Here is a 54,417-nt window from a genome sequence, read left to right as displayed (position 1 = left end):
CTCTTTACAAGGTTTGCACCAGGACGCTGAGAACAGTACGACACTGCTGCCTTTGGCAACAAAGCAGGCAAATTGAGGAGCGCTCAATTCAACGATACGGCTCATTTGGATCTCACGTGTTGTGTTAAGGAAAACGGGAGCACCTTCTGATTGCCCCCGTTCCGTTGCATCAAATTTTGCAGCCATCGATGCCGCAGACTTGGCCCATCAATGAGCTATCCTCGGTTCTCGCTTTGGCAACCATTTGATTCAGCGCTTCAAGAAAGGCCGCTTCTGGCTGAGCACCTGACACCGAGAACGCTTTGTTGAAGACAAAAAGTGGCACGCCGGAACCCAGTTGGGCTGCGAAATGCTCGTCTTCTTCCATCTCAACGCGCAGCTCCACGGATGACCACGCCAACTGAATTGATTCATCGGGCACACCTGCCTCCTTCGCAATCGCCTCCAAATTGGCGCGATCAAAAAGCGACTTGCCGTGACTGGTACTTTGCTCGTACAACGCCTCGACAAGGCGCTTTTTCACTGTCGTGTCTTTAACTGCTTTCACCAAGACATGAGCATCAGCTGTGTCACCAAACATCATGGTGTCGAAGCGATAATCCAGCCCGTCAGCCTGGCCATATTTACTGACCGTACTCATCATCGCTTCTGCGGAATCTAGGTTGCCGAGCTTACGTTTCAGTGCCGCAATCATCGGTTCAGGGGCGTGATTTGCAGCCAGTCGATAGGCCCGAACGGTGACCTGTACATCGTCTTTCTGCGAGAAGTTTTCGAGTGCTTTTTCAAAACGACGCTTGGCAATCCAGCACCAGGGACACACGTAATCAGACCAGATATCGACTACATATTTTTTCGAAGGGGTTTGCATATTTTATCCTGCACGGAGAAGTGAAGATTGCATTGCGGCCATTTCAAGCAAATGGTTAAAGCCCGCCAACGGGTCGGTTGAGCGACCCAGTGTCCAATCAATGAGGCTTGCTCCCTCCAACATGCTCAGCAGCATGAAGGCGAAGCTCTCAGCAGTTGTTCCAAGTAACCAGTGGTGCTGCCGGACTGCGTCATTTAGGGTGCTTTGGAGCCATGCGAGCTGGGAATTAAAGAAGTCCCTGGTAAGTCTTTGTAGCGACAAAGGCAAAGCAGCCATTTCCGCTGCCAAGGCACCGCATAACGGCAGCAGCCCCTCATTCGCGCTGATCACGAAAAGTCGGGAAAAAGCCTGCAAGCGCTGCAGTGGCTCGGGATGCATGATCTCGATTGATAGCAACGTCTCGTTGAACCGAGCGATGTAGTCGTTGATCAGCTCAGCGCCCAGGCACTCCTTGGTCGGAAAGTGATGGTGAATGCTGGCTTTTCTAATGCCGACTTTCGCTGCGAGATCCGCGTAACTGAACGCTGAGTAACCCTTTGAGCGCATCTGGGTTTCCGCGTAGCTCAGCAGCGCGGCTTTTGTCGTGATAGACATTTAAACTCCTACAGCCAACACCCTTATCACCGAAGCAGCCTGCTGGAAAGCGCCCCGTTGAGAGGCGCTACACAGGGCGCTTGCCTCGGTGTTTAGGCACGTACCGCCATCACCCCTGCATCAACGTCCCAGATAGCACCGGTCACCCAGGAAGTTTTATCGGAGAGTAAGAAGAGGATGGTATTGGCGACGTCTTCAGGAACACCGACTCGACCCAGTGGGTGGAAATCGTTTAGCGACTTCATCGCATCCGGGATCGCGTCCTTGTCCATGAAGCCTTCATAGATCGAGGTGTGAACGATGCCGGGCGAAACGGCATTGACTCGGATACCTGAGTGCGCCAATTCAATTGCCAGGTTCCGAGTGACTGCGTGCAGGCCCGCCTTGGCCATCGAATAAGCGGTTGCTGGAGAGCCGGCCAGCGCGGCTTGCGCGCCAATCGAACCGACGTTGACAATGGAGCCTTCGCGCTTGGCAGCAAGCATATTTTTGACCACTGCCTGCGTGATAAAGAATGTGGCGCGGTTCAGATCCAGGTACATGTCGTAGTCAGCCTCATCGTGCTCGATGAAAGGCTTCGGAATGAATATACCTGCAGAGTTCACCATGAAGCCGATGTCACTGTGGTTGGCATTGATTTCGTTGCGTACATGGTTCATCCCTTCCTCGGTCACGAGGTTGGCAACGATCACTGATACGTTCCCCAGCGGGCTCAGCTCGGCGCGCACAGCATCGGCTTTATCCTGTTTACTGCCGGTGAGAACCACGCTGCCACCCGCCTTTAAAAATTGGCGTGCTGTTTCCAGGCCCATGCCGCTCGTGCCGCCGACGACCAACAGTTTTTTGCCTCTAAAAAAATCGCTCATTACAGACTCCGGTATCAGATAAGTGAGAGGTGGTCAGCGGCCAGGTGCCGTGCTGACCTATGGCCAGAACGGTTAGCCCTCGATGACTTCCAGCTTAGGGAGCATGCGGATGGCTTTAGAGAAATTTGCGTAGTTGACCGAAGTCTTGAGCACCACGTTGTGCAGTTCCTCTACGCGCTCACGAGAAGCATCTGTGTGCAGGCGAATCACGACACTCACCTCGTCGTAGCCTGGGTTAACGCTTTCGTCGATCCCCAGGAAGCCACGCAGGTCGAGAGTGCCGTCGGTCTCAATTTCCAGGCTGTGAATTTTGATGCCCATCATTGCGGCATTGGCGGCATAGCCGACCGACATGCAGGCGTTTAGAGCAGCCATCAGCAGCTCCTGAGGGTTGGGCGCGGTGTTCTCGCCCAGCAATTCATTCGGCTCATCGGCTGCAATTTCAAAATCGCGGGGATAGGTCTCACCGGCCAAGCTGTAACGGCTGACTTTGGCTACAGAACGGGTCTGCCCCTTCCACGCGGTTTTAACGTTGAAGCTTGCGTGACGCTTTGTCGCATCCCCAGCAACGCCTTCGGCGAAATTCTGCAGTGCGGCTACATCGATACCGTTCAGATTGCTGCTCATGTGGACGTTCCTCTTCAGAAAAGCCGGACGATTCGACCGGAAGAGAAACAAGCCTACCAAGTAGTAGGATGGTTTGCAATAGAGATAGCCATACCTGATAGTTTTGAAAAACTAGACTGCATAGAGAAATGGGAATATTGATGACAACCACAGTGAGTGAGTGTCGTGACCAACAGAGTCACTTCGAAAGCGACGCCATGAAACGACCTTTCACAGCTCTATGCACCGGGTGAAATTTATGTAATCGTACGAATTGATGGCATAAGGCCGTCACTACATGGATAAAAATCAGGGAGGTTTTATGGCTGTTTATGCACCAGGGCACGTGTTGGGACGAGATGGAGGTTCGTTTCAAGAAGTCACTTTGAACGCAGCCAAGAGCGCGGTCGTCGCTAAGCATGGACGGTACTGTACAATTCGCGATCACGAAAAAGCGCCGCCTACAAGCCAACCTTCCCGTCATTGGATGCAGATTTACCGCACACCAGATAATACCGAGTGATCTATCTGGTAGTTTTAGTTCGCGCTAATTAAAACGAGCGTAGATTGGCTCGCGGCCCCAAATCAGATGATTCAAGGCCGCCTGCTCTTGGCAGGCGATCAAGTCGAGAGGCTATTGGAATATATATCAAAGATCCATTGATGAAAGATGCCCCCTAGAAAGGGAATGCAGCGGTAGAGACGATAAATGTGCTTGCTAACGTCTTCAGCGACGAAGGGTAGATAAAATCAAATCTAACCCCGAAGATTTCTCGTAATCATCACTCATCGCCCAAGAAACAAAGCTCGCACCTTCCAAAGTATTCAATATGAGCCTTGAAACTCTGATTACATCCAGGTCGGCTTTAAGCTCTCCTCGATCTTGACCCTGCTTAATATTTGCTTGGAGCCAAGTGAGATGGATCTCAAAGAAATCCTTTGTCATTTCTTTGAGGCTTTCAGGCAGGGCCAGAAGCTCTGCGGCCAGGGCTCCACAGAGTGGAAGCATCCCATTTAGACTGCTGTGTGCGAACATCAAGGCGAATGCATTCAGCCGGTCGACAATACTGATGTGTTCATCATTGATAGCGTCCAGCTGCTTTTTAAACCGGAACAGGTAGCTCTCGACGATGGCAATTGCCAGGCCTTCCTTGGTGGGGAAGTGATGGTGAATACTAGCCTTTTTAATGCCGATGTCGTCTGCAAGGTCGGCATAGCTGAAGGCCGCGTAGCCTTTCGTGCGCAGCAGAACCTCAGCGCTGATCAAAAGGTCTGAACGTGTACTCATGATGCTGCATCCAAATTTATCATTTGGGCATCATAAATTAGTCACACATCATAAGACAGCGTTCGCCTCCTGCACTGAGCTAGCTGATGCGACATGCGTCCTTCAACTGAGCGCCACAAGGGATTGGCGAGCTTTACGATCCTGCTTACGTTAAGCACGCCTCAGGATTCGCGAGTCAGAGGCGCGCGCGATATAGGCGTCTACGCAGAACTGTTCATTAAACCTGACTTGCCCGTCCTGGCTAAGCTGGGCCTCTACGTTCCAAAGACCGTCTTGTAGGGTTGGAACGGCGATGAGATGACCCAATCTGAAGCCGAAGTGATCATCGCAGCGAGTCCGCCGTTGGCAGCGCTCTCGGCGTGTCGAATTAATCTGACCAGCTTGGACATTCGCTCCTGCCTGATAAGCTTAAGCGAGCTATACAGGTGTGCCGTACGAGTACATTGGAGCGCTTTCAATAGTGATGGCTCGCTGTGCCCACTACGTCAGGCCTGTGCGACCGCTGAGGAACACGCAAAAGCACGAAGTGCTGGGTAAAACTCACGGAAGTCTGTGCTCAGCAGCTCATAGTTATCTTTTAGGTGCTCGAACAGCCCATCAAGCCCCTCTGGTCTGGAAAGGCGCTTCGAGATTATGCCTAGGCCATATCCAATCATCTCAATGTCTTTGTAGGCGCAGAGCCAATCCTCCGAGATCATCACGGGCACTACCTTCGCCAGTGACGGTGGAAGGGAAGGCTCTGACTCCAAAATTCCATAGATCGCCTGCGCAAATCTCTTCAGCGGAACACCAGAGTATTCCTCCCAGTCCCGCGCGAGGCAGTGGTCGAAGAACATGTCGAGAGCGATTCCGGCGTAGCGCCTTTTCTCATCGGGAAATCGAGATAGAGCTCGCTTAACCAACTCGTGGGAGTCGGTGAAGGCATCAATTGTGCGATGCAGTTGTATCGCGGCCTCAGTCTTTGAGGAAAAGCGACCTACGAGTGGGCCCTTAACGAAGTCGCCGTAAAGGCTGCCCAGGAGCTCGTCGGGCGATTGCCCTCCAAGGTGTAAATGAGCCAGATAATTCATCTCATGCATCCCTAGGGCATCATCATTACTACAACCATTTGGTAGGTGAACATAGCCGGCTCGCCAATGGACGAGAAGTCAATCCCACCTTCAGAAACCTCAAACTACAACTAGGCCTACGGAGCAGGCTGCAAGCGGACACGATAGCAGGGTTTTTAAATACCTACCTACTGAATGGGTGCCAAATTTGTATCAGCGCAAAGGTGAGTATGGGTCGAAGGGCTCTGAACCCACCTCAATTTAGATTGGCTTAATTTCGCTGCCCAGCGAAGCAGCGCATGTGACGGCTGGCGTGGTATGAAGAAGTGAGGTATGTATCTCTGATCTCACACTGGCAGGAGGCCGACATGAGGTTGCAGAGCGATATCGATGCGCTAGCGGCGATCGAGGAAGACGCAAAGGCGATGCTAAAATGGATAGGGCTGCCCGACGACGCCCAGAAACTTGAGGTCGTCGTCTTCCTCCGACAGATCGTCGACTTGGCCACCTATATGGATTCGGCTGATCGATTCATTGATACACCGATCAATGCTTGATGAGGTATCGCGGCCAACCAAAGGCCAAAAGTAACGATTCGGTTACGGCTGTTCCGTCTGTAGGTTCGGATGTGCGAAGGGCATTCTCGGGCACAAGGCCCGGCGGATTGGAGGGCCACCATTGGACGAAGTCGTTAAGAGAGAGTCCTTGTTCGAGCAGGCTTGGACGAGGCCAATGACCAAAATTAGCTCGCGATATGGAGCCTCCTCCAGCTATCTCACGAAGGTCTACATCAGCCTGAAAATTCCTACGCCGCCTGTTGGCTACTGGGCGCAAGTCGGAATTGATCGGCGACCTTGATGCGTTAATACACTTCGCTGGGCTGCCAGTTGTCCCCGCAGCCACTCAGGTAGCTGCCTGGTCAAACGCAATCTGTTGAGAGCCATGCGCCTGGCTGGCATCAGCGGAGACGTCGACAAATTGTGGTTCAAGAGGGCACGATTGACGTGTCGTAGAGGCGAAGGTTGGCCGGAGGCAAACGCCTAAACAGGCCTCTAAAGCAGCCTATCTTCTTGGGCGCGACGGTAATAGGATACCGAGTAGTGGCCTTCAGAAGCTAAGGACAGCATCGTGATCAAGAATTTGATATTGCGCGGCGTTTCGAGCTACTCCCCCGAGCAAAACTCCCAGATCGGCCCACTCACGAAAGTGAATATGTTCTATGGGCACAATGGAACGGGTAAGACCACAATCGGCAACTATCTTCAAGATCCTTCTGACCTGCTCTACCACCAGTGTAAGACTCAGCCTGTCTCGGCGGAACGTGAAGTGATGGTCTACAACCACACGTTCATGGAGACCAATTTTCACGCAAGCTCACAGCCCGGCATCTTCACGCTCAATGAAGGAAATATTGAGGCCGAGAAAAAGCTGCTCGCGGCTGAGGAAGCACTCAAAAAGCTGCTGGTTGAACATCAGGCCGAGGTGGCAGCGGGCAATGGCTTCGGGGAGTCCCAGAAATCCAATAAAGCGGATTTGCTCGATCAGCTGTGGGCCCTCAAGAGACCGTTCGATACCGGGCCTCTGCGGTACTGCTTCGCTTCTCTCAATACAAAGGATCGGCTTGGGGAAAAGCTACGTACCCTGTCTCTTGTGTCGTCGCCGGATGATTTCTCAGCGTTGGCGGCGGAGGCGGAACAGCTGCAATCAGCCAGTGAGTAACCGTCCGAGCAACACATCTTCCTGATGCCATCGGTTAAGGCGATGGTGTCCACCTAAATTTAAGTGGACACCATTTTTAGCCTTTTTAAGCGGACGCCCATGCCACAAGAACGCCGTTCCTATTCCAAGTCCTTCAAGGCCCAGGTCATTACTGAGTGCGCCCATCCTGACACTTCAATTGCCAATGTCGCCTTGACCCACAACCTCAATGCAAACCTCGTCCATAAATGGATTCGGGTGCATGCGCAGAAAAACCTGGCACTGCAAACTGCCTTCATCCCGGTCAAGACTTCGCCGCCGGTGCCGATGCATCAGGCCCTTCCTGCCACGATCCGAATCGAAGTGCCGCATCCAAAAGGTGTAGTCGTGGTGAGTTGGCCAGCAGAAAATGCAGCGGCGTGTTCTGCTTTCCTACGAGACCTGCTGCGATGATCCGCGTCGATTCCATCTGGCTCGCCACCGAGCCCATGGACATGCGCGCCGGCACTGAAACCGCGCTCGCACGAGTCGTGGCGGTGTTCGGTGCGGCGAAGCCGCACTGTGCCTATCTGTTCGCCAACCGCCGCGCCAATCGAATGAAAGTGCTGGTGCATGACGGCGTGGGGATTTGGCTTGCCGCCCGGCGTTTGAATCAAGGACGCTTCTTCTGGCCGGGTGTGCGACACGGCTCCGAAGTTGAGTTGGATGCCGAGCAACTTCAGGCCCTGGTGCTCGGTTTACCTTGGCAGCGCGTCGGTGCAGGCGGAATCATCTCGATGCTTTAACATCTGCCATGGCGTGCTTGCCAGCGCAATTGGCCCATCAGTCTATCGTCGCCATCAGCCCTCTCTGGCAAAATCGGCGGCATGACTTTGCATCCAAATCTCGATCAATTAAACCCTGAACAACTGCGTGCCCTGGCGGCGCAGTTGATCCAGCGCGTCGAGACAATGGACAAGCAAATCACTCATCACAAGTCGGTCAACGAGAAACTGGCCCACGAGATCGCGCTGCTCAAACGCTTCAAGTTTGCCAAGCGCAGCGAGCAGTTGAGCCCGGATCAAGCCAGCCTGCTCGACGACTTGATCGATACGGATATCGCCGCTATCGAAGCCGAACTTGAGGCGCTGCAACCGGCACCTGTCGAAGCCAAAGTGCGCCAGCAACCCAAGCGCGCACCGCTGCCACCGCAGTTTCCTCGCACACTGATCCATCACGAACCGGACAACAGCCACTGCCAGTGCGGCTGCGCCCTCAAGCGCATCGGCGAAGACGCCAGCGAAAAGCTCGACTACACGCCCGGCGTATTCACCGTCGAGCGTCACATCCGTGGAAAGTGGGCCTGCGAGCAGTGTGAAACGCTAATCCAGGCGCCGGTACCGGCGCACGTCATCGACAAAGGCGTCCCGACCGCAGGCCTGCTGGCCCACATCATGGTGGCCAAGTTCGCCGACCATCTGCCGCTGTATCGCCAAGAGAAAATCTTCGGCCGCGCCGGGCTGCCCATCGCCCGTTCGACACTGGCGCAGTGGGTGGGTCAAACCGGCGTACAACTGCAACCGCTCGTGGAAGCACTGCGCGAGGCAGTGCTGGCCCAGCGAGTCGTCCATGCCGATGAAACACCCGTGCAGATGCTGGCACCGGGTGAAAAGAAAACGCACCGAGCGTATGTCTGGGCCTACTGCACGACACCATTCTCGGCACTGAAGGCGGTAGTCTACGACTTCAGCCCGAGCCGTGCTGGCGAACATGCGCGCAACTTCCTGGGCACTTGGAACGGCAAGCTGGTCTGCGATGGCTTCGCAGGCTACAAGGCCGGCTTCGAAGGGGGCATCACCGAAATCGGCTGCATGGCCCATGCTCGCCGCAAGTTCTTCGACCTGCATGTGGCGAACAAAAGCCAACTGGCCGAACAGGCGCTGCACTCAATCGGCGGCCTATACGAGGTTGAACGAAAGGCCAAAAAGATGAGCGATGAAGATCGCTGGCGATTACGTCAAGAAATGGCGATTCCTATCGCGGAGAAGTTGCATGAGTGGATGCTGGCTCAGCGCGAACTTGTGCCCGAGGGCTCGGCCACAGCCAAGGCTCTGGATTACAGCCTGAAACGCTGGGTAGCGCTGACGCGCTACCTCAATGATGGTGCTGTGCCCATCGACAACAATCGGGTCGAAAATACGATCCGGCCTTGGGCCCTTGGCCGTTCGAATTGGCTCTTCGCCGGATCACTGCGCAGCGGTAAACGAGCGGCGGCAATTATGAGCTTGATTCAATCGGCACGCATGAATGGGCATGATCCGTTCGCGTATCTCAAGGATGTACTGACGCGGTTGCCGACACAGAGGGCCAGTGCAATTGACCAATTACTACCGCATCAATGGGCACAGGGCTCCTAACACGCTATGAGCTACATTCAGTCCGACGCGTCTGAATCTAATGGTGTCGATGGAGGTATTTGCCATGCGGGTTTTTTGTCATCCTGACTGTCGAAAATACGCCGCGCCTTGCGGAAATCCTCAACGTTCTCGACAACCCAAGTCCAGATAGGTGACATGCGGATCAACAGTCCCATACCCAGCGGCGTCAGCTCATACTCGACACGTGGCGGAATCTCACCGAACTCCCGCCGAACCACTAGCCCATCCCGCTCCATGGAGCGTAGCGTCTTGGTTAACATCCGCTGAGTCACCCCAGTCATCTGCCTTTTTATTTCGGCATGGCGCATCGTGCCGTAAACCCCCAGGGCATGCAGAATACCTAACGACCAGCGGCTACCTGCGTGAGCAAGCACTTCTCGTCTGACGCCATCATCGTCTTCTCTAAGCGTTCGGCAAATTGTTTCTGCCTGGCTGAGAGCCTCCTGATCGGTCATTTCATTCTCTGGTATCACAGGTGTGCCTTCTTACGAACGTTGCCTAATCGTGCAAGCATTTGTTCATCTTACAGGCAACAGGTCTCAGGAGAAATCATGACCGAAGTGACCCAGCTTTCCCCCCAATCCATTCTCGTTCTAGGCGCCGGTGAGCTTGGGCTGCCGGTTCTGCGCAATCTTGCGCGAGTAGCAAAGCGCGCGCCCGGCTCCACAATCAGCGTCCTGCTCAGGGATTCGACCATCAACACTCAGGTGCCCGAGAAAAAGGTCGAAATCGATGAGCTTCGAGATCTTGGCATCCAGATGGTGGCCGCAGATCTCGTGAATAATTCAATCGATCAGTTGGCTGAAGTGTTCGCACGGTTCGATACCGTAATAGGCTGCGCAGGCATGGTTGCAGGCCGGGAAACCCCGATGAAGCTGGCTACAGCAGCTCTCAAGTCCGGTGTGAAGCGCTACTTTCCTTGGCAGTTTGGTGTCGACTTCGAGGTAATCGGTCGGGGCAGTCCTCAAGATCTGTTCGATGCTCAGCTTGATGTACGCGAATTGCTTCGCGCCCAGGATAAAACTGAATGGGTAATCATCTCGACGGGTATGTTCACCAGCTTTCTATTCGAGCCAGTATTCGAGGTGGTTGACTTCGAAAACGATACCGTGAACGCGCTAGGCAGTCTTGAGACCAGCGTGACGCTCACGACTCCAGAAGACATTGGTGCGTTGACAGCGGAAATTGTTTTCTTCGAACCTCGCTTCCGCGATCAGATTGTGTACCTCTCGGGAGATACAGTGACGTACGGAGAGGTTGCGAGCCTCCTCGAACGTGTACTGGGTCGCCCGTTCAAACGTAACGTGTGGACTGTTCCGTACTTGCTCCAAGAATTGGAGAGAGACCCAACGCATCACATCAAGAAGTACCGCGCTGTGTTCGCCCAGGGCAGAGGCGTGGCCTGGCCTAAAGCAGGCACTTTCAACGCGCAGCAGTCGACTCAAGTCACGACCGCTGAGGAGTGGGCCCGTGCAAATCTGGCAACCTCATCAGCATAAGGGCAGTAGCTGAACGAACGTTCTCGCGCTCGGAGTTGACCTGCTAAAAAGCTCCTCAGTCTGATAATGGGCGCTGATAACCGAAGCTAAGGCGCGGAGAATGGGTCTGGTAATCCAAGACGACCGAATCTTTATCTTATCCGCACCATCTGCCGAGGTCTGAGGCGTCCCACTTCACTATCTATTGAGTTTTCTAAGCGCGAATTCCGAACCACGGTGACTTAACCAAGCGCTTACTAAAGCCTTGCAAATGAGCGTGGTTTTGAGGAGCACGGGGGAGAATGGTGTGGTCAAGGTGTGTCTGCCGGACGCTTACGCCAGTGATGCTGAGCTGCCTGGTATACCCACAATCCGGTTTGCGGAAGCGGATGTGGAAACCAGCCCGCTGCTGTCGGAGGCCATTGCCGGCTCCGGCGACTCCTATCTTTCCGCCTTGATCACCGACCTGGGGAACTCCGATTGGGTCAAGCGAGGGTTGCAATACCCGCAGCGGGAGGAGTGCCCCTTTTGTCAGCAAACTCTACCTTCTGGATTTTACGAAGAAATCCAGAAGGTGTTCGACAAGACGTATGAACAGCGCATCACCCAATTGAAAGCCCTCAAAACGCGGTACGAAGGCGGCGTCACTCGCTTGAGAACCCAGTTCAAGCGTCCCGAATACGACGCGTCTGAGTATCAACTGTTGATTGCGAAACTCGATACTCTGCTTTCGCAGAATACGCAAAAGCTGGATGCCAAAGTGGCCAGTCCTTCAATGGTCGTGGCACTGGAGCCTACCGGGTTGATCATGGATGATCTCACCGACTTGATTGCGGAAGGTCAAAGGAAAATCGATGCTTTCAATCTCAAGGTGAAAGACAAGAAAAACCACTTGGAAAAAATCAAGACACGCTTCTGGATCTGCTTTAGATCCAGTTGCGATGCTGCTATCGCATCGGCCAGGAAGGTGCACGAGGAGCTTGGGGTCAAGAAGGAAGCGAAACGTAAGCTGGCGGATGAGATCCGTCTCAAATCACAAGCTCACCACGACGTCATCGCCGAGAGTAAAGCCAAGATCACGAATATTGATCAATCCATTGACAGCATTAACTCCTCGCTTACCGCATTGGGCCTGAACGGCTTTGTGGTGGTCAGGGAGGAGGGGGAGTTGCCGCGCTACCGTCTGCAGCGGCCTGATCAGCAGGCTGGGGTATTCAAGACGCTCAGCGAGGGAGAGAAAACCCTGATCTCATTCCTGTACTTCCTTGAAGTCTGTAATGGCGAGCTCGACGAAAAAGGTGGCAAGCTCAAAAGTGAGCGTATCATTGTCATTGACGATCCTATCTCAAGCCTCTCTCACAACTATATTTACGACATCGCCACAATGATCCATAGACGAGTGCTGAGCCCCAAGGAACGCTTCAAGCAAGTATTTATCCTGACGCACAATTTGTTCTTCTTTCATGAAATGCTCAAGCACCTCAGGAAGTCCGACGAATACTCGTTGTTCCGGATCACCAAGGCAGCCCACAGCATGATCACACCGATGAAGGCCAGTGACGTACAGAATGACTATCAATCATTCTGGCAGGCCATCAAAGATGCTCAAGCAGGTCGCACTTCTTCTAGCGTTATTCCTAACATGATGCGAAATATTCTAGAGTACTACTTCACCTTCGTACATCGGCAGGATGAGCTCCAGGCAGCACTTATGGCACTGTCTGACGAGGATGCAGAATTCAAAGCCCTCTATCGATACGTGAACCGCGAGTCTCATTCCGACGCAGTCAATTTGACTGATTTTGGTGAAATTGTGCCATCGCATTACGTGGATCGATTCAGGGAGGTTTTTGTTAGGACTGGTTTTGAAGAGCACTATGAAAAGATGATGGGGGAGCATGCTTGAATCGGCTGGTGATGTGAATTCCGGTCGTAATAGTGGAGGCTCAGTTTTGGCAATTGCAAGCAGGTTTATTCCGTAGCCTGTTATATTGGCATTAACCAAGGAAGGAGGGGGTAAGGGTTATGTATAATTTCCTAGTGACGTCTCGTGAGGGGGCATGGGACAGCGGCTATGAGTATGATAAGAGCCGCTTTCTGGAGTACACGAACGATGATATTGCTGCAAGTTTCAAAGAGCTCAAAGAGCCACAGCTTAAAGCACTGATGGAGCTCCCTTGCCTGTTTGCTTACGAGGGCACGCATCATGCCATGAGAGTGGGGAAGCTTGAGGTAAAGCTTCGTAGCAACGGTAGAGTTTTGTTTGCTCGACCGATCATGGATGATCAAATTGCACCCATTGAGTTTGAGCAGATCAGACCTCTTCAAGCCGCTCTTGATATTCGCGATTGGGAGATCAATCGCACGCACTGGGCAGTCAAGGACGAAGACCTTTTTGCCATTCTTCATCACGCAGGTCTTTTGCCGGAAGGGACGGTTGGCTCGAAAGTCACCAAGGAAGATCTTCCTGCCACCTCGCCACCAGAAACTCAAGCTGACAGCGTCGGTGCCTTTATTGAACACGTTTTTCGACTAAATCATGGCCGTCGCGAGGTTTTTTATCGAGGGCACTCGAACAGCAAAAAGTATCGATTGGAGCCCTCGATTTTTCGCAGGGATCAAGATGGTAACTTCGTATACCGAGATGCTGAAGATAGGATGTATCGGGAACTTCTGGTTTCCAACTCCCTGGATTTCAGTGGCGATATCTATACCTTGGATCGCTTGGTTCGGATGCAGCATTATTCGCTGCCGACACGATTACTCGATATCACATCTAACCCATTGATCGGGTTGTACTTCTGCTGTAAGAGCCACTTAGATGATGCTGGAGAGGTCGTCGTGCTCTCCATGGATCCTGGTTATATAAAATACTTCGATTCTGATACGGCTAGCTGTATTGCTAACCTGTCTCGTTTGTCGAAAGGCGTAAGGGACTCAATCACATTCGATTCTGAAGATGTAGATGGTTTTAACGATCAGCGGGCATTGAAGCAGTTGCTTCATTTTATCAAGGAAGAAAAGCCATTCTTTGAACCCCGCTTAGAACCTGGGCATCTTCGCTCCGTGTTGTGCGTCAAAGGAAAACACACCAATAGCAGAATCTCATTTCAGTCGGGAGCTTTCCTTCTGTTCGGTGATGAAGCGGTGCTGGATGAGGAAGGTACTTCTGATATCACGCTTCACCGCATAGCGGTAACGAACAAGAGAAGTATTTTGAAAGAGCTAGATCGGTTGAATATAAATGAAAGTACCGTGTTTCCCTATATAGAGAGCTCGGCGAAGTACATTGCTCAGAAGTTTGCCTTTCAAGCCAGTGAGTGACTACTCGCCACCGTAAGCTCGGTCAGGAATATAAGGTAACTCAAGACGGTGTGATTCACCTTTGATCGCTATATCGGCACGGCACCGTCTCTACCTTGCGAGTTAAGGTAGAGACGGCCTGGGTAGAAGGCCACGGGGGCCTGGTTACCTACCGTCGCACGTAGCCCGCCTTATTTAGGTACGACGCTTCTTGGTTTTCCAGGCCGCATTAGCGCCTGTCGTAGTGAGTGAAACGTAGTGTTCGGCCATGGAACTGGAGGAGTGACCCAGCTGATCGGCGATTCGCTCGCCAAGCTGTTGCGGTGGGGGGGACGCTGCAAGCTGTGCCATAGCTGCCCGTCTCAAGGTGCTCGGCGTGAGTGTTGAGCGGGGGAGTTGAGCTTCTCGTTCCCACGCCTGAAAAATCCGAAGCAGTTGCGATGTCGACATGGGTTGCTTCCGGTCATCATTCGGGAAGAGATAGTCATCGGCAGAGAGATTTTCCTCCCTGATGTACTTCTCGATTACTGCTGTGTTCGCAAGAAGTAGTGGTGGTTTCGCTTTTGTGATCTCAATGGATATCTCTTTGCTCGAAGGCATTTGGGTTTCCAAGCTGACAACCTGGGAAACCTTGGCACCAAGGATGACGTGCCCCCGAAGCCCTGCCTCCAGCAATGCAAAAAGGCTCCGGTCGCGAAGGCTTCCTGAGTTTTCGACGATCCGCTTGATCGCATCACTGTGAGTGAAGACATCCAGTCCTAACGAAATGGCCTGGAGCTTCGATGGCTTGTGCGTTATAGGTCGACACGTGTAGCGCGGGACTTCTGACTCTGGGGCGGTGGTGTTCACAGGACAGATTTCAGTCTGGTCTAAATCAGGCATTGGGATCTTGGTCACCTCCACGCCTCGTGAGGAAGCCCCCTTGAACGTGCTAAGCGTTTTCAACGGGAGCGTCTCGACAAAAGGGTCAAGCACACTGCGCGGTACTGAGGTGTCGTTGGCCAAGGCCAATACCGAAGAAATTTCAGCCGCGAGCTGGGTGTGCGTAGCACTCAGGGCAGGCGTTTCTGCATCCCGAGGCCAGATGACGGACTCTTTCATGAGATCGTCGTAATTGGCGTACCCTAGTCCCTTGGACAGGGTCTCTCGGGCAAAAGAGAGCTGGACGGGTGATTGGCCTGGCCATCGTTTCTGGATGATTTTGGCGAGTTTTTTGAAGGCGGCTTGGGGGAGCAGATCTTCGGGATAGACCGCAACGCGCATGGCAATTCTCCAATGTCACGGTGTCGGCTGCCCGCTGACAATTGTCGAAGTGCGTGCGAAAGAAGGGGAGAAACACCTGAGGCGCAAAGGCTTTGCATGCCGACCGCTCGATCCAGGAAGACCGTGGTCGGTACGGTAGCATCGCTTCTGGTGCTGATCAATACTCAGAGATTTGCCAGCTGGACAGGCTTGCCAGCATGCCAGGCTTGACCATGAGGGGGATTTTTTCGGCTGCCCTGATGGAAGTCATCGTACAGGGGGCAACGGGAAAACTGTCTTGGGTTGCTAGCTATGCTTCACAGGACGGGTACTGCTGATATTGATCGCGGAATTATATTCTTATTGGCTTCAGCACCCTATTGCCTGAGCCGGTTCGCTTACATGGGGTGGCGGATTAAAGGTATCAGCGTCGCAGGTTGAAGACTCTTAACAAACAAGGAATTATCTATGTGGGAACAGCATCCTGATACTTGTGCAGTGGTTTTTAATCCAGCTAACGAGAAGATATACGAGTTTCGTAGGTCAATGCTCATTAATCAGATAACTCGCGATGCTGATAGAATTGCTAAAGGTTTTGATGCGCTACATAGTGCTGACCTTGAAAAAATGAGTGCACTTTTTGCCCATTGCTCCGCTATCTGGGCTTCGGGGATGTTTAGGGCCGAACGCAATGAAGATAAGCTTCGCATGGCATGTGCAGAGCTCCTCTCCAATGCGCTGAACTCCATGGTTGGCGCGGCCTACATGCTTCGAGGTGGCTTCGTTTTGCAGCCTGGGCCGGTCGTGCGCTCAGCCATTGAAACCATGGCCGTAGCCCTGCATCTCATGCAATTTCCGGAAGACTTTCAAAAGTACCAAGAGCACAAATTTGAGTCTCCGCGCGCCGTTTCCAGTGCCAAACGCGTCTTCCCTCCATTCGGCCACATCTACGGCTTGCTGAGTCGGGAGTTTACGCATATTGGAACTTTGCATAAGCAGTTCACACCCATTCGTGAATACACTGGCACTGAGGAATCGTTGCAGTTAAATATTCAGTTCCTGACTGGAGGGATATGGATGTGCTATGTATCCTGCGAGCTAGTATTTTTGGATAGTGTGGCTGAACCAAGATATTGGCGTGAACTGCCTGAACAAGTCGAGGGTAAGACTGCTTATTCTTACGAGCCCAGTGACGAGGAGCGAACTTGGATGGCGGATTTCCTAGGCTTGGATAATCCGGTCTTTAGAGAAGGTGACTGAGGTGCATCAGGTGCGCTTCTTCTACGCGCTCGGATAAGGTGCTGGAGGGGGCTCTAGTCACCTGGTTGCAGCAGGTCAGGGGAGGCGGTCGATCGCGGCGCCGTAGTCAAAGTTCACGGTTGATCCGGACACGAGGACTGCTTCGAGCTGATGCTTGGATGCGTTCTTAACGATGCGAAATTCGCTCACTTCCCCTGCCTGGCGGGTGAGTCTCCAGATCAACCTGAGCTTCTCGGTGGCCATGCCCAGCTGCATCGCACCATGGGTAGACTTGGCCAGGAAGGCATTGAGCTTGCTCTTCAGCTCAAACCTGGAGTCGTATGGATAGGGGCCGAGGGTGAAGGGGCCGTCCCCGATAATTCGATCAAACTCGATTCTGGGCTTCATGTGTAATGCCTGGATTTGTCGATGCTCCCTCGTGCGGTTCCAAACCGTGATACCCCTGGCGGTACAGTGCTCGATCCAGCGTGTCTCGGCCTCCAATGAGGCCTCTTCAGATTCGCAGGTTTCCACGACTTTGAATGCTGGGGTCATCCCGGCATCGAGTATCTGGGCGATCTTGGCTGCCGCGCGTTTGCAGTCGTGGTTGGCTTTCCCAAGATGGCCTCGCTGCCGGCCTTCGAAGTCGCCTGTCTGCCCCACGTAGAACGGCTCCTCCGTTACGGGATCAATGATCAGATAGACGACATAGTCCTTGGCAACCACGCCGTCCAGGGGCGGCTGTTGAGGCTGTTGTGGAATGACGGTCGGCAGTTGCGCGGACGTTTGCGTGCTGAAGTGAAGAACCGGTGAGTGGTTCGAGCCTGGCGTGGGGGTGTTCTGGCGGTACCACTCCTCAGCGAGCTCAAGCGTTGCGAACGACTGGTGTTTCGCTTCCGGAAAGCGGTCAATGGACAAGCGAGCCCCACCTTCCCAGCTATTGAAAATCCCGAGTTTCCGTCCGTGGACAACAGCGTAGAACTTCGGCTTCTTGGCCATCCTGTGCAACCTCCCTGAATCACTTAATCCGCCTGCGGGGTGATCTGCAGACCTCGCAATGCTTTCAGGCACCGAACCCATGCTCAATGCGCGCGAGAAGCGTCAAGGCGTCGTCGATGTGGGCATCCCTCGGGCGTTTCGCTCCTAACGCTAGTAAGGGTTTCGATAGCCAGTCCACCGCACTTTTCTTGTCGCCGAAGATTGCCATCGCTGCATCAAGCAACCGTGGGTCAATCGATTCCGACGACTCCGGGCTTTCCTCCCTTGGACTCATCGCGTCATTGATGGCTTCTGCGAGCACTTCCAAGGCCTCTCTCAGGCGAGCATTTTCTCGGAAATCACCAGAGCTTGGCTGGTGCTCTTTGCAATGGTGCAACAGCGCCTGCGCGTCATTATGGTTCAGGTCGAACTCGATCAGCATGTCGATTCCTTGAGTGGGCTCGATGTCTGGAGTATGGAAGCGCCCAGATCGGGTATCTGACAGCGCATTAGAGGGCACCCTGTCCGATGTGGAGGGCAACGGTCACTTCAGAGCAATTTGGGCCTTGAGCCGTTTTGGATGGTATTCCAATCGCGGCGCTTCAGCCATCATGCCCCTCTTGATGAACAGGCTCAGGTACTGCCAGCACCATGCGAAAGGAAAATGTGAAGGACGGCGAGGCTATCACGATGGTGTGTTACCAGTGCGTGCACGACCCTTTTCTAGGACGGCAGATCCAGCGCAGTGGGGCGTCCTCTCAGTGCAGCCTTTGCGACTCGAAACGCAAGTGCGCGCCACTCGCTGAGATCGTCTCTCGTGTCACCGAAATCCTTGGTACATACATCACAGAAGGTGATCACGTTTGGCGTTGGAACGGTGGGCGGGTTGACCACCAAGAAGGCGAGAGCATCGAGCACTGGGTGAGCGAAATCTTTGGCTGCGACAACATCGAGCCGATCGTGGCTGCAGTGAGCCGGCGCCTGACGTCATACAGCGACGATATTCAGTACTCCCGGCAACGTTTCAGATTGGATGACATCGGCCACCAATGGTGCGAGTTCCAGGAAGGCATGAAGCATGGAATCCGCTTCTTCAACGACAGCGCCAAGGCGTTTCTGGACTGGATCTTCAAAGATCTGGACAAGTACTCAGCCTCATCTGATGAGCATGCTGTGGTGCGATTGCTTACACCTAAAGGTTCTCCACCGATCTACCGCGCCCGAACCTGCATGAGTTCGGAAAGCGTCTCCGAGATCACAGCTGATCCTGCGCGTAATCTCGGTGCGCCTCCTAAGGAGCGAGCAGGTGAAGGCAGGATGAACCCGGCAGGTGTCCCTGCCTTCTACGGAGCCTTCGAGCGCAAGACCTGTGTCGCCGAGCTCCGCCCCCCGGTCGGCGGCACCGTGGTCAGTGGCGAGTTCAGGTTGGTCAGGGAGGTCAAGGTGTTGGATTTCGGACGCTTCGAAAAAGCTGACCTCGGGCCCATGCCAAGCTTCTTCGACTCCAAATACCATTCGAAGGTGGGTCGTCGAGATTTCCTGAGGTACCTGCATGACGCAATCACGGTGCCTGTGCTTCCTGGAGCAGAGCGAGATTATCTGACCACTCAAGTCATCGCTGAATACCTAGCAACCCACTGCAAGCCTCGAATTGACGGTGTGATCTTCAAGTCGGTGCAGGAAAGCGACGGTAGCAACATCGTCTTGTTCTCGCACGTTGCCTGCGCTGCCACCGCTTTGATTGGAAGGATTCAGAACGGCTATATGATCAGAGGCCCCAAGGCATCCGAGGGGCCCTGCATTGAGTATGTCAGTGACAGCCTCGTCTACCACGGGATTCAGCAGGTGAAGTACTCCACAGACGATCAGGCGCTGCCGGAGGATAAGCCGCTGGCAGTGCAACGCGCGCATCCGTTGCTCATGAGAAGCGAAGCGCTGCCGGTGGATGACGACTACTAAGCGTTTTTAGGATTTGTCTACTATATGATGTGCCTCTTGGTTTTTTTTGGTGCTATATGTTGTGTTTGTGGGGCGAACTGCTAACTTTTCAGATACCCCTTATTGAGCGAGGTGTCTCATGGCAGGCAAAGGTAAAAACCAACATGTGGTGAAGCGCGACGATGGCTGGGCAGTCCGGGGCGAAGGCAACTCCAAGGATACATCTCATCATCGAACTCAACAGGAAGCCGCCGATGCGGCGCGGGCGATCGCGCAGAATCAAAAGAGCGAAGTGCTGATCCATGGAAGGGATAGCAAGATCAGAGAGCGGGATTCGTACGGCAATGATCCCCATCCACCCAAGGGGTGAGTTGACCTTAGGTTTTAGCTGGAAGCTGTGGAGGAGGGGCTCTAGGAGGAGCCCTCTCACGCTGTCCCTAGAGGGGCCATCAGATCCGACATAGTCGTTCTAACGCTCGTGGCATGGTGTTTGTCCTGCAGGCAGGAAACGATCTTCTGCCCGGCCTGCAGGATCTCAGTGCCGGAGCAATCGCAGGAAGGCATCTACGGTGCTCTCCACGATTTGCTCGATCTCCTGGCGGGCAAGCGGCTCGCCGTTGGCTCTAATCTGTTTCAGGAGAACCCCGCCATCGAGCGTCTGCATGAAGTAGCGGGCGTCAGCCTCAGGCACTTGAACTGACAGGATGCCTCGTCGTGCCAGTTCGGCGAGATACTCGCTGATGGCAGCCATAGCTGGCCCCTGGATAACCTCGTCAAAGCGGTACGCAAGCACGGGGAACCGTCGACCTTCCATGAAGACCATGCGCAGGAAGTCGGCTGCCGTAGGCCCAGACCAGAAGCACGCAAACTCGGTAGCGATCTGCATCAGTCCATTCCTGGGGTCAGCCAGTGCGCCCTCATCGGTCGGCACGTGCATAGCCGGGAAGGCCTTCCACATACGTTCCGCCACCGCCACGAACAGTGACTCCTTGCCCTCGGGGAAGCGGTTGTACAGAGTCTGACGGGTCACCGCTGCAGCCTTGGCAATTTCCTCCATGCTGGCCCCTTCGTACCCGTGCTCGATGAACATCCTGCCCGCAGCGGCCAAAATCCGGACTGGACGAGAGGCGCTCTCGCCTGGGTTGAGCAACTCGTCGACTGGGGAGGAAGTGGCGTTCATTTCGATTACCTGTGCAGAGTAGGTTAAGTGTTACTGAAAGAGATGCGATTCGCCACCCATGTTTGTGTGATTAGCTTTACTGGAATGTAAAGTAAAGCTGATTGGGTTGCGGGGCTTGGTGAGTGGGATTAGTTGTTGTCGGATTATTTGGACAGGGGCGCTGTTTGATTATCTGTCGCTTCGCTTTTGGTTTTGGCTTGATGGTTGGGCTTATGCTCTGCTCGGGTTGGATGGTGGATGGTTCGCGCTGAGGGTACCTATAACGGAGAGATTTTTTTCGGATAGGTACCGACACCTCACTGCTGAAACCTTATCATCGGCTTATCAATTAATTGAGGTTTTTAAAATGGATGTTAAAGGTCGTTCTGCTGCAATCGAAGCGTGTGAAAATATTTTGCGTGAGGACTTTAAATATAACGAGGAGCACGGTATCTGGCGCAGTATCAATCGGATCATTGAAGGTCTGCTGGGGCGCTCCACTGAACTCGCTGATGTCTACGTGGAGCTGCATGCCGAGTTGGCTGAACAGCCTAGGGCGCTGAAATCATTCTTCGACGTTTTCACAAATGCGGTGTACTCCTGGAATCCTGGAAAGACCAAAGAAGCTCGCAAGGATCGGGATAAGCTCACTGAGTTGAATGTGCGAATTGTAAAAGTTTCAGAGTTGCTCTCGGAGCTGCTCTCGCAGCGCACTCGGGTTAAAGAGGTGTCTAGTTTTAATAGTGATACCTACTACCATATTATGGATGTCGTTGAAGATGCTTCCGAGGATAATGGGCTTTTCAGGTCTCACCTGAAGAAGAAGTTAGATAGCTTGACCTATCAATATGATCTCAAGTATTGGCCTTCCATAAGTAAGGTGGTGGCGCAGATTGGCATCAATGCGGCTAATGCAGTAACAGTTGCTGATGACTCCGCTGCAAATGCAGCAACTGAAGCTCGTCGCCCTGGGCTGGCTGACTTCTTGAAAGCGTTTGAAGCAGAACTTGATAGGAACAGGGCGGAGAATATCGGCTTTATTCCCGATGATTTTTCACTGTCCGATAGTTCTATGGCTTCGTTGGTAAACTGCGGGCTTGGGCTGGGAGTTGAAGAATTGATCGAATCCACCTTTGTAAAGCGCTACCGCCAACGTGAGCGTGATCGTGGTTAGGAGCGCTATTGTGATCATGTTCAGGAGCGCGATCGGAAGGTGGGGAACGACTGAAGATTGAAATGAATGCTGGTGGTCGTTTGGAGCCCTGTCGACGTCGAGGTGATTTTCGAGGGGGAGGGCTGACCGTTCTGCTCACTCCCTTTCGGGAATTCTGGGTCGTCTTCTGAGGCGGAATTCTGGGCGACACTCTGGCGCGCTAGTCCGGAGCGTCATTCCGGAGCGCCATTCTGGGACGCACGATGATGAGCTGGTTGGTGATCCAGGCTTGGTACGGAAATGAGATTTTTGGGGTTTATTTGGTGGCCCAAGGAGGGCGATGGTCTGTCGATTCGTGATTCTGGACGGCGCCGACGGTGCACCAAATTTTGGTGACTCTAGGGGAGGGCTTGGGAGCTTGAATGTAGGGACTGCTATGAGGCTTTCCGAGGCTTCCTGATTGAGGGGGGATCCCCTGGAAGGCCCGACAACACTGGCTGGAAGGTGGAGCGGGTAGAGGGAATCGAACCCTCACCGATAGCTTGGGAAGCTATAGTTGTACCATTCAACTATACCCGCATTTTCTTGCCTTCACGGTGCACTAAAACGGCATGTCCAATAAGAACCCTCGTTATCAGCTTGGGAAGCTGGAGTAATGCCATTATACGACACCCGCTCTGGGCGGCTGACTTTGTACCAGATGTAGGCGCGGATTTGAAGTTTTTCTTTACCTGCGACGAGTCCATCCGTCCTGCCAGCGCACAAGCCAGAGCGGTCGTTCGCGGGCAAGCCCCTGCACATAGGCGCGGGGCTTGCTCGCGAGGACTCGCCTTCAGATTGCCAGTGCATGGTAATCCTGCACGTAGCTATAGCGTGGCCGGCTCTCGTGGCGGGTGGGCTGGAGGAAATCCAATAGGGCGTTGCGGCTGTCGCGGCAGGCGGCCTTGTGTTCCATGTCCAGGAAGTGTCCGGTTGCCTGCACCGTGCTGAAAGAGCTGTCTTGCACGTGGTCGGCGAAAAGCCTGGCGTCGGCGGGGGTGGTGTATTCGTCCCATTCGCCGTTGAGGAACAGCACCGGCACGTTGATTTTCTTCGCCGCGCTGACGTAGCACCGCAAGTCGCTGTGAAGCACTTCGCTGATGTGGAAGTGCATCTGCCCATATTCGTGTTCGGCCAGGCTGCTGACGTGACGATAGTTGAAGCGCTTGAACAACGGCGGCAGATGCTTGCCGATGGTGTTGTTGACCAAGTGTCCGACCCGGTCGCGATCCAGGTTGCTCAGGTAGTCGACACCACGTTCCAGGTAGTCGCGCATTGGGGTGTTGAGCACCGGGGAGAACGAGCTGATCACGGCTTTTTCGATGCGCCGTGGGCGTTGAGCCAAGGCACTCAGGGCGGCCGTACCTCCCCAGGAAAACGACAGCACATGCTCGGCGGCGAAATGGTCGATCAGTTCCAGCAGGATCTGGCCTTCATCCTCCTTTGTCAGCATTTTCTCGTGCCGGTTGTGGGGTTTGGACTTGCCCGCGTAGGGCTGGTCGTACAGCACCACGTTGAATTGTGGGTAGAGGTTTTTGACGGTCTGCGCGAACGACGCAGTGGTGGCCAGCGAGCCGTTGACCAGGATAATGGTCTTCTGCGCGGCGTCTGCGCGATAGAACTCCGTGTAAACCCGATACTGACCTTGTATATCCAGCACAGCGATTTCTGGCCTCATGTCATAGAACTCCTGGCAAGCGGGTATGCGCGCAATGAGATTGCACGGGCAATGTGACAGGTAGGCATACGCCTGAATGATCAAGGCCCATGTCGATCCACGGAAGCCGGTCGACGGGTGTTGTTATAGGCGGGCAGATTGTCGGTGGGCAAGGCGGAACCAAAGGGTTCGTACCGACAAAAAGTTTCTTAGAGGTATGGGGTGACTCATCGGTCACATTTCGGCCGACGGCTTGATTCAAGCAGGGGTATTGCCGTTGCGCAAGTGGTCTTCTGGAAATTGTTCGACACTTTCTGCCAAGCGGTCATCGATCAGATCGAGCGGATTTCCTCGGGACTCAACGCGCGGTATTGGCCGGGCTCGAGATCGGCATCCAGCACCAAAGGGCCCATGCGTTCCCGGTGCAGGCGCAACACCTTGTTATCGAAGTGGCCGAACATGCGCTTGACCTGATGGTAACGCCCTTCAACGATGCTCAGCCGCGCCGAATTGGGCCCCAGCACCGTCAGCTCCGCCGGCTGGGTCGTGAGGTCTTCGAAGGCGAAGTACAGGCCGCGGGTGAAGGTAACCGCGTATTCGGCGGTGATGGTTTGCTCGGTCTCGACGTAGTAGACCTTTGGCAATTTGGTCTGGGGTTGGGTCAGGCGTCGCGACCAGTTGCCGTCATTGGTGATCAGCATCAGCCCCGTGGTATTGAAGTCCAGACGTCCGGCGATGTGCAGCTCGTCCTTGTCCGGTTCGTGCAGCCAGTCGAGCACGGTCGGGTGCTGCGGGTCACGGGTGGCGCTGACACAGCCGGCAGGTTTGTGCAGCATGTAATAGCGCGCCGGTCGGCCTGCCTGCAGCAGTTGGTCGTCGACCTCGACACGGCTGAACGCTCGGACCTGAGCAAGAGGGTCGCTGACCACCTGGCCGTCGATCCGCACCCGACGTTCCACCAGCAACAGCCGGGCCTGTTGGCGATTGAAACGCGGCAGGTTGCTGAGGAAACGGTCAACGCGCATGGGGCAGTTCAGACAAGAAAGCGGAGGGCGTGCATCTTACGCGATCGGTCGGGCATCGGCGCGCAATTGGTCGTCCACCCGGGCGCATCGCGGGCACAGGCAGGATTTGTCGCGCAGCTCGGCTGGCAAGGCTTCGAGCACGGTCGGGTCGATGTTCACCCCATAGCACCAACAGGCCCGGTCGGCTGTTATCGGGTTAGCCAGGGAGCAGTCATTGGGGGCGCCGCAGGCTGGGCAGAGATCAGGTTTATTCATAGCTGGAGTGGGGCATTTCCATGCAGGTCCGGTTGCTTCCGGTCTGTCGGGCGCGTTGCAACGCATGATCGGCTCGGGACAGCAGGTTGTGCAAGGTGTCTTCGTCCTGCAGTGTGGTAGCGCCGATGCTAACGGTCACACATAGCTGTTTTCCGCTGCAGTAATAGCGCTGGTTTTCGATGTGTTGGCGAATTTTCTCGGCGATCTTCAGACCGGTCTGTCCGTCAGTGTCTTTGAGCAGTACGACAAAGGCTTCGGTGCTCCAGCGACAGACGATGTCTGAATGCCGAAGGGTGTCGGACAGGTCGCGGGCAAACCCGTTCAACAGCTGGTCGCAGACCATGTGACCGTGAACGGCGTCCAGTCGTTTGAAATCGTCCAGTTCCAGTAACAGCGCCGTCAAGGGCCTGGGTTCGCGCTGTGCTTCGTGGAGTGCCTGCACAGCCAGCAGATCGAAGCCTCGGCGGTTGGGCAGTTCGGTCAGGCTGTCAAGCGTGGCCTGGGCGTCGATGCGTAGCTGAAAGCCGTTGAGCATTCGATACAGGACTGCCATCACCGTCACCGTGATCAACAGGCCAATCAGGAGGTTCAGATACAGCACTTTGAGTAGATTGTCCCGCACCGAGGTAGGGGTGAGGTAATAGCCCAGCAATGAAACCACCAGGAAACCCACACTCAGCAGGGCCGTCAGCATCAGAAGCGGTTTACGTTGGGAATACAACGGCGAACGAGGCGACATGGCAATTCCCTGAACGGCGATGGATGCAATCAGTTTAGTGGCTCGTGGCAAATGGCGACGGGATTTGTCGCCGCAGCGAGGAGGCGAATGGGCAAAACGCTACATGTTTCGACTTATTGCTAAAACGCACCAGATGCCGTTTTGGCTGTCTGACTATGCGTCAGTCACCCACAAATGACTGCCGCCCATCAGCGTCGCTGATGTGGCCCATCCGCGGTCCAGGAGGCCGCCATGTATCGACGACTGCTGCTTACTGCGTTTTTCGGTTTGACTCTTTCGGCCTGCGTGCCTTATTACGACGGAGACACGAGCTATTACCGTTCCGAAGTCTACACCTCACCGGCGCCGGTCTATTACGGCGGCGGCAGTTATTACTATTCGGCTCCGCGTGGCTATTACGCACCACGCTATTACCAACCGGCGCCACGCTACTACTCGCCTCCGCGCTACTACCAACACGGCCCCCGCTACTATTCTCCACCGCGGGCAGCCTATCGGTCCTACCCGCATCGCGGCGGCTGGGACGGCCGTGACCGAGGCGGTTGGGATGACAATCGGCGTGGCAGGCATGATCATCGGGGACGGGGCGATCATGGTGGACGGGGCAGTCACCGCTGATCTTCAGACAGTTGAAAGCGGCGCATTGAGCGCCGCTTTTTTGTGCGTGCAACCAAACCTGTGGGAGCAGGCTCGCCCCCACAGGTTTCATCCAGTGCTTTTACTCATTGGGCAGATCCGCCAGCGGATGCCGGCCCTCCCAGGCCTTGTAAAAGTGCGCTTGCACCGCCGCCTCAGGTACGGAATTGATGTCCGGCCAGTGCCAGCGTGGCTTGTGATCCTTGTCGATCAGCCGGGCCCGCACGCCTTCGCTGAATTCGGGATGTCGACAGCAGTTGAGGCTCATCGTGTATTCCATGCGGAACACGCCGGCCAGCGAAAGATGCCGGGCCCGTTCGATCTGTTCCCATACCAGATGAGCGGTCAAGGGCGATCCTTCAGTCATGGTCCTGGCTGCCCGGGCAATCAACGGGTCTTGATGTTCGACCAGCAGACTGAGGGCTTTCCAGGCGCAACGTATATCGCTGACATCCAGCCATTCGTCGATTTGCTGCCGGCGCGGTAGCCATTGGGCTTCAGGCCGTTGATCGAGCGCCTCTTGCTGCAACGCCTTGAGCAGGCTGTTGAGCTGCATGTCGGTCTTTTCCTGCCAGTTGAGCTGAAGCAGCCCTTCGATCAGATCGTCCTGTTGGTTGTCCAGCAGGAAACGGTCGGCCAGGCCCAGGTCGATGGCGTCTCGAGCATTCATATGAGCGCCGGTCAGGCCAAGAAACAGGCCCAACTTGCCCGGCAGGCGGGACAGGAACCAGCTGGCGCCGACGTCCGGATACAAGCCGATGCTGATTTCCGGCATCGCCAGGCGGCTGCTGGGCGTGACGATTCGCGTGCTTGCACCTTGCAGCAAGCCCATGCCGCCGCCGAGTACATAGCCGTGACCCCAGCACATCAATGGCTTGGGGTAGGTATGAAGATTGAAGTCCAGACGGTATTCCGCGGCGAAAAACTGTGCCGCCAACGTTGGCACTTCGCCGGGATGGGCACGGCAGGCTTCCACCAGGCTGCGGACTTCACCGCCGGCGCAGAACGCTTTGGTGCCTTTGCCACGCAACAACACACAGACGACTTGTGGCTCTCGGGCCCACGCATCGAGGCGATCACGCAGCGCGTTGATCATGGGAAGGGACAGGGCGTTCAAGGATTTTTCGGCATCCAGGGTGGCGATGCCGATACGGGCACCGTCGATGCCGATGAGTTCTTCGAAGTGCAGATTCATCGTGACCTCGATCAGAAAATTGAATAGTCAGTATGACTGCTACTCAGGAAAATGTCGGGTCGGACACCAAAGCCCTGTCGGATCAATTGACAAGCCTCGTGAGCTTTCCTAGGGTGCGCCCATTGTTTTTACAGGGTGCAATCATGGCTGCTGACGACCGTATCAAACTCGAGCCGAGCTGGAAGCAGGCACTGCGCGCCGAGTTCGACCAACCCTACATGGCTCAGTTGCGCGAATTCCTGCGCCAGGAATACGCGGCCGGCAAGCAGATTTATCCACCGGCGTCCCTGATTTTCAATGCGCTCAATTCGACACCCCTGGACAAGGTCAAGGTCGTGATCCTGGGCCAGGATCCGTATCATGGCCCAGGCCAGGCACATGGTCTGTGCTTTTCGGTACAACCAGGCGTGCCGGCGCCGCCGTCGCTGGTGAACATTTTCAAGGAGCTCAAACGCGACCTGAACATCGACATCCCCAACCACGGTTACCTGCAAAGCTGGGCCGACCAGGGCGTATTGCTGCTCAACACCACCATGACCGTGGAGCGCGCCAACGCCAATTCCCATGCGGGCAAGGGCTGGCAACATTTTACCGACAGGGTCATCGAGGTGGTCAGCGAACATCAGCCGAATCTGGTGTTCCTGTTATGGGGAGCCCATGCTCAGAGCAAACAGAAACTGATCGATACAACCAAGCATCTGGTATTGACTTCGGTTCACCCGTCGCCGTTGTCGGCTTATCGTGGTTTCCTGGGTTGCGGGCATTTCAGCCGTGCCAACAAGTTTCTCGAACAGCACGGCGAGGCGCCGATCGATTGGCGATTGCCGCCGGTTTAGCGGATGTTTTTGAGGGCCCCATCGCGAGCAGGCTCGCTCCCACACCGATCTGCGTATGCTGCAAATCCATTGTGGGAGCGAGCCTGCTCGCGATGAAAAACAATGTGGTCTAAAGGTCAGAACCCGGCCTGCGGATCCAATACCTGAACAACGGCTCCGCCAGGAACAGCACGAACAACAGCCGCATCACCTGCAGTGCCGTCACCAGTGGCACCGACAATTGCAGCGTCTCTGCCGTCAGGCTCATCTCCGCGATGCCACCGGGCATCATGCCCAGTGTCAACGAGCGCAGATCCAGATGGGTCAACGTGCTCAGGCCCAGGGCCGCCAGGGTGGCGATCAGCATCGTCAACACCGTGCCGATCAAGGTTCGCCCCATGAACGAGGGCGCCCGACGAAAGAATTGGCGGTTGAAGTGGCAGCCCAGGCCACTGCCGATCAGCCATTGGCCGATCTGGCTGCCGCCATTGGGCAGGCTGATGTGCAGGTCCCAGGCGATACTTGCCACCGCGCTCACCAGCAAAGGCCCGAACAACCACGGGTTGGGTTGACGCAGGCGCTCCCAGATCCAGGCGAGCAGGGCGCCGGCGGGAAACAACGCGGCCAGCCACAGCCAGTCCACGGTGGTGGCGTGTTGCAGCGGGGCGCCTTCGCCCAACAGGTACTTGAACGCCGCCGGCACGCACAGCACCACCACCAGTACACGCAGGCTCTGGCCCGCGGCGACGCGGCTCAGGTCTGCGCCATTGCGCGCGCCGAGATTGACCATTTCACCGGAACCGCCCGGCATGCTGGAGAAAAAAGCGGTGGCGCGATCCTCGCCGGTGCGGCGCATCAGCCAGACACTCACCACGCTGGACACGCTGGTGATCAGCGCGCCGAAGAAAATCAGCCCGAAATGACTCAGGACCTGTTCCATCACCACGGGCGTGAAGTGCAGACCAATACCGATGCCTACCACCCATTGGCCGCATTTGCGGCCGCCGGGGATTTCCGCCAATTGCCATGGGGTCAGGCAACGCACCAGGATGATCGCCAGCAACGAGCCGACCATCCACGGCAAAGGCCAGCCGATCAGGCTGGCCAGGTAACCGCCGGCCAGGCCGACCAGCGGTGTTCCCCACCATTGTCTGAAAGTCGCTTCAGACATTGGCCAGGGCGCGACGTTGTGCGGCGCGACGGCGCCAGATCCGTAGCAGTGGCATGAACAGCATGATAGCCGTCAGTACCCAGCAGCCGAAGGCGATCGGGCTCGACCAGAGGATTTCCAGCCCGCCGTTGGAGATCGACAACGCACGACGCAGGTTCTGTTCCATCAGGCCGCCGAGGATGAAGCCCAGCAGCACTGGCGACAGTGGGAAGTCCAGCTTGCGCAGGATGTAGCCGCAGATGCCGATGCCAATCATCAGGAACAGGTCGAACGTGGTGGCGTGCACCGCGTAGACGCCGATGCCGGTGATGATTGCGATTACTGGTACCAGGGCCCAGTTCGGCACGGCCAGGATGCGAGTGAAGACACGAATCATCGGGATGTTGAGGATCACCAGCATAATGTTGGCGATGAACAGCGACGCGATCAGGCCCCAGACAATGTCCGGCTGCTGCTGGAACAACAGTGGACCCGGGGTGATGTTGTACAGCGACAACGCGCCGATCATCACTGCCGTGGTACCCGAACCAGGCACGCCAAGGGTCAGCATCGGCACCAGTGCACCGCAGGCGGCACCGCCGATGGCCGTTTCCGGGGCGGCGAGACCGCGCTTGTCTCCTTGGCCGAACGTACCACTGGCGCCAGCGATGCGTTTTTCAGTCATGTAGGCCACGGCGCTGGCCAGGGTTGCACCGGCTCCTGGCAGCACGCCCATGATGAAGCCGAGCACGCCGCAACGCAGGTTCACGATGAAGACCGATGCCGCCTCCTTGAAGTTGAACATCATCCGCCCGGTGGCTTTCACCGCTTCCTGGCCGTGATGAGTCTTTTCCAGCATCAACAGGATTTCACTGATGGAGAACAGGCCCAGGACCAGTACGACGAACTGAATGCCGTCGGCCAGATGAACGTTGTCACCGGTGAAACGGTACACACCACTGTTGGCATCGATCCCGACTGCCGACAGGAACAGGCCGATCAACGCTGCAATGAACGTCTTGAGCGGTCGGTCGCCCGCCATGCCTCCGAGGCAGACAATGGCGAAGACCATCAGGACAAAATATTCCGCCGGTCCGAAGGCAATCGCCCACTTGGCCAGCAAGGGCGCAAAGAGCACCATGCCGCAGGTGGCGATGAAGGCGCCGATGAACGAACTCCATGCCGACAGGGACAATGCCACCCCGGCCAGGCCCTGGCGTGCCATCGGATAGCCGTCGAGGGTAGTCATCACGGTGGACGCTTCACCGGGAATATTGAGCAGGATCGAGCTGATGCGCCCGCCGTATTCGCAGCCCAGATACACCGCGGCCAGCAGGATCAGTGCCGATTCAGGCGGCAGGCCCAGGGCGAAGGCGATGGGGATCAGCAGCGCCACGCCATTGATCGGGCCCAGGCCCGGCAACAGGCCGACCACGGTGCCGATCAGGGTGCCGGTCAGTGCGGTGACGAGGTTGTAGGGCGTCATGGCAACGCCGAAACCCTGGCCAAGATAATTCAGGGTATCCATATCAGTTCTCCAGGACGTCGAGCAGGCCCAGGGGCAGGGGAACGTCCATCAACTTGTCGAACAATAGATAAAGACCAATGGCCATCAGGCTGATGATCACCACGCTCGGGATCCAGCGACCGCCATACAGGCGGGCCATTGGTACGCCGGTCAGGACACTGGCGAGGATGAAGCCCAGGGGCTCGAAGGTGCCGGCGAATATCAGCAGCAGCGCCACGCAGATGCCGATCTTCTTCAGGGTTTCACGGTCCAGCTGCCGGTCTTCATCGCTGTGCACGATGGGGGCCGGACGGAACACCATGTACAGCAATGCCGCGCCCATCAGCCCCAGCATCAGCAGGGGAAAGGCGCGCGGGCCGACAGGCTCGTAGGAAAACGCTGCCTGATACGGCCAGGCCATCAGCGCGAGGCCGATGCAGACCAGCAGTAGCACCGCAGCAAAAATTCGTTGGATGGTGAGCATGACTAACTCCTGGGCGGCGCCGGTGATGCCGGCGCCGCCACGTGAACAGAGACGGTTACTGGATCAGGCCGAACTCTTTGGCCAGTACCTTGTAATCAGCCACTTGCTTCTTCACGTAGGTGTCCAGCTCCGGACCGGTCATGGCAAACGGGAACAGTTCGCGCTGGTCGCGCAGCTTGGCGAAGTCTTCGGAGGCCAACAGTTTGTCGAAGGACTCTTTCCACCAGGCGTAGTCTTCGTCACTGACCTTTGGCCCCAGGTAGAAACCGCGTACTACCGGCCAGACGATGTCGTAGCCTTGCTCGCGGGCGGTGGGGATGTCTTTCATCTCCGGCTCGTCGATGCGCTTCTCGGCGAACACCGCCAGCAGACGCATGTCGCCGCTCTGGATGTGCGGCATGGAGTCGGAGATGTCCGTACTGCCGACCTGAATGTGACCGCCCAGCAGGGCGGTAGCGATTTCACCGCCGCCTTCGAGGGCCACGTAGCGCAGGTCGCGAGGGTTGATGCCGGCGGCCTTGGCGATCAGGGCGGTTTGCATCCAGTCCTGGCTGCCTACGGTGCCACCGGAACCGATCACTACTGAACCGGGGTCTTTTTTCAGGGCCTGGACCAAGTCATCGAGGGTCTTGTAGGGCGAATCGCTCTTCACTGCGATGGCGCCATAGCTCGTACCGACGGCGGCCAGCCAGCGCACCGCGCTTTCATCGAAACGGCCGAACTTGCCTTGGGCCAGGTTCAACAGCGAACCACTGGACCAGGCCACCAGCGTGCCGGCATCGGCGGGGCGCTGGGCGACCACTGCGTTGTAGGCCACCGCGCCAACACCGCCCGGCATGTAGGTGACGCGCATCGGCTTGGTCAGCAGCTTCTCGTTGACCAGGGCGCTTTGCGCCAGCTTGCACGTCAGGTCGAAGCCACCGCCAGGGGAGGCCGGGGCGATGCATTCAGGGCGCTTGGGCTCTTTGGATGGATCAGCGGCAAGCAATTGTCCGGCGAACACCAGGCAACCGGCGGCCATGGCAATTTTACGCAGTGATGGGCTCATTATTGTCTCCAGAGGAGTTGTTGTTGTGTGTGTAGCAAATCGGGCGCATGGGGCCGCTCAGCCTCGCAATGCGTGGCGGCTCGACGTCATGAATGTGGTATGTGCAAGGTGCGCTTGCCGGCAAGATCGGCAGGAGCGGGAAGGCATCTGGGCCTGGAGCTGCATGGAGAGCATGGTGAATACTCCGCTTTATTGTTCTTATGGGGGCGAAAACGCTTCGGGGCGTTTTTCGTTCGCGTCGTGTGGCGCGACAGACAGTCGGAAACCGTCCTTGCAAGACTTTATCGGCCCAACCTTTCGCTAACCTTTCAAAAGCTTTCAAGGTGTTTTTTGGCTTCACAGCGCCGGATGCGGCTGTAAACTCCGCGCCAGTGAATGGCGCCGGCCGTCCCTGAATCGAGGAAAAACCCATGCGTGTTCTGCTCGTCGAAGACCATCTGCAGCTCGCCGAAAGCGTTGCCCAGGCGCTCAAGAGCACCGGTCTGACCGTGGATGTGCTGCACGACGGAGTCGCTGCCGATCTGGCGTTGAGCAGCGAGGAATACGCCGTGGCGATCCTGGACGTGGGACTGCCACGCATGGATGGCTTTGAAGTGCTGGCGCGTTTGCGGGCCCGGGGCAAGACATTGCCGGTCCTGATGCTGACCGCCCGCAGTGACGTGAAGGATCGGGTTCATGGCCTGAATCTCGGTGCCGACGATTATCTGGCCAAGCCTTTCGAGCTCAGCGAACTCGAAGCTCGGGTGAAGGCCTTGCTGCGCCGCAGCGTGCTGGGTGGTGAACGCCAGCAGCGTTGCGGAGCGTTGATCTACGACCTCGACACCCGCCGCTTCACCCTCGACGACGAACTGCTGACACTGACCTCCCGCGAGCAAGCCGTGCTGGAGGCGCTGATCGCCCGGCCAGGGCGGGTGATGAGCAAAGAGCAACTGGCGGCCCAGGTGTTCGGCCTCGATGAAGAAGCCAGCCCCGACGCCATCGAAATCTATGTTCACCGCCTGCGCAAGAAGCTCGACGGGCATGCCGTGGCGATCGTGACTTTCAGGGGGCTGGGCTACCTGCTGGAAAACCGCGATGCATAGGCCCGACAGCCTGCGCTGGCGGCTGCTGCGCAATCTGGCACTGCTACTGGTGGTGCTGATGCTTGCCAGCGGCCTGAGTGCCTACTGGAATGGCCGCGAAGCCGCCGATACCGCTTATGACCGGACCCTGCTGGCCTCGGCCAGGACGATCGCCGCCGGCCTGTCCCAGCGCGATGGCAGTCTCAGTGCGGATGTGCCTTACGTGGCCCTGGACACCTTCGCCTACGACAGCGCCGGGCGGATTTACTATCAGGTCAATGACATCCATCAGAAGCTGATTTCCGGTTACGAAAATCTTCCCGGCCCGCCGCCCGGTACGCCCCGCACCGACGATTACCCCGCGCTGGCACGCTTCTATAACGCCCGCTACCAGGGCCAGAGCGTGCGCGTGGTGAGCTTGCTCAAAGCGGTGAGCGAGCCGAACATGAACGGCATGGCGGAAGTCCGCGTAGCGGAAACCGAGGAGGCGCGCGTCAGGATGGCCCGCAGCCTGATGGCCGATACATTGTTGCGTCTGGGCATGCTGGCCGTGGGGGCATTGCTGTTGGTGTGGTTTGCGGTCAGCGCCGCGTTGCGCCCGCTGGAGCGATTGCGAACGGCAGTGGAAGAGCGCCAGCCGGACGACTTGCGACCTTTGCCGCTGGTGGAGGTGCAGCACGAATTATGGCCGCTGGTGCGTGCGCTCAACCATTTCACCGAGCGGCTGCGTGGGCAATTCGAGCGTCAGGCGCAGTTCATCGCCGATGCCGCTCACGAACTACGCACGCCCCTGGCGGCGCTCAAGGCGCGGCTTGAGTTGGGTTTGCGCGCCAGCGAGCCGGCGACCTGGAGGCAAACCCTGGAAACCGCTGCCCAGGGTACCGACCGATTGACCCACCTGGCCAACCAGTTGTTATCTCTGGCGCGGGTGGAGAACGGTGCGCGGGCCATCGCCGAAGGCGGTGCGCAGTTGCTGGACCTCAGTCAGTTGGCCCGAGAGCTGGGCATGGCCATGGCGCCGCTGGCTCATGCCCGGGGCGTGGCCTTGGCGCTGGAAGCCGATGAACCGGTTTGGCTGCGAGGTGAGCCGACCTTGTTGAACGAGCTGTTGAGCAACCTGGTGGACAACGCCCTGGCCCATACGCCGTCGGGGGGCAACGTGATCCTGCGGGTTACCGCGCCGGCAGTGCTGGAGGTCGAGGACGACGGGCCGGGCATTCCTTTACATGAGCGTGATCGCGTCTTCGAGCGCTTTTATCGACGCAACCAGCAAGTCGCCGGTTCCGGCCTGGGATTGGCGATCGTGGGTGAAATCTGCCGTGCCCATCTGGCGCAAATCAGCCTCCATGACGGGCAGGAGCGCGGATTGAAAGTGCGGGTCAGTTTTATTCCCGGTTCAGACTGACAGTCGCTATCACGGGCAAGCCTTGCTGCCGCAGATATCGATACCTGTGGGAGCGGGGCTTACCCGCGATGCTTTTCAGTAAAACATCGACCGCGCTTCTTCAATGTCGGCGCAGCGGTTCTTGTTGTCCGGGTCGATGCCGAGTTTCTTGAAGGCCGGGACCCTGAACACGTCAATCCTGCCGAGAGGATGATCGGTGTCCTTGTAGCAGTACAGGGCGGCGACCTGTACCAGGTCGACATAATCAAGATGCCTCGACTCCCGTGTGAAATCCAGGTAAAGGCCTGGTAGTTTCACCAGCCTTTCCGGAAACTCCCAGACGCTGAGCAGTTTGTCTCCCAGGATCGGGTGGATCGTGTCGATGACATGGCTGAGGCTGACCGGGTCCGACAGCAATTCATTGTGGTCTTCGGCATATGTCAGGATCGGCAGCACGCCGATCTGGTGCACCAGGCCGCCCAATGCAGCCTGATCGGGCTTGAGTTGTGTATAGCCACGGCACAGCGCGTAACTGATGCCGGCGATCTCCAGGCTTTTGCGCCAGACTTCGCGCATTTTCTGTTCCACCACCTCGGAGCGGGCATGGAAGATCTGCTCCATGACCAGGCCAATGGCCAGATTACTGCTGTAATTGACGCCCAGCCGGGTGATGGCGGTGTGCAGGTCAGTGACTTCCTGGGTGGCGCGCAGCAGCGGGCTGTTGACCACTTTTATCAAGCGCGCCGAAAGCGCCGTGTCACGGCCGATCACCTTGCTCAGGTCGCTGACGCTGATCTCCGGGTCTTCCGCGGCCCGGCGAATTTGCAGGGCCACTTCCGGTAATGTCGGCAGAACCAGGTCATCGTTATCGATGGCCTCCACCAAATCCCGCAGGACCTTATCCGCCAAATCGCTCATTTAGGTTCTCTAGGGTGTTGCGACAAATGCTGCGATCAGCGCTGGATCTCGCGGTCGCGGTCCAGTTCGTAAGGCAGGTCCAGCAACTGCAGCGCAGGGCCTTCCAACGCGCCAAGGTGTACATCGCCTTCTTCTGCTGCTTCGGCCTGTAACACCGCCAGCAGTTCAATGTTTCGCTCGGCTCGTGCGGCCATGACCACCTCGCCGATGGAGCTGCCATGCAGCGGAGAGAATAATGGAGTGCCGGGTTCCGGCAATTCGCTGGCGTCCAGTTGCAGTCGATACAGGCGTCGCTTGAGTTTGCCCAGGTACTGCATCCGGGCAACGATTTCCTGTCCGGTGTAGCAACCTTTCTTGAAGCTTACGCCGCCGACGGCTTGCAGGTTGAGCATCTGGGGGATAAACAGTTCGCGAGTGGCAGGCATGACCTGGCCAATGCCCGCGCGGATCTGGCCCAACAGCCAAGGGTTCAGGTCGGCCTCGGCCAGTTCCCCGCGCAGCCGGGCTTTGAGTGTATCGGCTTGTTCGGCGCAAACCCACAGCTCGGCGCGACCGGGGGAGACGCGAATGGCGATCAGGGATTCATGCCGGGCCACGCTGTCGACATCGGCCGGTAGGTCAAGGCCCAATCCGGCGAGCGCCGTGTCGGCATTCTCCAGACCGAAGCGAACCCAGGCAGCGCTTTCGTCGGTGAGCCTGGCTTTGGAAAACACTGCGTACTTCTTCAGGTCCGTCAACTGCGGCTCGAGCAGTTCGGCGGCCATCGCCATCAGGGCGCCGTCGCCTTGAAGTACGATGCGGAAGCTCGATTGCATCCGGCCTTTCTGGGTGCAGCGGGCGCCGAGGCTGGCCCGCTCGTCGCTCAGGTAATTGAGATTGCAGGTCAACTGGCCCTGCAGGAATTTACTGGCGTCCACGCCGCGAACCGCGAGAACGCCTTCGTGGGACAGGGTGCAGAAAAAAGCGGAATCAGCCATGAGTCATCGCAGGATAAAAAAGTCTGACGGACATCATAAGGGGGCGCCCTTGAAATGGGTAGTTCACAAAGGATTGGTGGTGCCCGACCAAAGCGGTCTGTTCCGCCGCGACCGTGCCTGTATACTTGCGCTCTATTTGAGGAGCGCTCCATGGTCGAAGATGTAGAACTGAATCGCCTCTACTGGCACAGCCGTCGCGGCATGCTCGAGCTTGACGTATTGCTGGTGCCATTCGTGAAAGAGGTTTATCCCCATCTTAATGAAGCGGACCGTGCGTGCTATGTCCGCCTGCTCGCGTGCGAGGATCAGGACATGTTCGGCTGGTTCATGGAGCGCAGCGAGTCCGAAGACCCGGAGCTGCAGCGCATGGTCCGGATGATCCTGGACCGTGTCCAGCCAAAATAACCGCTTCGAATGCCGCTGGCAGGCCTCCAGGCAGCTGCTGGTGGCCTATCTTCTGGCCCAGGTGTTTGCCCTGGGCTCGTTGCTGCTGATATCGGTCCCGGGCGGATTCGCAGTGCTTGGCGTTGCGCTGTGCCTGGCTCATGGCGCCTGGACGATACCGCGCCATCTCTTGCTGAACCATCGCCAGGCCTTTCGTGGGTTGCGTCGTGATCCTGATGGTTGGTGGCTCTGGAACAGGGACAACGGCTGGCAGGCAGTGCAACTGTGTCCCGACAGTCTGGCGTTGCCACTTATCGTCGTGCTGCGTTTTCGCCTGAACGGTGAACGGCGGATCCGCTCGATCTGCGTGCCCCGCGACGCGCAGGCGCCTGATGTGCATCGGCGCCTGCGAGTGCGGCTCAGGTTCAGTCGGCGTAGGTGGGCGGCACCAGGATAGTGTCCAGTGCCTCCGGCAGCAGGTTCGGGTAGTCGAGCGTGTAATGCAGCCCCCGGCTTTCCTTGCGTTCCATGGCTGAGCGGATCATCAGTTCAGCCACCTGGGCAAGGTTGCGCAGCTCGATGAGGTCGCGGCTGACCTTATAGTTGCTGTAGAACTCATCGATTTCATCCAGCAGCAGGCGCACCCGGTGCTGGGCCCGTTGCAAGCGCTTGTTGGTGCGCACGATGCCGACGTAGTCCCACATGAAACGCCGCAGTTCGTCCCAGTTGTGAGCGATGATCACGTCTTCGTCCGAGTCGGTGACCTGGCTGGCATCCCATGAGGGCAGGGCCGCGGGCATGCCAACCTGCGGCAACTGCTCGAGGATGTCCGCTGCAGCCGAGCGGGCGTAGACAAAGCACTCCAGCAGCGAGTTGCTGGCCATGCGGTTGGCACCGTGCAGGCCGGTGAAGCTGGTTTCGCCAATGGCGTAGAGGCCTGTCACGTCGGTACGGCCGTGCTGGTCGACCATCACGCCGCCGCAGGTGTAGTGCGCAGCCGGTACCACTGGAATCGGTTGTCGGGTGATGTCGATGGAAAATTCCAGGCAGCGTTCGTACACCGTTGGAAAGTGGCTCTTGATGAACGCCTCGGGCTTGTGGCTGATGTCCAGGTAGACGCAGTCGACGCCCAGGCGCTTCATTTCATGGTCGATGGCCCGGGCGACAATGTCCCGTGGGGCCAGTTCGGCGCGCGGATCGAAGCGTTGCATGAACCGTTCGCCATTGGGCAGCTTCAGGTGGGCGCCTTCGCCACGCAAGGCCTCGGTGATCAGGAAGCTTTTAGCCAGTGGATGATAGAGGCAGGTGGGATGGAACTGATTGAATTCCAGGTTCGCCACCCGGCAACCCGAGCGCCACGCCATGGCGATGCCATCGCCGCAGGCGCCATCGGGGTTGCTGGTATAAAGATAGACTTTTGCGGCACCACCGGAAGCCAGGATCACGAAGCGGGCACCGTAGGTGTCGACTTCCCCGGTGCTACGGTTGAGCACGTAGGCGCCCAGGCAACGATCGCCGTCCAGGCCCAGGCGCTTTTCGGTGATCAGGTCGATCGCGACCCGCTGTTCCAGCAGTTCGATATTAGGCCGCTGCTGTGCCTGGGCCAGCAGGGTCTTGAATATCGCCGCGCCGGTCGCGTCGGCGGCATGGATGATGCGCCGATGGCTGTGACCGCCTTCACGGGTCAGGTGGAATTCGAAGCCACCGTCTTCGGTACCGGATGGTTCTCCACGGGTGAACGGTACGCCCTGGTCGATCAGCCATTGGATGGCTTCCCGGCTGTGTTCGACTGTGAAACGTACCGCTTCAGGATTGCACAGGCCGCCGCCGGCGTTGAGGGTGTCGTCGACATGTGATTCGATGGTGTCGGTGTCATCCAGCACGGCGGCGACGCCGCCCTGGGCCCAGAATGTCGAACCGTTGGCCAGATCGCCTTTGCTCAGCACGGCGATGCGCAAATGCTGTGGCAATGTCAGGGCAAGGCTCAATCCGGCGGCACCGCTGCCGATTACCAGAACATCGTGTTGATACTGTTGGCTCATTCGAAAGGTTTCCGCTCAAAGCGACCCGGGTCGGGGTTGGCGCAAGACATCCGCTTCAACGGGTCAGGCTGCCACACAGCCCACTAGTATATAGAGGGGGGGATCGGCACAATAGCCGTGCATTCATGGCAATATGAAACCAATGTGACAAAAAGCGAGGCATGCTTCGTCGACGTCACAATGTCCGTCCAGGGGCGACAAGCCGGCCTTTCGAAAGAAAGGTGTCTGACGCGCAGGTTGCCTGGTGTTCGGTTTGAATGGCTACAAATAGCGGGAACTTTTGCCAAGCGACCAGGTTCAATAGACGGTTGTCTGCAGAAGGGAGCAGCGTCGGGCTGGTGCAAGATTTCGATTCGAGTCTCTGCCGGCAGCCCCGGCGACAGATTATTCGCGCAGCCGGGGGAATCTCTGGCTGCGTTTTTCGTGCGTGCCGAGATCAGAGCGCGCCGGAAACTTGCTTTGAAGGGGGAGAACTTTTGCGAAAAGCCCGAGTCTATGTTTGCAAGCCCGGTCAATTAGTCATGCAAGCCTCCTTCGAGCTTATCGAGGAGTGTTCATGCTAACCCAGGAAGAGGATCAGCAGCTGGTCGAACGCGTTCAGCGCGGCGACAAGCGAGCTTTCGATCTGCTAGTGCTGAAATACCAGCACAAAATTCTCGGGTTGATCGTGCGGTTCGTGCACGACACCCATGAAGCCCAGGATGTCGCACAGGAAGCCTTTATCAAGGCATACCGCGCACTTGGTAATTTCCGCGGCGATAGCGCGTTTTATACGTGGCTTTACCGCATCGCCATTAACACGGCGAAAAACTATCTGGTTTCACGCGGCCGCCGGCCGCCGGATAGTGATGTGAGTTCCGAGGATGCGGAGTTCTATGATGGCGATCACGGCCTCAAGGACCTCGAATCACCGGAGCGAGCGTTGCTGCGGGATGAGATCGAAGGCACTGTCCATCGAACCATCCAGCAACTGCCCGAAGATTTGCGTACGGCGTTAACTTTACGTGAATTCGACGGTCTGAGTTACGAGGACATTGCAAGCGTCATGCAGTGTCCGGTGGGTACCGTGCGCTCCCGGATTTTCCGCGCTCGGGAGGCCATCGATAAAGCCCTGCAGCCTTTGTTGCAGGAAAACTGAGACAGCGGCGACAGCCAAGAGAGGAACGCCATGAGTCGTGAAGCCCTGCAGGAATCGCTGTCCGCAGTGATGGATAACGAAGCGGACGAACTGGAATTGCGTCGGGTATTGAATGCCTTCGACGATGTTGAAACCCGTGAGACCTGGGCTCGTTACCAGATCGCCCGGGCTGTTATGCACAAGGACCTGCTGCTTCCGCGTCTGGATATCGCTGCGGCCGTTTCTGCTGCATTGGCTGATGAAGCCGTACCGGCGAAAGCTTCCCGCGGTCCATGGCGCAGCCTGGGTCGTCTGGCCGTTGCCGCTTCGGTTACCGTCGCCGTTCTGGCGGGTGTTCGTCTGTACAACCAGGATGAAATCGCGGGTGTACAAATGGCGCAACAATCCAACCAGCCAGGCCTCGCCGCGCCACAGGTCAAGGGACCAGCGGTACTGGCAGGCTACAGTGAAGGTTCGGAAACCGCTGGCCCGATGGTCAATGGTGTGCTGCAAGGCCAGCCAGGCTGGCATGACCAGCGTCTGCCCAGCTACCTGCGCCAGCATGCCCAGCAGGCTGCCCTGAAAGGAACCGAAAGCGCGCTGCCGTACGCTCGCGCAGCCAGCCTGGAAAATCGTTAAGGAAAGGACTCTTGCGCGCCATACCTCTATTCACGCTTCTGCTGGGTGGCTGGTGCGCTGTTCCAGCCTACGCCGATGAAGCTCAGGACTGGTTGAATCGTTTGGGCCAGGCCGAGCAACAGCAAAGTTTCCAGGGTACTTTCGTTTACGAGCGCAACGGCAGCTTCTCCACTCATAACATTTGGCATCGCGCCCAGGACGGTAAAGTCCGCGAGCGTTTGCTGCAGCAGGACGGTTCTGCACAGGAGGTCCTGCGTGTTGATGGGCGCACACAATGCGTCAGCGGTGCACTGGCACCGGGGTTGGGGAATGCTGAAGGCACTGCACGTGCGCTCGATCCGCAAAAACTCAAGAATTGGTACGACCTTGCCGTAATCGGCAGGTCGCGTGTGGCCGGGCGCCCGGCTGTCATCATCTCCCTGACGCCCAGGGACCAGCATCGATACGCTTTTGAACTGCACCTGGACAAAGAGACAGGCTTGCCGCTCAAGTCCCTTTTGCTCAATGACAAGGGACAGTTGCTCGAACGGTTCCAGTACACGCGGCTGAACACGGTCGAGCCGTCGGAAAGCGAACTGCAGGCCAGCGCGGAATGCAAGGCGGTGGCGCAGGGTGCTGGCAAGTCCGCTACGGCGAAAGCTGCCTGGCATTCGGACTGGCTTCCACCTGGCTTCGAATTGATCGGCAGTACCGTGCGCAAGGACCCGGACACCAATGTCCAAGTCACCAGCCTGATGTACGATGATGGGCTGGCTCGTTTCTCGGTGTTCCTGGAGCCCTTGAACGGTGCGACCGTCACCGATACCCGTACCCAGCTAGGGCCAACGGCCGCCGTTTCCCGTCGCCTCACAACGCCCCAGGGTGAAATGATGGTCACGGTTGTCGGTGAGATCCCCATCGGTACCGCTGAACGGATCGCTCTGTCCATGCGTTCTGACGCCACGGCGACTCAATAACGTGCTGCTTCGGTGGTTCGATCATGCGAGAGGCCAGTCAGGCCGGGGTTGATCGAAATGCCGAAACTTCATGTCAGCATTTTAATTTGCAAATTTTTTGTTTTTTTTCTATTAGGTCAGAGCCGCTCGGCTCTGGCCTTGCCTGTTTTTCCGGAACCAAAATACCGGCGTCTTTTTCCAACCGGTATCTCTGGTCCATATCGCTTAACCCTGCTCGTCGTAACGGGAGCCGTATGTCGATACCACGCTTGAAAACCTATCTGTCCATTTTCGCCACCGTGCTGGTGCTCGGTCAGGGCGTTCCGGCCATGGCGGCCGAGTTGCCCGACTTTACCCACCTGGTCGAGAACGCCTCTCCCGCAGTGGTGAACATCAGTACAACCCAGAAGCTGCCGGATCGCCGTGTATCGGACCAGCAGATGCCGGATCTGGAAGGTTTGCCGCCCATGCTGCGCGAGTTTTTCGAGCGCGGGATGCCACAGCCGCGTTCGCCTGGCGGTGGCCGTCAGCGTGAGGCGCAGTCCCTGGGCTCAGGTTTCATCATCTCTCCCGACGGCTACATCCTGACCAATAACCATGTGATCGCCGACGCCGACGAAATCCTGGTGCGCCTGGCCGATCGCAGCGAGTTGAAGGCCAAGCTGGTCGGTACCGATCCACGTTCCGACGTGGCGCTGCTGAAAATCGAAGGCAAGGACCTGCCGGTACTCAAGCTCGGCAAGTCCCAGGACCTGAAGGCTGGCCAGTGGGTAGTGGCCATCGGTTCGCCGTTCGGCTTCGACCACACCGTGACCCAGGGCATCGTCAGTGCGATCGGTCGCAGCCTGCCGAACGAGAACTATGTCCCGTTCATCCAGACCGACGTACCGATCAACCCGGGCAACTCCGGTGGTCCGCTGTTTAACCTCGACGGTGAGGTGGTGGGTATCAACTCCCAGATCTACACCCGTTCGGGCGGATTCATGGGCGTGTCCTTCGCGATTCCGATCGATGTCGCCATGGACGTGTCCAACCAGCTCAAAAACGAAGGCAAAGTGAGTCGTGGCTGGTTGGGTGTTGTCATCCAGGAAGTGAATAAAGACCTGGCCGAGTCCTTCGGGCTGGAGAAACCGGCCGGTGCGCTGGTGGCGCAGATTCAGGAAGGTGGCCCGGCTGCCAAGGGCGGCCTGCAAGTCGGTGACGTGATCCTGAAGCTCAACGACCAGCCGATCATCATGTCCGCGGACCTGCCTCATCTGGTGGGCGCTTTGAAGGCCGGTGCCAAAGCCAACCTGGAAGTGATTCGCGAGGGCAAGCGCAAAAACGTTGAGTTGACCGTCGGTGCCATCCCAGAGGAAGGCGCGGAGTTGGACCCACAGATCAAGTCCGGCGTCGAGCGCAGCAGCAACCGCCTGGGTGTGGCTGTGGTCGAGCTGACGCCAGAGCAGAAGAAAGCCTTGGAGCTGCAGGGCGGCGTAGTCATCAAGGAAGTGCAGGACGGTCCGGCCGCCCTGATTGGTCTGCAGCCAGGCGACATCATCACGCACCTGAACAACCAGGCCATCAGCTCTGCCAAGGAGTTCACCGATATCGCCAAGGCGTTGCCGAAGAATCGCTCGGTGTCGATGCGAGTCCTGCGTCAGGGGCGTGCGAGCTTCATCACCTTCAAGCTGGCCGAATGACCGGTTAGTGGTTCAACGAAAAACCGCCTCGAAAGAGGCGGTTTTTTTGTGCGTGCAAATGGGGAGCGGCGGCCTATGCAGGCTCTGTGGGAGCGGGTGTGCCTGGGCTCGAAACTCCGGCCTTCCTCAGCCCATCATGTCCTTGACCATGCGTTCCTGCTCCATGAGCTCTCGTTGCCGGGCATCGATGCGTGACGACAGGGGGAAGTTGGTGCCGGCACGCCGCTTGGCGAAGTCCAGTTGCTGGATGGCCTGACGGTAATCGCCCACCAGGGCAAAGTATTCGGCACGGGCCTGGTGCAAACCGATAATGTTGCCCGACAGTCCGCGGGTCTCGGCCACCATGTACCAGACGTCCGGATCGTAAGGGCGCGTCTTGAGCAACGTTTCCAGGGCTTTCTCCGCATCGACAGGGCGGTTCTGCTTGAGCAGCAGGTCGACGCGCACTTGATTGAGCGGATAGTTGGCGGGGTACAGGCTCAGCATCCGCTCCACACGGGACTGGGCCTCCGGCAGTCGGTTGCTGGTGATGTCCAGATCTACCTGGGCCAGGTTGTAGATGATCTCGTTAGGTGCTTTGGCCAGCAGCGGCTTGAGGTTCTCTCGCGCTTCGTTCAACTGACCGCCCTTGATCTGCGCAATCGCCAGGCCATAACGGGCCACGTCGTTCTTCGGGTTTTCATCCAGTTGCGCGCGGAAGCGCTTGGCGCCCAGGCCAGGGGTTTCCTCGTAGATCAACTGGACCCGTGTCCGGATCAACTGATAGCGCATGCTGTCTTCGATGCCGCCCGGCCTGGCCTGTTCGGCACGGTTGCGGGTGTCGGCGATCCGGGACTCGGTCACCGGGTGAGTCAGCAGGAATTCCGGTGGTCTGGCGTCGAAGCGGTACTGGCGCATCAGGCGCTCGAACATGGTCGGCATCGAACGTGGATCATAGCCGGCCTTTTCCAGGTTCAGGATGCCGATGCGGTCGGCTTCCTGCTCGTTCTGGCGCGAGAAGCGCCGTTGTTCCTGAATGGCAGCTGCCTGGGTCCCGGCAATGGCTGCGATCCCGGCATCTCCGCCGCCGGCCGCGGCGATCACGATGCCGGTCAGAAGCGCTGCCATCATCGGCACCTGCATGCGTTGCTGGGCTTCGACGCCGCGGGCAAAGTGGCGTTGCGACAAGTGCGCCAGTTCGTGAGCCATGACAGAGGCGTATTCGCCTTCGGTCTGGGCGTTGAGGAACAGGCCGCCATTGACCCCGACGATTCCGCCGGGGGCGGCGAAAGCGTTGAGCTGGGGACTGTTGATCAGGATGAATTCCAGGCGCCGGTCATTCACCTGGCTGGTCTCCACCAGCTTGTAGACGCTGGATTCAACGTAATCCTTGAGCTGTGGGTCATTGAGTTGAGAAACCTGGCTGCGCAGCAAGGCCAGCCACGCACGACCCAGTTGGTGTTCCTGTTCTGGCGAAACGATGGCAGAACTGGCATCGCCAAGTGACGGCAGGTCGTCGGCGAAGCCCGGTGAGGCAAGCAGGCAAGCGAGCGTCAGCAGGGTGGGGCGCAGAAAGGTCATGCACGGGGCCTTTGTCGACAAAGATCCTACTGTAGCCGGACACCGGGCTCGGGACCAGATATTCTAGGTCGCCCAGAGACCTGTCCGGAGTGAACCGATGACCGATGCTGTTGACCATGACGCCGAACTGGACGCCAGCGGCCTGAACTGTCCGTTGCCGTTGCTCAAGGCCAAGCTGGAGCTCAATCGCCTCTCCAGCGGCGCTGTGCTCAAGGTCATCGCCACGGATGCAGGCTCGCAACGCGATTTCCGCACCTTTGCCCGGCTCGCCGGTCATACGCTGCTGCATGAAGAGGACGATAACGGCGTCTACCGTTACTGGCTGAAGAAAGCCTGAAAAAAGACCGTGCTCGTTAAGGATTTTTAATGTTCAAAGTGTTACGTGATTGGTTCCAGCGCTACTTCTCCGATGAAGAGGCTGTGGTGCTGGCCGTCCTGCTGTTCCTGGCTTTTACGGCCATCCTGACCCTGGGCGGCATGCTGGCGCCGGTGCTGGCGGGGATGGTGCTGGCCTACCTGATGCAAGGTCTGGTCACCACGCTGGAGCGCCTGCGGTTGCCCGGAACCGCAGCGGTCGGGTTGGTATTTGCCTTGTTCATGGGCCTGCTGGTGGTGTTTATGGTGGTCATCGTGCCACTACTCTGGCACCAGTTGGTGACCTTGTTCAATGAATTGCCCGGGATGCTTGCCAAATGGCAGTCCCTTCTATTGCTGCTCCCCGAGCGCTATCCGCACCTCGTATCCGATGAGCAGGTGCTGCAGACCATCGAGGTGGTACGCGGGCAGATTGGCAAGTTCGGCCAATGGGCGCTGACGTTCTCGCTGTCCAGCTTGCCGTTGCTGGTGAACATCATGATCTACCTGGTGCTGGTGCCGATCCTGGTGTTTTTCTTTCTGAAGGATCGGGAGATGATCGGCCGTTGGGTGCGTGGCTACTTGCCTCGCGAACGGGCGTTGATTACCCGTGTGGCCCAGGAAATGAATCGCCAGATCGCCAATTACATTCGCGGGAAGGTCATCGAGATTTTCATCTGCGGTGGCGTGACCTATATCGGCTTTGTCGCCCTGGGGCTCAATTACGCGGCGTTGCTGGCTTTGCTGGTGGGCATTTCGGTGGTGGTGCCGTATGTCGGGACCGTGGTGGTGACCGTGCCGGTGGCATTGATTGCGCTGTTCCAGTGGGGCTGGAGCGACCAGTTCATCTATCTGATGGCGGTCTATGGGATTATCCAGACGCTGGACGGCAACGTCCTGGTGCCGTTGCTGTTCTCCGAGGCGGTGAACCTGCATCCGGTGGCGATTATCTGCGCGGTGCTGTTGTTCGGCGGGTTGTGGGGATTCTGGGGCGTGTTCTTCGCGATTCCCCTGGCGACGCTGATCAAAGCAGTGCTGGATGCATGGCCGAGCAAGGAGCCGGTGGTGGCGCCGCTGTTGTAACTGGGGTGAGGCTGATGGCCTCATCGCGAGCAGGCTCGCTCCCACAGGGATCTATGCACCAACACAGATCCGATGTGGGAGCGAGCCTGCTCGCGATAGGGCCTGGCAGACAATAAAGAACCTCAGGCCTTATTGAGTGCCTGAGCCGCCGCCAGCACCGCCTCCACATGCCCGGGCACTTTCACGCCACGCCATTCCTGGCGCAGCACGCCGTCCTTGTCGATCAGGAACGTGCTGCGGTCTACGCCCAGGTATTCCTTGCCATACAGCTTTTTCAACTTGATCACATCGAACAGCTGGCAGACGGCTTCGTCCTTGTCGCTGATCAGCTCGAACGGGAATTGTTGCTTGCACTTGAAGTTCTCGTGGGACTTGAGGCTATCCCGGGAGACCCCGAACACTTCGGTGTTGGCGGCCTTGAACTGTGCGTATTGATCACGAAAACCCTGGCCTTCGGTGGTGCAGCCCGGGGTGCTGTCCTTGGGATAGAAGTAGATCACCACCTGCTTGCCTTTCAGGGCAGAAAGGCTGACGGTCTGCCCGCTGGTGGCGGGCGCCTGGAAATCGGTAACCGGCTGGTCGACGGCAACGGCCATGAATGCTTCCTTACATGGGGTTCTGTGGGCGCCACGGTTCGATCAGGGCGTCCAGGTTCATCGCATCGGCGAAGTCCAGGAACTGATCGCGCAGCCAACTGATCTGGGTGCCGGCCGGCAGTGTCACGGTGAACGTGGCGTTGAGCATGGTGCCGCCGGTCTGCGGGGCCTGATAAGTGTCGCAGGTCAGGTTTTCCAGCTCAACGTGATGGTCCATGAAGAACTGGCACAGCTCGTTGATGATGTCCGGGCGGTAGGCCGAACTTACGTAAGCCACGTAGGGCAGGGCCTGTGGACGGTTTTCCAGCGCGGCGCTGCGCACCACGTTGACAGTGAAGGCATATTTCTTGGCCAGCACTGGCAGGCTGCCTTCCAGGCGGGCCAGGGCGTCCCAACTGCCGGAGACTTCAAGCACGAGCGCACTGCATTCGCCATGACGGGTCAGGCGTGAAGTCACGACGGCGCAGCGGTTTTCATGGCTGGCGCGGCACAGGACGTTAGTCAGCTCCATGGGGTTGGCGCCAAGGGCACTGATAACAAGGAATTGTTCGCGGACTGTGGGGGTGGACATGCAGCATTCCTAAAGCGATGAGCGGTCGGTACCTTTAGTCTCTCGGCACGGTGCCCGACCTACGGAAACCGAACGACTCAAGCCCTGTGCCTGGGGTTGCGCTGTATTCCATAATGACGGAAATGCACCAGGGCAAACGCAGGCATGGGGCTTGTGGCGACGAAAACGGAGGCTGGGAACCGGCATATGAGCTGACCGGTACCGATCAAAGTCTGAAGGGTAGCGAAAACCATCGCCCAGGGGAATGGGAGTTCGCTTGTACAAGCATCTTGGCGCCAGTACCATTACGGCTCTCTTTTTCCGGCAGGAGCGGTTTCATGATTGCGGGCAGTATGGTGGCGTTGGTCACACCCATGGATGCACAAGGGCGTCTTGATTGGGGCAGCCTCAGCAAACTCGTGGACTTCCACCTTGAAAACGGTACCCATGCCATCGTCGCCGTCGGCACCACCGGCGAATCGGCGACCCTCGACGTCAACGAACATATCGAAGTCATCCGGGCCGTGGTCAATCAGGTCGCCGGACGCATTCCGGTGATCGCCGGCACCGGCGCCAATTCGACCCGCGAAGCCGTCGAGCTGACCCGCAACGCCAAGGAAGCCGGCGCCGACGCCTGCCTGCTGGTGGTCCCGTACTACAACAAGCCGACCCAGGAAGGTTTGTACCAGCACTTCAAGCACATTGCCGAAGCGGTCGACATCCCGCAAATCCTCTATAACGTTCCCGGCCGCACCTCCTGCGACATGCAGGCCGAGACCGTGATTCGTCTTTCCACCGTTCCGAACATCATCGGCATCAAGGAAGCCACCGGCGACCTCAAGCGCGCCAAGGCCATCCTCGATGGTGCGGACAAGGATTTCATCCTGCTGTCCGGCGATGACCCAACGGCGGTCGAGCTGATCCTGCTGGGTGGCAAGGGCAACATCTCCGTCACCGCCAACGTCGCTCCCCGGGAAATGGCCGATATGTGCGAGGCAGCGCTCAAGGGCGATGCGGCGACAGCACGGGCCATCAACGAAAAACTGATGCCGTTGCACCGGGACCTGTTCATCGAAGCCAACCCGATTCCGGTGAAATGGGCGCTCGTGGAAATGGGCCTGATGCACGAAGGTATTCGCCTGCCGCTCACCTGGCTCAGCAATGCTTGTCAAGAACCGCTGCGGCAGGCCATGCGCCAGTCCGGCGTCCAGGTTTAATTGAGGAAGTACACCGCATGAAGCGAATTGCCGGACTTTCCGCACTTGCCTTGATTATCTCCAGCACCAGTGGCTGTGGATGGATCTGGGGCCCGGAAGGTTATTTCCGCGATCGGGGTAGCGATTACCTGAACGCGCAACAGACCGCACCGATGCAACTGCCGCCGGATGTCCACGTCGCCAAGCGCCTGGATCCGCTGCTGCCGATTCCACGTAACGTGGCGGATGACAGCGTCAAGGGCGAGTACGTCGTCCCTCGTCCGCAACCGCTGTCGGCCATGGCCGATGCCAGCGATTACACCTTGCAGAAAAGCGGCGATACGCGCTGGGTCATGGCTCAGCATCCGCCGGCCGAAGTCTGGCCCGTGGCGATCCAGTTCTTCCAGGACAACGGTTTCCGCATCGACGAGCAGCGCCCGCAAACCGGCGAGTTCACCACCACCTGGCAACACGCCGATGAATTGTCTGCCGCCATGGGCAAGCGCCTGAGCGCAGCCGGTGTCGCCAGCGACAGCGAATCCCGCGTACGGGTGCGTATCGAGCCGGGCGTGCAGCGCAACACCAGTGAAATCTACGTCGTCAGCGCCGAGCGTCCTGCCGGCAGCACCGCCGATGTGGCCTTCACCAACCGTTCGGTCAATACCGGCCTCGACGCTGCGCTGGTGGACGACATGCTCGCCAGCATGAGTCGCTCCGCCGAACAGGGCGGTTCGGTCTCGATGCTGGCTTCCCGGGATTTCGACACGCCGAGCCGTGTCAGCCTGAGCGAAGACGGCAGCGGTAACCCGGTCCTCAACGTCGGCTCCGATCTGGATCGTGCATGGTCCAGCGTAGGTCGTGCGCTGGAGCAGGGCGAATGGCGAGTTGAAGACATCAACCGCAGCCTGGGCCTGTATTACATCAACCTCGCCGAAAAAGCCGAGAAGAAAGACGAGAAGCCTGGCTTCTTCAGTGGTCTGTTCGGCAGCAAGCCGGACAAGGAAGAAATCGAAGCCCGTGCCGAACGTTATCAGGTTCGCCTGAGCAAAGTGGGCGAGAACGTCCAGGTAACGGTCGAGAAGAACATCAACACCGTGGCGCCGGCCGATGTGGCCCGCAAGGTGTTGAGCGTCATTCAGGATAACCTGGGCTGATCCGATGCGTTTTGCCGTTCTCGGCAGCGGTAGCCAAGGGAACGGCACGCTGGTCGCCAGCGCCGGCACGTATGTGTTGGTCGATTGTGGTTTCTCCTTGCGGGAAACCGAGAAGCGCCTGCTGCGCCTGGGTGTGCATCCAGCGCAATTGAGCGCGATACTCGTGACTCACGAACATGCCGACCACGTGCATGGCGTGGGGTTGCTGTCTCGGCGCTACAATCTGCCGGTCTACCTCAGCCGTGGCACGTTGGACGGCCTGCGCAAGCCCCTGGAACCCGCCGGTTTCGTGGCGGGTGGCGAGCAACTGCGCATAGGTGCCCTGGATATCAGCGTGGTGAGCGTGGCCCATGACGCCCGCGAACCGACACAGTATGTTTTCAGTGACGGTGAGCGGCGCTTCGGCCTGTTGACCGACCTGGGCTCGTATTGCGGCAGGGTCATGGACAGTTACCGGGACCTCGATGCGTTGATGATCGAGTCCAACCACTGTCGCGACATGCTCGCGAGTGGGTACTACCCGTACTTCCTCAAGCAGCGGGTAGGCGGGGAGCGCGGACATTTGAATAACCACCAGGCGGCGTACCTGGTGGCCGAGTTGGGCTGGCAGGGCCTGCAACACCTGGTCCTGGCCCATCTGAGCAGCAAGAACAACCTGCCGCAGCTGGCCCGGCAATGTTTTGTCGACACCCTCGGGTGCGACCCGGACTGGCTGCAACTGGCCGATCAAGATTCAGGGCTCGACTGGCGACACATCGCCTAGCCCACTACTTAGCAAGCGGAGCCCATCATGGAAAAACGTGAAGAACTCTACCGCGGCAAAGCCAAGTCGGTTTACAAGACCGATGACGCCGACCGCTTGATCCTGCTGTTTCGCAACGATACTTCGGCGTTCGACGGCAAGCGCATCGAACAGCTCGACCGCAAGGGGATGGTGAACAACAAGTTCAACGCCTTCATCATGCAGAAGCTCGAAGCGGCCGGTGTGCCGACCCAATTCGACAAGCTGCTGGGCGACAACGAATGCCTGGTCAAGAAGCTGGACATGATCCCGGTCGAGTGCGTCGTGCGTAACTACGCCGCCGGCAGTCTGGTCAAGCGCCTGGGTGTGGAAGAGGGCATGAAGCTCAACCCTTACACCTTCGAACTGTTCCTGAAGGACGACGCCAAGGGGGACCCGTTCATCAACGAATCCCACGTCGTGGCGTTCGGTTGGGGCACTGCCGAGCAACTGGCGCGCATGAAGGAGTTGTCCCTCAAGGTCAACGACGTACTGACCAAACTGTTTGACGACGCCGGCCTGCTGCTGGTGGACTTCAAGCTCGAGTTCGGTGTGTTCAGCGACGGCTCCATCGTCCTGGGTGACGAATTCAGCCCGGACGGCTGCCGTCTCTGGGACAAGGACACCAAGAAGAAGATGGACAAGGACCGCTTCCGACAAGGCCTCGGCGATGTGATCGAAGCCTACGAAGAAGTCGCCCAGCGCCTGGGTGTACCGCTGTAATCGACGCAAGCATCTGATAGCACGGAAAAAAATTCGCTCGGGGGTTCGCTTCCGGCGAATGTGCTGGTATGATGCGCGCCACTGGAGAGATGCCGGAGTGGCCGAACGGGACGGATTCGAAATCCGTTGTACTGGCAACAGTACCTAGGGTTCAAATCCCTATCTCTCCGCCACTATTGAACACGTCTAAGCCCCTGAAATGGTTAAACATTTCAGGGGCTTTTTCGTTTCCGGCGTTTCGTCAGGTCACATTTTTGATGAAAAGAGGCAACCGTTGAACGAACAGACATTGTCCATGCGCCTGGAGCGTGTAGCCGCGTATGTGCCTGCGGGCGCGCGCCTGGCCGATATCGGTTCGGATCATGCTTACCTGCCAGTGGCGCTGATGCGCCGAGGGATCATTTCAATGGCAGTGGCCGGTGAGGTGGCGTTGACGCCGTTTCGTTCGGCTGAACGCACCGTGCGTGAGAACGACCTGGGACAGCAGATCATTGTGCGCCTGGCCAATGGCCTGGCGGCCATCGAGCCGGGGGACGGGATCACGGCGGTCAGCTTGTGTGGTATGGGCGGCGAGACGATTCGGGACATCCTGGACAGCGGCAAGTCGCGCATGAGCGGTCAGGAGCGGCTGATCCTGCAGCCTAACGGTGGCGAGCGGCCATTGCGCCAATGGCTGATGGACAACGACTACCGCATCCTCTTCGAAGAGGTGCTGCGAGAAAACCGTTTCGACTACGAAATCATCGTCGCCGAGCGCGACGGACCGGTGACGTACACCGCCGAGGAGCTCTACTTCGGTCCGCTGCTGATGCAGGTCCGCAGTCCAGCGTTCCTGCTCAAATGGCAACGCCTGCTGCGCCTGAAGGAAAAGACCCTGGCCCGCTTTGCCAGGGCACGGCAAGCCGTGCCCGAGGAGAGGATGGAGGACATGGTCCGGCAGGTTCGATGGATTACGAATCTGTTGGCCAGAGGCCAGTAGTTGTTACGTTCCGGTTCGAAACGAATTCCAGTTTCCAGGTCAGTGACCTGTCACTTCTTTGTGACAATTGGACTAATGGTCTATAGCTCAAGACATGTCTGCCGATAGGCAGGTCAATCCCCACAAAAGGAGCGACACCATGTTGCGGTTTTTTGCCGACCTTGGCTTCCGTTGGAAAATTACCCTGCCCATCGCTTTCCTCGTGGTGTTGCTGGTTCTGATGGGCTGGTCGGGCATGCGTGGCATTGGTGAGGTGACCGAGTCCAGCACGCAGTTGACCAAGCGTTATTTGCCAGCCATCAGTCTGTTGCTCAATGCCGATCGTGATCTTTATCAGGCTTTTGTGGCCGAGCGCAGCCTGCTCGACGGCCATGCCAACGAGCATCTGAAAGCGTTGAGCGCCAGTCACGGGGAGAACACGAAGCAAGCCTATGACCGTGTCCAGAAATACGCAGCCATGCAGCCTGGTGCCGATGCGCTGGCTCTGGTGAGTCAGTTCAACGACAGCTTTGCCCAATGGACACAGGTTTCACGACGCGTGATTGACTTGTCGGTGGGGGATCCGCAAGCGGCCAGCGCCCTGAGTTTTGCTGACAGCGAGCGCCTGTTCGAGGCAATGCGCGATGCCATCGACAAGTTGGGCGAACTCGAGGAGGAGGCCTCGCACCGTCAAGGGGACGCAGCGATCGAACACGGCGAGGCCGTGGGAATGTTCCAGGGCGGGGTCCTGTTGATCGGTCTGCTCGGTGGCATCGTGGTCGTTCTGGTCCTGCCGCTTGTCGTGCTGACTCCCATGCGTCGTCTGCTTCATCGCGTCGAGCAGATCGCCGAGGGTGGTGGCGACCTGAAAGGGCGTCTCGAAGTGCGTTCGGCTGACGAGCTGGGACAGCTTGGCAGTGCATTCAACCGTTTCCTCGATAAGCTCCAGCCGCTGATCGCCGAGGTGGGTCGGGTTACCGGTGAGGTCGAGGCTGCGGCCCGTGCGATGGCCAGCATGGCCGCGACCAACGATCAACTGATCAGCAGCGAACATGCGGCGCTCGATCAGGTGAGTACCGCTGCGACCCAGATGAGCGCGGCAGTGCATGAGGTGGCGCATAACGCAGTGAGCGCTTCGGACGCCGCGCAGCAAGCCAGCAGCCGTTCCCGGGATGGCACGGAAGTCGTCACCAGTACCATCGAATCGATCCGCCAGTTGGCCCAGGAGGTCGAGACCGCCTCGGTTACCATCGAGGCCCTTGCTCAAGAAACCTCAAGCATCGGTGCGGTGTTGGAAGTGATTCGTGGTATTGCCGAGCAGACGAACCTGCTCGCGCTGAACGCGGCCATCGAGGCCGCCCGGGCTGGCGAACAAGGGCGTGGTTTCGCCGTGGTAGCCGACGAAGTCCGGGCCCTGGCGGCGCGTACCCAGGATTCGACCAAGGATATTCAGGTTCGCATCGAGCGACTGCAGAGCGGTGTTGCCAGGGCGGTGCAAGCCATGCAAGTCGGCAGCAGCAAGGCCCGTGACAGTGTCGAGCGCGCTGCCGGTGTCGATCAGGTGCTCAGCGGCACCAGTGGTTCGATCGAGCGTATCAATGACATGGCGGCACAAATTGCCAATGCCTGTGAAGAACAGAGTAGCGTTACCGAAGAAATCGCCCGGAACATCTCCGACATTCGTGATCTGTCCAACGAAGCGGCAGAGAATTCTGCGCAGAGCATGGTTGCCAGCCAACAGCTTTCCAGTCTGTCGAGAGGTTTGGCGGAACTGATCGGCCGCTTCCGCACCTGAGGCAAATGCGACAGTGTCTGCTCCAGAATCTGACACGACGCTCACTCATGAGCGCCTGCGTGCCCTGCATCAGGACGGTTTCGTCCTGATGCCCGCCGTACT

The 54,417-nt window shown here is 57.6% G+C and carries 57 protein-coding genes, 2 tRNA genes and 2 pseudogenes (2 of these 61 only partly in view); 33 read left to right on the top strand and 28 right to left on the bottom strand.

Annotation, left to right across the window (positions count from 1 at the left end; translation table 11 throughout):
* The 7 genes from LCU97_RS03470 to LCU97_RS03440 form a co-directional block, all read right to left on the bottom strand.
* Window positions 1–105: the start of a thioredoxin family protein gene (locus LCU97_RS03470; RefSeq protein WP_005779159.1), read on the bottom strand. The gene continues 225 nt to the left of window position 1, outside the view; only the first 105 of its 330 coding nucleotides appear in the window; it begins with the start codon at window positions 103–105; the stop codon falls past the left edge of the window.
* Window positions 106–169: 64 nt separating this feature from the next.
* A complete protein-coding gene (locus LCU97_RS03465) occupies window positions 170–868 on the bottom strand; it encodes a DsbA family oxidoreductase (RefSeq protein WP_232775535.1) in 699 nt (232 codons plus the stop codon).
* 3 nt (window positions 869–871) lie between these two features.
* Window positions 872–1,462, bottom strand: coding sequence for a TetR/AcrR family transcriptional regulator (locus LCU97_RS03460; protein WP_005779162.1), 591 nt, complete (start codon window positions 1,460–1,462; stop codon window positions 872–874).
* A gap of 92 nt (window positions 1,463–1,554) precedes the next feature.
* Window positions 1,555–2,328 (bottom strand): SDR family NAD(P)-dependent oxidoreductase, encoded by a 774-nt coding sequence (locus tag LCU97_RS03455; RefSeq protein ID WP_153330723.1) that lies wholly within the window; start codon window positions 2,326–2,328, stop codon window positions 1,555–1,557.
* 72 nt (window positions 2,329–2,400) lie between these two features.
* Window positions 2,401–2,955 carry an OsmC family protein gene (locus tag LCU97_RS03450; RefSeq protein WP_005779166.1) on the bottom strand — a complete coding sequence of 185 codons (555 nt, stop codon included), beginning with the start codon at window positions 2,953–2,955 and terminating at the stop codon, window positions 2,401–2,403.
* 706 nt (window positions 2,956–3,661) lie between these two features.
* Window positions 3,662–4,222, bottom strand: coding sequence for a TetR/AcrR family transcriptional regulator (locus LCU97_RS03445; protein ID WP_005779167.1), 561 nt, complete (start codon window positions 4,220–4,222; stop codon window positions 3,662–3,664).
* A 485-nt stretch (window positions 4,223–4,707) separates the two neighbouring features.
* Window positions 4,708–5,292, bottom strand: coding sequence for an acyl carrier protein phosphodiesterase (locus LCU97_RS03440; RefSeq protein WP_153429939.1), 585 nt, complete (start codon window positions 5,290–5,292; stop codon window positions 4,708–4,710).
* Window positions 5,293–5,639: 347 nt separating this feature from the next.
* Here LCU97_RS03440 and LCU97_RS03435 point away from each other — a divergent pair, with 347 nt between their 5' ends.
* The 5 genes from LCU97_RS03435 (at window position 5,640) to tnpC (ending at window position 9,365) form a co-directional block, all read left to right on the top strand.
* Window positions 5,640–5,828, top strand: a complete 189-nt coding sequence (locus LCU97_RS03435; protein ID WP_005779171.1) for a hypothetical protein — start codon at window positions 5,640–5,642, stop codon at window positions 5,826–5,828.
* A gap of 571 nt (window positions 5,829–6,399) precedes the next feature.
* A complete protein-coding gene (locus LCU97_RS03430; RefSeq protein ID WP_232775534.1) occupies window positions 6,400–6,990 on the top strand; it encodes an AAA family ATPase in 591 nt (196 codons plus the stop codon).
* Between the two features lie 99 nt (window positions 6,991–7,089).
* Window positions 7,090–7,422, top strand: coding sequence for an IS66-like element accessory protein TnpA (gene tnpA / locus LCU97_RS03425; protein WP_003173944.1), 333 nt, complete (start codon window positions 7,090–7,092; stop codon window positions 7,420–7,422).
* Window positions 7,419–7,754 (top strand): IS66 family insertion sequence element accessory protein TnpB, encoded by a 336-nt coding sequence (gene tnpB, locus LCU97_RS03420; RefSeq protein WP_003177794.1) that lies wholly within the window; start codon window positions 7,419–7,421, stop codon window positions 7,752–7,754. Before tnpA ends, tnpB begins: the two co-directional genes overlap by 4 nt.
* 81 nt (window positions 7,755–7,835) lie before the next feature.
* Window positions 7,836–9,365, top strand: a complete 1,530-nt coding sequence (tnpC, locus tag LCU97_RS03415; protein ID WP_232775533.1) for an IS66 family transposase — start codon at window positions 7,836–7,838, stop codon at window positions 9,363–9,365.
* Window positions 9,366–9,382: 17 nt separating this feature from the next.
* Here the strand turns inward: tnpC and LCU97_RS03410 are convergent, their stop codons facing one another.
* Window positions 9,383–9,841 (bottom strand): winged helix-turn-helix transcriptional regulator, encoded by a 459-nt coding sequence (locus tag LCU97_RS03410; protein ID WP_003429427.1) that lies wholly within the window; start codon window positions 9,839–9,841, stop codon window positions 9,383–9,385.
* Between the two features lie 96 nt (window positions 9,842–9,937).
* On the opposite strand from LCU97_RS03410, the gene LCU97_RS03405 reads away from it, so the two are divergent.
* The 3 genes from LCU97_RS03405 to LCU97_RS03395 all read left to right on the top strand — a co-directional run bounded on the left by LCU97_RS03405 (window position 9,938) and on the right by LCU97_RS03395 (window position 14,188).
* Entirely contained in the window at window positions 9,938–10,885 is a 948-nt protein-coding gene (locus LCU97_RS03405) for an aromatic alcohol reductase (protein WP_003173940.1), read from the top strand.
* Between the two features lie 250 nt (window positions 10,886–11,135).
* A complete protein-coding gene (locus tag LCU97_RS03400) occupies window positions 11,136–12,770 on the top strand; it encodes an AAA family ATPase (protein ID WP_232775532.1) in 1,635 nt (544 codons plus the stop codon).
* Between the two features lie 119 nt (window positions 12,771–12,889).
* A complete protein-coding gene (locus tag LCU97_RS03395) occupies window positions 12,890–14,188 on the top strand; it encodes an FRG domain-containing protein (RefSeq protein ID WP_005779174.1) in 1,299 nt (432 codons plus the stop codon).
* A gap of 174 nt (window positions 14,189–14,362) precedes the next feature.
* Here LCU97_RS03395 and LCU97_RS03390 read toward each other — a convergent pair whose 3' ends face one another.
* A complete protein-coding gene (locus LCU97_RS03390) occupies window positions 14,363–15,430 on the bottom strand; it encodes a tyrosine-type recombinase/integrase (RefSeq protein ID WP_232775531.1) in 1,068 nt (355 codons plus the stop codon).
* 447 nt (window positions 15,431–15,877) lie between these two features.
* Between LCU97_RS03390 and LCU97_RS03385 the strand changes: the two genes are divergently transcribed.
* Window positions 15,878–16,669, top strand: coding sequence for a hypothetical protein (locus LCU97_RS03385; protein WP_232775530.1), 792 nt, complete (start codon window positions 15,878–15,880; stop codon window positions 16,667–16,669).
* 75 nt (window positions 16,670–16,744) lie between these two features.
* Here LCU97_RS03385 and LCU97_RS03380 read toward each other — a convergent pair whose 3' ends face one another.
* Together LCU97_RS03380 and LCU97_RS03375 are read right to left on the bottom strand one after the other, a co-directional pair.
* On the bottom strand, window positions 16,745–17,647 hold the full coding sequence (locus LCU97_RS03380) for a ribonuclease H1 domain-containing protein (protein WP_232775529.1): 903 nt from the start codon (window positions 17,645–17,647) through the stop codon (window positions 16,745–16,747).
* A gap of 64 nt (window positions 17,648–17,711) precedes the next feature.
* Window positions 17,712–18,068: an MbcA/ParS/Xre antitoxin family protein gene (locus LCU97_RS03375; RefSeq protein WP_005779184.1), complete on the bottom strand. Its 357-nt coding sequence runs from the start codon at window positions 18,066–18,068 to the stop codon at window positions 17,712–17,714.
* A 209-nt stretch (window positions 18,069–18,277) separates the two neighbouring features.
* Between LCU97_RS03375 and LCU97_RS03370 the strand changes: the two genes are divergently transcribed.
* Together LCU97_RS03370 and LCU97_RS03365 are read left to right on the top strand one after the other, a co-directional pair.
* Window positions 18,278–19,585 (top strand): RES family NAD+ phosphorylase, encoded by a 1,308-nt coding sequence (locus tag LCU97_RS03370; RefSeq protein ID WP_232775528.1) that lies wholly within the window; start codon window positions 18,278–18,280, stop codon window positions 19,583–19,585.
* A 118-nt stretch (window positions 19,586–19,703) separates the two neighbouring features.
* On the top strand, window positions 19,704–19,934 hold the full coding sequence (locus LCU97_RS03365) for a DUF2188 domain-containing protein (RefSeq protein WP_005779186.1): 231 nt from the start codon (window positions 19,704–19,706) through the stop codon (window positions 19,932–19,934).
* 165 nt (window positions 19,935–20,099) lie between these two features.
* On the opposite strand, the gene LCU97_RS03360 is transcribed toward LCU97_RS03365, so the two are convergent.
* Entirely contained in the window at window positions 20,100–20,744 is a 645-nt protein-coding gene (locus LCU97_RS03360) for a TetR/AcrR family transcriptional regulator (RefSeq protein ID WP_232775527.1), read from the bottom strand.
* A gap of 346 nt (window positions 20,745–21,090) precedes the next feature.
* Here LCU97_RS03360 and LCU97_RS03355 point away from each other — a divergent pair, with 346 nt between their 5' ends.
* Window positions 21,091–21,897, top strand: coding sequence for a hypothetical protein (locus LCU97_RS03355; protein WP_232775526.1), 807 nt, complete (start codon window positions 21,091–21,093; stop codon window positions 21,895–21,897).
* A gap of 484 nt (window positions 21,898–22,381) precedes the next feature.
* Here the strand turns inward: LCU97_RS03355 and LCU97_RS03350 are convergent.
* The 5 genes and pseudogenes from LCU97_RS03350 to LCU97_RS03330 form a co-directional block, all read right to left on the bottom strand.
* Window positions 22,382–22,455 (bottom strand) — tRNA-Gly (locus LCU97_RS03350).
* 253 nt (window positions 22,456–22,708) lie between these two features.
* On the bottom strand, window positions 22,709–23,593 hold the full coding sequence (locus tag LCU97_RS03345; RefSeq protein ID WP_053155955.1) for an alpha/beta fold hydrolase: 885 nt from the start codon (window positions 23,591–23,593) through the stop codon (window positions 22,709–22,711).
* Window positions 23,594–23,904: 311 nt separating this feature from the next.
* The gene (locus tag LCU97_RS03340) at window positions 23,905–24,597 is read right to left on the bottom strand and encodes a pseudouridine synthase (protein ID WP_053155952.1); all 693 of its coding nucleotides are present in this window, start codon (window positions 24,595–24,597) and stop codon (window positions 23,905–23,907) included.
* A gap of 36 nt (window positions 24,598–24,633) precedes the next feature.
* Window positions 24,634–24,852 carry a cysteine-rich CWC family protein gene (locus tag LCU97_RS03335; protein WP_232775525.1) on the bottom strand — a complete coding sequence of 73 codons (219 nt, stop codon included), beginning with the start codon at window positions 24,850–24,852 and terminating at the stop codon, window positions 24,634–24,636.
* Window positions 24,845–25,501, bottom strand: a pseudogene (locus LCU97_RS03330) (GGDEF domain-containing protein); the annotation flags it as partial. The gene LCU97_RS03335 and the pseudogene LCU97_RS03330, both read right to left, overlap by 8 nt.
* A 321-nt stretch (window positions 25,502–25,822) precedes the next feature.
* Here LCU97_RS03330 and LCU97_RS03325 point away from each other — a divergent pair.
* On the top strand, window positions 25,823–26,209 hold the full coding sequence (locus LCU97_RS03325) for a hypothetical protein (RefSeq protein ID WP_232775524.1): 387 nt from the start codon (window positions 25,823–25,825) through the stop codon (window positions 26,207–26,209).
* A gap of 100 nt (window positions 26,210–26,309) precedes the next feature.
* On the opposite strand, the gene LCU97_RS03320 is transcribed toward LCU97_RS03325, so the two are convergent.
* On the bottom strand, window positions 26,310–27,422 hold the full coding sequence (locus tag LCU97_RS03320; protein WP_053155940.1) for an enoyl-CoA hydratase/isomerase family protein: 1,113 nt from the start codon (window positions 27,420–27,422) through the stop codon (window positions 26,310–26,312).
* 143 nt (window positions 27,423–27,565) lie between these two features.
* On the opposite strand from LCU97_RS03320, the gene ung reads away from it, so the two are divergent.
* Window positions 27,566–28,258 (top strand): uracil-DNA glycosylase, encoded by a 693-nt coding sequence (ung, locus tag LCU97_RS03315; RefSeq protein ID WP_269802792.1) that lies wholly within the window; start codon window positions 27,566–27,568, stop codon window positions 28,256–28,258.
* Between the two features lie 109 nt (window positions 28,259–28,367).
* Here ung and LCU97_RS03310 read toward each other — a convergent pair whose 3' ends face one another.
* The 4 genes from LCU97_RS03310 to LCU97_RS03295 are packed head-to-tail and all read right to left on the bottom strand — an operon-like array spanning window position 28,368 to window position 32,426.
* Window positions 28,368–29,408, bottom strand: a complete 1,041-nt coding sequence (locus LCU97_RS03310) for an AbrB family transcriptional regulator (protein WP_232775523.1) — start codon at window positions 29,406–29,408, stop codon at window positions 28,368–28,370.
* Window positions 29,401–30,915: a tripartite tricarboxylate transporter permease gene (locus LCU97_RS03305; protein WP_232775522.1), complete on the bottom strand. Its 1,515-nt coding sequence runs from the start codon at window positions 30,913–30,915 to the stop codon at window positions 29,401–29,403. Before LCU97_RS03305 ends, LCU97_RS03310 begins: the two co-directional genes overlap by 8 nt.
* A 1-nt stretch (window position 30,916) precedes the next feature.
* Complete coding sequence (locus LCU97_RS03300) at window positions 30,917–31,378, bottom strand: tripartite tricarboxylate transporter TctB family protein (RefSeq protein WP_072398680.1); 462 nt, start codon at window positions 31,376–31,378, stop codon at window positions 30,917–30,919.
* 55 nt (window positions 31,379–31,433) lie between these two features.
* Entirely contained in the window at window positions 31,434–32,426 is a 993-nt protein-coding gene (locus LCU97_RS03295; protein ID WP_053155928.1) for a Bug family tripartite tricarboxylate transporter substrate binding protein, read from the bottom strand.
* 410 nt (window positions 32,427–32,836) lie between these two features.
* Between LCU97_RS03295 and LCU97_RS03290 the strand changes: the two genes are divergently transcribed.
* A complete protein-coding gene (locus tag LCU97_RS03290; RefSeq protein ID WP_053155924.1) occupies window positions 32,837–33,508 on the top strand; it encodes a response regulator in 672 nt (223 codons plus the stop codon).
* Complete coding sequence (locus LCU97_RS03285; protein WP_053155921.1) at window positions 33,501–34,892, top strand: sensor histidine kinase; 1,392 nt, start codon at window positions 33,501–33,503, stop codon at window positions 34,890–34,892. Before LCU97_RS03290 ends, LCU97_RS03285 begins: the two co-directional genes overlap by 8 nt.
* Window positions 34,893–34,967: 75 nt before the next feature.
* On the opposite strand, the gene LCU97_RS03280 is transcribed toward LCU97_RS03285, so the two are convergent.
* Together LCU97_RS03280 and ygfZ are read right to left on the bottom strand one after the other, a co-directional pair.
* Window positions 34,968–35,789 (bottom strand): HDOD domain-containing protein, encoded by an 822-nt coding sequence (locus tag LCU97_RS03280; RefSeq protein ID WP_053155918.1) that lies wholly within the window; start codon window positions 35,787–35,789, stop codon window positions 34,968–34,970.
* A 35-nt stretch (window positions 35,790–35,824) separates the two neighbouring features.
* Window positions 35,825–36,766: a CAF17-like 4Fe-4S cluster assembly/insertion protein YgfZ gene (ygfZ, locus tag LCU97_RS03275; RefSeq protein ID WP_053155916.1), complete on the bottom strand. Its 942-nt coding sequence runs from the start codon at window positions 36,764–36,766 to the stop codon at window positions 35,825–35,827.
* Between the two features lie 150 nt (window positions 36,767–36,916).
* Between ygfZ and LCU97_RS03270 the strand changes: the two genes are divergently transcribed.
* Complete coding sequence (locus LCU97_RS03270) at window positions 36,917–37,171, top strand: FAD assembly factor SdhE (RefSeq protein ID WP_053155913.1); 255 nt, start codon at window positions 36,917–36,919, stop codon at window positions 37,169–37,171.
* Window positions 37,155–37,607: a protein YgfX gene (locus tag LCU97_RS03265; RefSeq protein ID WP_053155909.1), complete on the top strand. Its 453-nt coding sequence runs from the start codon at window positions 37,155–37,157 to the stop codon at window positions 37,605–37,607. Before LCU97_RS03270 ends, LCU97_RS03265 begins: the two co-directional genes overlap by 17 nt.
* Here the strand turns inward: LCU97_RS03265 and nadB are convergent.
* Window positions 37,576–39,192 (bottom strand): L-aspartate oxidase, encoded by a 1,617-nt coding sequence (gene nadB, locus LCU97_RS03260; protein WP_053155907.1) that lies wholly within the window; start codon window positions 39,190–39,192, stop codon window positions 37,576–37,578. The two genes, LCU97_RS03265 and nadB, sit on opposite strands and share 32 nt — an antisense overlap.
* A gap of 556 nt (window positions 39,193–39,748) precedes the next feature.
* Between nadB and rpoE the strand changes: the two genes are divergently transcribed.
* The 4 genes from rpoE to LCU97_RS03240 all read left to right on the top strand — a co-directional run bounded on the left by rpoE (window position 39,749) and on the right by LCU97_RS03240 (window position 43,565).
* Window positions 39,749–40,330: an RNA polymerase sigma factor RpoE gene (rpoE, locus tag LCU97_RS03255; RefSeq protein ID WP_003172477.1), complete on the top strand. Its 582-nt coding sequence runs from the start codon at window positions 39,749–39,751 to the stop codon at window positions 40,328–40,330.
* A 30-nt stretch (window positions 40,331–40,360) separates the two neighbouring features.
* Entirely contained in the window at window positions 40,361–40,948 is a 588-nt protein-coding gene (locus LCU97_RS03250; RefSeq protein ID WP_053155905.1) for a sigma-E factor negative regulatory protein, read from the top strand.
* A gap of 11 nt (window positions 40,949–40,959) precedes the next feature.
* Window positions 40,960–41,904 (top strand): MucB/RseB C-terminal domain-containing protein, encoded by a 945-nt coding sequence (locus LCU97_RS03245; protein WP_232775521.1) that lies wholly within the window; start codon window positions 40,960–40,962, stop codon window positions 41,902–41,904.
* Window positions 41,905–42,137: 233 nt separating this feature from the next.
* Window positions 42,138–43,565 carry a DegQ family serine endoprotease gene (locus LCU97_RS03240; RefSeq protein ID WP_053155897.1) on the top strand — a complete coding sequence of 476 codons (1,428 nt, stop codon included), beginning with the start codon at window positions 42,138–42,140 and terminating at the stop codon, window positions 43,563–43,565.
* A gap of 126 nt (window positions 43,566–43,691) precedes the next feature.
* Here LCU97_RS03240 and LCU97_RS03235 read toward each other — a convergent pair whose 3' ends face one another.
* On the bottom strand, window positions 43,692–45,125 hold the full coding sequence (locus LCU97_RS03235) for a M48 family metalloprotease (RefSeq protein WP_232775520.1): 1,434 nt from the start codon (window positions 45,123–45,125) through the stop codon (window positions 43,692–43,694).
* A gap of 97 nt (window positions 45,126–45,222) precedes the next feature.
* Between LCU97_RS03235 and LCU97_RS03230 the strand changes: the two genes are divergently transcribed.
* The gene (locus tag LCU97_RS03230) at window positions 45,223–45,462 is read left to right on the top strand and encodes a sulfurtransferase TusA family protein (protein WP_053155891.1); all 240 of its coding nucleotides are present in this window, start codon (window positions 45,223–45,225) and stop codon (window positions 45,460–45,462) included.
* Window positions 45,463–45,491: 29 nt separating this feature from the next.
* Entirely contained in the window at window positions 45,492–46,562 is a 1,071-nt protein-coding gene (locus tag LCU97_RS03225; RefSeq protein WP_232775519.1) for an AI-2E family transporter, read from the top strand.
* Between the two features lie 122 nt (window positions 46,563–46,684).
* On the opposite strand, the gene LCU97_RS03220 is transcribed toward LCU97_RS03225, so the two are convergent.
* Complete coding sequence (locus LCU97_RS03220) at window positions 46,685–47,158, bottom strand: peroxiredoxin (protein ID WP_053155886.1); 474 nt, start codon at window positions 47,156–47,158, stop codon at window positions 46,685–46,687.
* 10 nt (window positions 47,159–47,168) lie between these two features.
* Window positions 47,169–47,729: a glycine cleavage system protein R gene (locus LCU97_RS03215; protein WP_053155883.1), complete on the bottom strand. Its 561-nt coding sequence runs from the start codon at window positions 47,727–47,729 to the stop codon at window positions 47,169–47,171.
* A 317-nt stretch (window positions 47,730–48,046) separates the two neighbouring features.
* Here LCU97_RS03215 and dapA point away from each other — a divergent pair, with 317 nt between their 5' ends.
* The 9 genes and pseudogenes from dapA to LCU97_RS03175 all read left to right on the top strand — a co-directional run.
* Window positions 48,047–48,925, top strand: coding sequence for a 4-hydroxy-tetrahydrodipicolinate synthase (gene dapA / locus LCU97_RS03210; protein ID WP_232775518.1), 879 nt, complete (start codon window positions 48,047–48,049; stop codon window positions 48,923–48,925).
* Window positions 48,926–48,942: 17 nt separating this feature from the next.
* Window positions 48,943–50,058 (top strand): outer membrane protein assembly factor BamC, encoded by a 1,116-nt coding sequence (gene bamC, locus LCU97_RS03205; protein ID WP_232775517.1) that lies wholly within the window; start codon window positions 48,943–48,945, stop codon window positions 50,056–50,058.
* Window positions 50,059–50,062: 4 nt separating this feature from the next.
* Window positions 50,063–50,821, top strand: a complete 759-nt coding sequence (locus tag LCU97_RS03200) for an MBL fold metallo-hydrolase (protein WP_232775516.1) — start codon at window positions 50,063–50,065, stop codon at window positions 50,819–50,821.
* Window positions 50,822–50,848: 27 nt separating this feature from the next.
* On the top strand, window positions 50,849–51,562 hold the full coding sequence (gene purC, locus LCU97_RS03195; RefSeq protein WP_030141208.1) for a phosphoribosylaminoimidazolesuccinocarboxamide synthase: 714 nt from the start codon (window positions 50,849–50,851) through the stop codon (window positions 51,560–51,562).
* Window positions 51,563–51,645: 83 nt separating this feature from the next.
* A tRNA-Ser gene (locus tag LCU97_RS03190) sits at window positions 51,646–51,735 on the top strand.
* Window positions 51,736–51,836: 101 nt separating this feature from the next.
* Window positions 51,837–52,541 carry a tRNA (adenine(22)-N(1))-methyltransferase gene (locus LCU97_RS03185; RefSeq protein ID WP_053155872.1) on the top strand — a complete coding sequence of 235 codons (705 nt, stop codon included), beginning with the start codon at window positions 51,837–51,839 and terminating at the stop codon, window positions 52,539–52,541.
* Window positions 52,542–52,635: 94 nt separating this feature from the next.
* Window positions 52,636–53,457: pseudogene (locus tag LCU97_RS26720) on the top strand (MCP four helix bundle domain-containing protein); the annotation flags it as partial.
* Window positions 53,458–53,526: 69 nt separating this feature from the next.
* Entirely contained in the window at window positions 53,527–54,315 is a 789-nt protein-coding gene (locus LCU97_RS26715) for a methyl-accepting chemotaxis protein (RefSeq protein WP_371259613.1), read from the top strand.
* Between the two features lie 13 nt (window positions 54,316–54,328).
* Window positions 54,329–54,417: the 5' portion of a phytanoyl-CoA dioxygenase family protein gene (locus tag LCU97_RS03175; protein WP_332875335.1), read on the top strand. Its footprint extends 682 nt past the window's final position; 89 of the gene's 771 nt are visible here — the first part of the coding sequence; its start codon is at window positions 54,329–54,331; the stop codon falls past the right edge of the window.

Source organism: Pseudomonas uvaldensis, assembly GCF_021271205.1.
Classification (GTDB): domain Bacteria; phylum Pseudomonadota; class Gammaproteobacteria; order Pseudomonadales; family Pseudomonadaceae; genus Aquipseudomonas; species Aquipseudomonas uvaldensis.
This window is presented reverse-complemented; position numbering and strand designations above follow the sequence as displayed.

What these genes read in the sequence shown, in the direction of transcription:
- LCU97_RS03465 (WP_232775535.1), bottom strand. Translation starts at nt 868, where the DNA reads ATGCAAACCCCTTCGAAAAAATATGTAGTCGATATCTGGTCTGATTAC.
- LCU97_RS03460 (WP_005779162.1), bottom strand. Translation starts at nt 1,462, where the DNA reads ATGTCTATCACGACAAAAGCCGCGCTGCTGAGCTACGCGGAAACCCAG.
- LCU97_RS03455 (WP_153330723.1), bottom strand. Translation starts at nt 2,328, where the DNA reads ATGAGCGATTTTTTTAGAGGCAAAAAACTGTTGGTCGTCGGCGGCACG.
- LCU97_RS03450 (WP_005779166.1), bottom strand. Translation starts at nt 2,955, where the DNA reads ATGAGCAGCAATCTGAACGGTATCGATGTAGCCGCACTGCAGAATTTC.
- LCU97_RS03445 (WP_005779167.1), bottom strand. Translation starts at nt 4,222, where the DNA reads ATGAGTACACGTTCAGACCTTTTGATCAGCGCTGAGGTTCTGCTGCGC.
- LCU97_RS03440 (WP_153429939.1), bottom strand. Translation starts at nt 5,292, where the DNA reads ATGAATTATCTGGCTCATTTACACCTTGGAGGGCAATCGCCCGACGAG.
- LCU97_RS03435 (WP_005779171.1), top strand. Translation starts at nt 5,640, where the DNA reads ATGAGGTTGCAGAGCGATATCGATGCGCTAGCGGCGATCGAGGAAGAC.
- tnpA (WP_003173944.1), top strand. Translation starts at nt 7,090, where the DNA reads ATGCCACAAGAACGCCGTTCCTATTCCAAGTCCTTCAAGGCCCAGGTC.
- tnpB (WP_003177794.1), top strand. Translation starts at nt 7,419, where the DNA reads ATGATCCGCGTCGATTCCATCTGGCTCGCCACCGAGCCCATGGACATG.
- tnpC (WP_232775533.1), top strand. Translation starts at nt 7,836, where the DNA reads ATGACTTTGCATCCAAATCTCGATCAATTAAACCCTGAACAACTGCGT.
- LCU97_RS03410 (WP_003429427.1), bottom strand. Translation starts at nt 9,841, where the DNA reads ATGACCGATCAGGAGGCTCTCAGCCAGGCAGAAACAATTTGCCGAACG.
- LCU97_RS03405 (WP_003173940.1), top strand. Translation starts at nt 9,938, where the DNA reads ATGACCGAAGTGACCCAGCTTTCCCCCCAATCCATTCTCGTTCTAGGC.
- LCU97_RS03400 (WP_232775532.1), top strand. Translation starts at nt 11,136, where the DNA reads ATGAGCGTGGTTTTGAGGAGCACGGGGGAGAATGGTGTGGTCAAGGTG.
- LCU97_RS03395 (WP_005779174.1), top strand. Translation starts at nt 12,890, where the DNA reads ATGTATAATTTCCTAGTGACGTCTCGTGAGGGGGCATGGGACAGCGGC.
- LCU97_RS03390 (WP_232775531.1), bottom strand. Translation starts at nt 15,430, where the DNA reads ATGCGCGTTGCGGTCTATCCCGAAGATCTGCTCCCCCAAGCCGCCTTC.
- LCU97_RS03385 (WP_232775530.1), top strand. Translation starts at nt 15,878, where the DNA reads ATGTGGGAACAGCATCCTGATACTTGTGCAGTGGTTTTTAATCCAGCT.
- LCU97_RS03380 (WP_232775529.1), bottom strand. Translation starts at nt 17,647, where the DNA reads ATGGCCAAGAAGCCGAAGTTCTACGCTGTTGTCCACGGACGGAAACTC.
- LCU97_RS03375 (WP_005779184.1), bottom strand. Translation starts at nt 18,068, where the DNA reads ATGCTGATCGAGTTCGACCTGAACCATAATGACGCGCAGGCGCTGTTG.
- LCU97_RS03370 (WP_232775528.1), top strand. Translation starts at nt 18,278, where the DNA reads ATGCGAAAGGAAAATGTGAAGGACGGCGAGGCTATCACGATGGTGTGT.
- LCU97_RS03365 (WP_005779186.1), top strand. Translation starts at nt 19,704, where the DNA reads ATGGCAGGCAAAGGTAAAAACCAACATGTGGTGAAGCGCGACGATGGC.
- LCU97_RS03360 (WP_232775527.1), bottom strand. Translation starts at nt 20,744, where the DNA reads ATGAACGCCACTTCCTCCCCAGTCGACGAGTTGCTCAACCCAGGCGAG.
- LCU97_RS03355 (WP_232775526.1), top strand. Translation starts at nt 21,091, where the DNA reads ATGGATGTTAAAGGTCGTTCTGCTGCAATCGAAGCGTGTGAAAATATT.
- LCU97_RS03345 (WP_053155955.1), bottom strand. Translation starts at nt 23,593, where the DNA reads ATGAGGCCAGAAATCGCTGTGCTGGATATACAAGGTCAGTATCGGGTT.
- LCU97_RS03340 (WP_053155952.1), bottom strand. Translation starts at nt 24,597, where the DNA reads ATGCGCGTTGACCGTTTCCTCAGCAACCTGCCGCGTTTCAATCGCCAA.
- LCU97_RS03335 (WP_232775525.1), bottom strand. Translation starts at nt 24,852, where the DNA reads ATGAATAAACCTGATCTCTGCCCAGCCTGCGGCGCCCCCAATGACTGC.
- LCU97_RS03325 (WP_232775524.1), top strand. Translation starts at nt 25,823, where the DNA reads ATGTATCGACGACTGCTGCTTACTGCGTTTTTCGGTTTGACTCTTTCG.
- LCU97_RS03320 (WP_053155940.1), bottom strand. Translation starts at nt 27,422, where the DNA reads ATGAATCTGCACTTCGAAGAACTCATCGGCATCGACGGTGCCCGTATC.
- ung (WP_269802792.1), top strand. Translation starts at nt 27,566, where the DNA reads ATGGCTGCTGACGACCGTATCAAACTCGAGCCGAGCTGGAAGCAGGCA.
- LCU97_RS03310 (WP_232775523.1), bottom strand. Translation starts at nt 29,408, where the DNA reads ATGTCTGAAGCGACTTTCAGACAATGGTGGGGAACACCGCTGGTCGGC.
- LCU97_RS03305 (WP_232775522.1), bottom strand. Translation starts at nt 30,915, where the DNA reads ATGGATACCCTGAATTATCTTGGCCAGGGTTTCGGCGTTGCCATGACG.
- LCU97_RS03300 (WP_072398680.1), bottom strand. Translation starts at nt 31,378, where the DNA reads ATGCTCACCATCCAACGAATTTTTGCTGCGGTGCTACTGCTGGTCTGC.
- LCU97_RS03295 (WP_053155928.1), bottom strand. Translation starts at nt 32,426, where the DNA reads ATGAGCCCATCACTGCGTAAAATTGCCATGGCCGCCGGTTGCCTGGTG.
- LCU97_RS03290 (WP_053155924.1), top strand. Translation starts at nt 32,837, where the DNA reads ATGCGTGTTCTGCTCGTCGAAGACCATCTGCAGCTCGCCGAAAGCGTT.
- LCU97_RS03285 (WP_053155921.1), top strand. Translation starts at nt 33,501, where the DNA reads ATGCATAGGCCCGACAGCCTGCGCTGGCGGCTGCTGCGCAATCTGGCA.
- LCU97_RS03280 (WP_053155918.1), bottom strand. Translation starts at nt 35,789, where the DNA reads ATGAGCGATTTGGCGGATAAGGTCCTGCGGGATTTGGTGGAGGCCATC.
- ygfZ (WP_053155916.1), bottom strand. Translation starts at nt 36,766, where the DNA reads ATGGCTGATTCCGCTTTTTTCTGCACCCTGTCCCACGAAGGCGTTCTC.
- LCU97_RS03270 (WP_053155913.1), top strand. Translation starts at nt 36,917, where the DNA reads ATGGTCGAAGATGTAGAACTGAATCGCCTCTACTGGCACAGCCGTCGC.
- nadB (WP_053155907.1), bottom strand. Translation starts at nt 39,192, where the DNA reads ATGAGCCAACAGTATCAACACGATGTTCTGGTAATCGGCAGCGGTGCC.
- rpoE (WP_003172477.1), top strand. Translation starts at nt 39,749, where the DNA reads ATGCTAACCCAGGAAGAGGATCAGCAGCTGGTCGAACGCGTTCAGCGC.
- LCU97_RS03250 (WP_053155905.1), top strand. Translation starts at nt 40,361, where the DNA reads ATGAGTCGTGAAGCCCTGCAGGAATCGCTGTCCGCAGTGATGGATAAC.
- LCU97_RS03240 (WP_053155897.1), top strand. Translation starts at nt 42,138, where the DNA reads ATGTCGATACCACGCTTGAAAACCTATCTGTCCATTTTCGCCACCGTG.
- LCU97_RS03235 (WP_232775520.1), bottom strand. Translation starts at nt 45,125, where the DNA reads ATGACCTTTCTGCGCCCCACCCTGCTGACGCTCGCTTGCCTGCTTGCC.
- LCU97_RS03230 (WP_053155891.1), top strand. Translation starts at nt 45,223, where the DNA reads ATGACCGATGCTGTTGACCATGACGCCGAACTGGACGCCAGCGGCCTG.
- LCU97_RS03225 (WP_232775519.1), top strand. Translation starts at nt 45,492, where the DNA reads ATGTTCAAAGTGTTACGTGATTGGTTCCAGCGCTACTTCTCCGATGAA.
- LCU97_RS03220 (WP_053155886.1), bottom strand. Translation starts at nt 47,158, where the DNA reads ATGGCCGTTGCCGTCGACCAGCCGGTTACCGATTTCCAGGCGCCCGCC.
- LCU97_RS03215 (WP_053155883.1), bottom strand. Translation starts at nt 47,729, where the DNA reads ATGTCCACCCCCACAGTCCGCGAACAATTCCTTGTTATCAGTGCCCTT.
- dapA (WP_232775518.1), top strand. Translation starts at nt 48,047, where the DNA reads ATGATTGCGGGCAGTATGGTGGCGTTGGTCACACCCATGGATGCACAA.
- bamC (WP_232775517.1), top strand. Translation starts at nt 48,943, where the DNA reads ATGAAGCGAATTGCCGGACTTTCCGCACTTGCCTTGATTATCTCCAGC.
- LCU97_RS03200 (WP_232775516.1), top strand. Translation starts at nt 50,063, where the DNA reads ATGCGTTTTGCCGTTCTCGGCAGCGGTAGCCAAGGGAACGGCACGCTG.
- purC (WP_030141208.1), top strand. Translation starts at nt 50,849, where the DNA reads ATGGAAAAACGTGAAGAACTCTACCGCGGCAAAGCCAAGTCGGTTTAC.
- LCU97_RS26715 (WP_371259613.1), top strand. Translation starts at nt 53,527, where the DNA reads ATGGCCAGCATGGCCGCGACCAACGATCAACTGATCAGCAGCGAACAT.